Source organism: Bacillus sp. FSL L8-0193, assembly GCF_037976065.1.
Taxonomy (GTDB): Bacteria; Bacillota; Bacilli; order Bacillales; family Bacillaceae; genus Bacillus; species Bacillus paralicheniformis.
Window position 1 is genome coordinate 1,277,320 of the sequence record NZ_CP150261.1, and the last position, 57,267, is coordinate 1,334,586.

At 46.5% G+C, this 57,267-nt stretch carries 58 protein-coding genes, 1 pseudogene, 1 riboswitch and 1 other annotated feature (2 of these 61 cut by a window edge); of the genes and pseudogenes, 43 read left to right on the forward strand and 16 right to left on the reverse strand.

The features are described 5' to 3' along the window. Positions 1-160 carry the end of an IucA/IucC family siderophore biosynthesis protein gene (locus tag MHH76_RS06310; protein WP_025811669.1) on the forward strand. 1,655 nt of this gene lie to the left of the window's left edge, so 160 of the gene's 1,815 nt are visible here — the last part of the coding sequence; its start codon lies off the left edge, out of view; it ends in the stop codon at positions 158-160. Between the two features lie 41 nt (positions 161-201). Here the strand turns inward: MHH76_RS06310 and MHH76_RS06315 are convergent, their stop codons facing one another. Further along, entirely contained in the window at positions 202-642 is a 441-nt protein-coding gene (locus tag MHH76_RS06315; protein WP_020450903.1) for a GNAT family N-acetyltransferase, read from the reverse strand. Positions 643-815: 173 nt separating this feature from the next. Further along, positions 816-1,649, reverse strand: coding sequence for a dehydrogenase/reductase SDR family member 1 (locus MHH76_RS06320; RefSeq protein ID WP_025811665.1), 834 nt, complete (start codon positions 1,647-1,649; stop codon positions 816-818). Positions 1,650-1,761: 112 nt separating this feature from the next. Between MHH76_RS06320 and MHH76_RS06325 the strand changes: the two genes are divergently transcribed. Further along, positions 1,762-2,724, forward strand: coding sequence for a YafY family protein (locus tag MHH76_RS06325; protein ID WP_043054280.1), 963 nt, complete (start codon positions 1,762-1,764; stop codon positions 2,722-2,724). 73 nt (positions 2,725-2,797) lie between these two features. On the opposite strand, the gene metH is transcribed toward MHH76_RS06325, so the two are convergent. The 3 genes from metH to MHH76_RS06340 form a co-directional block, all read right to left on the reverse strand. Then, positions 2,798-6,214 (reverse strand): methionine synthase, encoded by a 3,417-nt coding sequence (gene metH / locus MHH76_RS06330; protein ID WP_043054281.1) that lies wholly within the window; start codon positions 6,212-6,214, stop codon positions 2,798-2,800. Then, positions 6,207-8,036 (reverse strand): bifunctional homocysteine S-methyltransferase/methylenetetrahydrofolate reductase, encoded by a 1,830-nt coding sequence (locus MHH76_RS06335; RefSeq protein ID WP_023856635.1) that lies wholly within the window; start codon positions 8,034-8,036, stop codon positions 6,207-6,209. The genes metH and MHH76_RS06335 overlap by 8 nt, the downstream gene beginning before the upstream one ends. Positions 8,037-8,114: 78 nt before the next feature. Further along, a riboswitch (SAM riboswitch) is annotated at positions 8,115-8,226 on the reverse strand. A 77-nt stretch (positions 8,227-8,303) separates the two neighbouring features. After that, entirely contained in the window at positions 8,304-8,795 is a 492-nt protein-coding gene (locus MHH76_RS06340) for a YajQ family cyclic di-GMP-binding protein (protein ID WP_003180528.1), read from the reverse strand. Positions 8,796-8,955: 160 nt separating this feature from the next. On the opposite strand from MHH76_RS06340, the gene MHH76_RS06345 reads away from it, so the two are divergent. Continuing rightward, positions 8,956-9,804 (forward strand): S1 RNA-binding domain-containing protein, encoded by an 849-nt coding sequence (locus tag MHH76_RS06345; RefSeq protein ID WP_043054282.1) that lies wholly within the window; start codon positions 8,956-8,958, stop codon positions 9,802-9,804. Positions 9,805-9,841: 37 nt separating this feature from the next. Here MHH76_RS06345 and MHH76_RS06350 read toward each other — a convergent pair whose 3' ends face one another. After that, positions 9,842-9,964 carry a DUF3941 domain-containing protein gene (locus MHH76_RS06350; RefSeq protein ID WP_023856637.1) on the reverse strand — a complete coding sequence of 41 codons (123 nt, stop codon included), beginning with the start codon at positions 9,962-9,964 and terminating at the stop codon, positions 9,842-9,844. Between the two features lie 155 nt (positions 9,965-10,119). Between MHH76_RS06350 and MHH76_RS06355 the strand changes: the two genes are divergently transcribed. Next, positions 10,120-10,326 carry a spore germination protein gene (locus tag MHH76_RS06355; protein ID WP_026579910.1) on the forward strand — a complete coding sequence of 69 codons (207 nt, stop codon included), beginning with the start codon at positions 10,120-10,122 and terminating at the stop codon, positions 10,324-10,326. Between the two features lie 243 nt (positions 10,327-10,569). On the opposite strand, the gene MHH76_RS06360 is transcribed toward MHH76_RS06355, so the two are convergent. Further along, positions 10,570-11,430, reverse strand: coding sequence for a DegV family protein (locus MHH76_RS06360; protein WP_039072668.1), 861 nt, complete (start codon positions 11,428-11,430; stop codon positions 10,570-10,572). 163 nt (positions 11,431-11,593) lie between these two features. Here MHH76_RS06360 and MHH76_RS06365 point away from each other — a divergent pair, with 163 nt between their 5' ends. Further along, positions 11,594-12,436 (forward strand): YitT family protein, encoded by an 843-nt coding sequence (locus tag MHH76_RS06365; RefSeq protein WP_020450912.1) that lies wholly within the window; start codon positions 11,594-11,596, stop codon positions 12,434-12,436. A 15-nt stretch (positions 12,437-12,451) separates the two neighbouring features. Beyond that, a complete protein-coding gene (locus MHH76_RS06370) occupies positions 12,452-12,904 on the forward strand; it encodes a BsuPI-related putative proteinase inhibitor (protein ID WP_020450913.1) in 453 nt (150 codons plus the stop codon). A gap of 87 nt (positions 12,905-12,991) precedes the next feature. Here the strand turns inward: MHH76_RS06370 and guaC are convergent, their stop codons facing one another. The 4 genes from guaC to MHH76_RS06390 all read right to left on the reverse strand — a co-directional run bounded on the left by guaC (position 12,992) and on the right by MHH76_RS06390 (position 15,390). Then, complete coding sequence (guaC, locus tag MHH76_RS06375) at positions 12,992-13,972, reverse strand: GMP reductase (protein WP_043054283.1); 981 nt, start codon at positions 13,970-13,972, stop codon at positions 12,992-12,994. A 176-nt stretch (positions 13,973-14,148) separates the two neighbouring features. Then, complete coding sequence (locus MHH76_RS06380) at positions 14,149-14,337, reverse strand: DUF3813 domain-containing protein (protein ID WP_020450915.1); 189 nt, start codon at positions 14,335-14,337, stop codon at positions 14,149-14,151. Position 14,338: 1 nt separating this feature from the next. Continuing rightward, the gene (locus tag MHH76_RS06385) at positions 14,339-14,479 is read right to left on the reverse strand and encodes a hypothetical protein (RefSeq protein ID WP_003180548.1); all 141 of its coding nucleotides are present in this window, start codon (positions 14,477-14,479) and stop codon (positions 14,339-14,341) included. Between the two features lie 98 nt (positions 14,480-14,577). Further along, positions 14,578-15,390: a Cof-type HAD-IIB family hydrolase gene (locus MHH76_RS06390; protein ID WP_020450916.1), complete on the reverse strand. Its 813-nt coding sequence runs from the start codon at positions 15,388-15,390 to the stop codon at positions 14,578-14,580. 121 nt (positions 15,391-15,511) lie between these two features. Between MHH76_RS06390 and MHH76_RS06395 the strand changes: the two genes are divergently transcribed. The 9 genes from MHH76_RS06395 to argF all read left to right on the forward strand — a co-directional run bounded on the left by MHH76_RS06395 (position 15,512) and on the right by argF (position 26,381). Next, complete coding sequence (locus MHH76_RS06395; RefSeq protein WP_003180551.1) at positions 15,512-16,279, forward strand: prolyl oligopeptidase family serine peptidase; 768 nt, start codon at positions 15,512-15,514, stop codon at positions 16,277-16,279. 62 nt (positions 16,280-16,341) lie between these two features. After that, the gene (locus MHH76_RS06400) at positions 16,342-16,650 is read left to right on the forward strand and encodes a metal-sulfur cluster assembly factor (RefSeq protein ID WP_003180552.1); all 309 of its coding nucleotides are present in this window, start codon (positions 16,342-16,344) and stop codon (positions 16,648-16,650) included. Positions 16,651-17,006: 356 nt separating this feature from the next. After that, the gene (argC, locus tag MHH76_RS06405; RefSeq protein ID WP_023856640.1) at positions 17,007-18,044 is read left to right on the forward strand and encodes an N-acetyl-gamma-glutamyl-phosphate reductase; all 1,038 of its coding nucleotides are present in this window, start codon (positions 17,007-17,009) and stop codon (positions 18,042-18,044) included. Positions 18,045-18,063: 19 nt separating this feature from the next. Further along, positions 18,064-19,284, forward strand: a complete 1,221-nt coding sequence (gene argJ, locus MHH76_RS06410; protein ID WP_043054284.1) for a bifunctional ornithine acetyltransferase/N-acetylglutamate synthase — start codon at positions 18,064-18,066, stop codon at positions 19,282-19,284. A gap of 13 nt (positions 19,285-19,297) precedes the next feature. Then, on the forward strand, positions 19,298-20,074 hold the full coding sequence (gene argB / locus MHH76_RS06415) for an acetylglutamate kinase (protein WP_020450920.1): 777 nt from the start codon (positions 19,298-19,300) through the stop codon (positions 20,072-20,074). Beyond that, positions 20,071-21,228, forward strand: coding sequence for an acetylornithine transaminase (locus tag MHH76_RS06420; protein ID WP_020450921.1), 1,158 nt, complete (start codon positions 20,071-20,073; stop codon positions 21,226-21,228). The genes argB and MHH76_RS06420 overlap by 4 nt, the downstream gene beginning before the upstream one ends. 68 nt (positions 21,229-21,296) lie before the next feature. After that, the gene (locus tag MHH76_RS06425) at positions 21,297-22,361 is read left to right on the forward strand and encodes a carbamoyl phosphate synthase small subunit (RefSeq protein ID WP_043054285.1); all 1,065 of its coding nucleotides are present in this window, start codon (positions 21,297-21,299) and stop codon (positions 22,359-22,361) included. Continuing rightward, entirely contained in the window at positions 22,354-25,443 is a 3,090-nt protein-coding gene (locus tag MHH76_RS06430) for a carbamoyl phosphate synthase large subunit (protein ID WP_043054286.1), read from the forward strand. The genes MHH76_RS06425 and MHH76_RS06430 overlap by 8 nt, the downstream gene beginning before the upstream one ends. Beyond that, positions 25,431-26,381, forward strand: coding sequence for an ornithine carbamoyltransferase (argF, locus tag MHH76_RS06435; RefSeq protein WP_020450924.1), 951 nt, complete (start codon positions 25,431-25,433; stop codon positions 26,379-26,381). Before MHH76_RS06430 ends, argF begins: the two co-directional genes overlap by 13 nt. 37 nt (positions 26,382-26,418) lie before the next feature. Here the strand turns inward: argF and MHH76_RS06440 are convergent, their stop codons facing one another. After that, positions 26,419-27,231 carry an undecaprenyl-diphosphate phosphatase gene (locus MHH76_RS06440; protein WP_043054287.1) on the reverse strand — a complete coding sequence of 271 codons (813 nt, stop codon included), beginning with the start codon at positions 27,229-27,231 and terminating at the stop codon, positions 26,419-26,421. A gap of 181 nt (positions 27,232-27,412) precedes the next feature. Between MHH76_RS06440 and MHH76_RS06445 the strand changes: the two genes are divergently transcribed. Further along, positions 27,413-27,592 (forward strand): YjzC family protein, encoded by a 180-nt coding sequence (locus MHH76_RS06445; protein WP_003180573.1) that lies wholly within the window; start codon positions 27,413-27,415, stop codon positions 27,590-27,592. A gap of 63 nt (positions 27,593-27,655) precedes the next feature. Here the strand turns inward: MHH76_RS06445 and MHH76_RS06450 are convergent, their stop codons facing one another. Continuing rightward, the gene (locus MHH76_RS06450; protein WP_009328851.1) at positions 27,656-27,850 is read right to left on the reverse strand and encodes a YjzD family protein; all 195 of its coding nucleotides are present in this window, start codon (positions 27,848-27,850) and stop codon (positions 27,656-27,658) included. A gap of 231 nt (positions 27,851-28,081) precedes the next feature. On the opposite strand from MHH76_RS06450, the gene MHH76_RS06455 reads away from it, so the two are divergent. The 4 genes from MHH76_RS06455 to MHH76_RS06470 all read left to right on the forward strand — a co-directional run bounded on the left by MHH76_RS06455 (position 28,082) and on the right by MHH76_RS06470 (position 30,711). Next, positions 28,082-28,816: a hypothetical protein gene (locus MHH76_RS06455; protein ID WP_025811652.1), complete on the forward strand. Its 735-nt coding sequence runs from the start codon at positions 28,082-28,084 to the stop codon at positions 28,814-28,816. Between the two features lie 85 nt (positions 28,817-28,901). Further along, the gene (locus MHH76_RS06460; protein ID WP_003180580.1) at positions 28,902-29,477 is read left to right on the forward strand and encodes a hypothetical protein; all 576 of its coding nucleotides are present in this window, start codon (positions 28,902-28,904) and stop codon (positions 29,475-29,477) included. Positions 29,478-29,561: 84 nt separating this feature from the next. After that, positions 29,562-30,515, forward strand: a complete 954-nt coding sequence (locus tag MHH76_RS06465) for a BMP family ABC transporter substrate-binding protein (RefSeq protein ID WP_020450927.1) — start codon at positions 29,562-29,564, stop codon at positions 30,513-30,515. 10 nt (positions 30,516-30,525) lie between these two features. Continuing rightward, on the forward strand, positions 30,526-30,711 hold the full coding sequence (locus tag MHH76_RS06470; protein ID WP_011197761.1) for a ComZ family protein: 186 nt from the start codon (positions 30,526-30,528) through the stop codon (positions 30,709-30,711). A gap of 52 nt (positions 30,712-30,763) precedes the next feature. On the opposite strand, the gene MHH76_RS06475 is transcribed toward MHH76_RS06470, so the two are convergent. Beyond that, a complete protein-coding gene (locus tag MHH76_RS06475; RefSeq protein WP_020450928.1) occupies positions 30,764-31,006 on the reverse strand; it encodes a hypothetical protein in 243 nt (80 codons plus the stop codon). A gap of 168 nt (positions 31,007-31,174) precedes the next feature. On the opposite strand from MHH76_RS06475, the gene MHH76_RS06480 reads away from it, so the two are divergent. The 11 genes from MHH76_RS06480 (at position 31,175) to MHH76_RS06530 (ending at position 43,675) form a co-directional block, all read left to right on the forward strand. Further along, positions 31,175-32,113, forward strand: coding sequence for a beta-ketoacyl-ACP synthase III (locus tag MHH76_RS06480; protein ID WP_003180588.1), 939 nt, complete (start codon positions 31,175-31,177; stop codon positions 32,111-32,113). 21 nt (positions 32,114-32,134) lie between these two features. Next, on the forward strand, positions 32,135-33,373 hold the full coding sequence (gene fabF, locus MHH76_RS06485; protein ID WP_003180590.1) for a beta-ketoacyl-ACP synthase II: 1,239 nt from the start codon (positions 32,135-32,137) through the stop codon (positions 33,371-33,373). Between the two features lie 274 nt (positions 33,374-33,647). Then, a complete protein-coding gene (locus MHH76_RS06490) occupies positions 33,648-34,241 on the forward strand; it encodes a hypothetical protein (RefSeq protein WP_229118231.1) in 594 nt (197 codons plus the stop codon). Positions 34,242-34,449: 208 nt separating this feature from the next. After that, positions 34,450-35,238: a DUF2268 domain-containing protein gene (locus MHH76_RS06495; RefSeq protein WP_025811649.1), complete on the forward strand. Its 789-nt coding sequence runs from the start codon at positions 34,450-34,452 to the stop codon at positions 35,236-35,238. Between the two features lie 191 nt (positions 35,239-35,429). Continuing rightward, positions 35,430-36,404: an ABC transporter ATP-binding protein gene (locus tag MHH76_RS06500; protein ID WP_003180594.1), complete on the forward strand. Its 975-nt coding sequence runs from the start codon at positions 35,430-35,432 to the stop codon at positions 36,402-36,404. 42 nt (positions 36,405-36,446) lie between these two features. Beyond that, entirely contained in the window at positions 36,447-37,430 is a 984-nt protein-coding gene (locus MHH76_RS06505) for a dipeptide ABC transporter ATP-binding protein (protein ID WP_033155159.1), read from the forward strand. 112 nt (positions 37,431-37,542) lie between these two features. Then, positions 37,543-39,186 (forward strand): peptide-binding protein, encoded by a 1,644-nt coding sequence (locus tag MHH76_RS06510; RefSeq protein ID WP_025811646.1) that lies wholly within the window; start codon positions 37,543-37,545, stop codon positions 39,184-39,186. Between the two features lie 77 nt (positions 39,187-39,263). Continuing rightward, positions 39,264-40,214 carry an ABC transporter permease gene (locus MHH76_RS06515; protein WP_011197765.1) on the forward strand — a complete coding sequence of 317 codons (951 nt, stop codon included), beginning with the start codon at positions 39,264-39,266 and terminating at the stop codon, positions 40,212-40,214. A gap of 19 nt (positions 40,215-40,233) precedes the next feature. Next, positions 40,234-41,148: an oligopeptide ABC transporter permease gene (opp4C, locus tag MHH76_RS06520; protein WP_043054288.1), complete on the forward strand. Its 915-nt coding sequence runs from the start codon at positions 40,234-40,236 to the stop codon at positions 41,146-41,148. Between the two features lie 294 nt (positions 41,149-41,442). Next, entirely contained in the window at positions 41,443-42,708 is a 1,266-nt protein-coding gene (locus MHH76_RS06525; protein ID WP_025811642.1) for an MFS transporter, read from the forward strand. Between the two features lie 214 nt (positions 42,709-42,922). Next, positions 42,923-43,675: a YjbA family protein gene (locus MHH76_RS06530; protein ID WP_003180605.1), complete on the forward strand. Its 753-nt coding sequence runs from the start codon at positions 42,923-42,925 to the stop codon at positions 43,673-43,675. A gap of 244 nt (positions 43,676-43,919) precedes the next feature. Here the strand turns inward: MHH76_RS06530 and trpS are convergent, their stop codons facing one another. Next, positions 43,920-44,912, reverse strand: coding sequence for a tryptophan--tRNA ligase (gene trpS / locus MHH76_RS06535; RefSeq protein WP_011197767.1), 993 nt, complete (start codon positions 44,910-44,912; stop codon positions 43,920-43,922). A gap of 52 nt (positions 44,913-44,964) precedes the next feature. Then, positions 44,965-45,186 (reverse strand) — a binding site (T-box leader). A 461-nt stretch (positions 45,187-45,647) separates the two neighbouring features. Between trpS and MHH76_RS06540 the strand changes: the two genes are divergently transcribed. The 7 genes from MHH76_RS06540 (at position 45,648) to spxA (ending at position 52,613) form a co-directional block, all read left to right on the forward strand. After that, positions 45,648-47,273 (forward strand): peptide ABC transporter substrate-binding protein, encoded by a 1,626-nt coding sequence (locus MHH76_RS06540; RefSeq protein WP_020450931.1) that lies wholly within the window; start codon positions 45,648-45,650, stop codon positions 47,271-47,273. A gap of 95 nt (positions 47,274-47,368) precedes the next feature. Continuing rightward, complete coding sequence (locus tag MHH76_RS06545; RefSeq protein WP_020450932.1) at positions 47,369-48,304, forward strand: ABC transporter permease; 936 nt, start codon at positions 47,369-47,371, stop codon at positions 48,302-48,304. 4 nt (positions 48,305-48,308) lie between these two features. Then, complete coding sequence (locus MHH76_RS06550) at positions 48,309-49,226, forward strand: ABC transporter permease (RefSeq protein WP_023856653.1); 918 nt, start codon at positions 48,309-48,311, stop codon at positions 49,224-49,226. Between the two features lie 4 nt (positions 49,227-49,230). Continuing rightward, positions 49,231-50,307 carry an ABC transporter ATP-binding protein gene (locus tag MHH76_RS06555; protein WP_152342713.1) on the forward strand — a complete coding sequence of 359 codons (1,077 nt, stop codon included), beginning with the start codon at positions 49,231-49,233 and terminating at the stop codon, positions 50,305-50,307. Position 50,308: 1 nt separating this feature from the next. Then, on the forward strand, positions 50,309-51,232 hold the full coding sequence (locus tag MHH76_RS06560; protein ID WP_025808307.1) for an ATP-binding cassette domain-containing protein: 924 nt from the start codon (positions 50,309-50,311) through the stop codon (positions 51,230-51,232). A 229-nt stretch (positions 51,233-51,461) separates the two neighbouring features. After that, positions 51,462-52,040 (forward strand): GNAT family N-acetyltransferase, encoded by a 579-nt coding sequence (locus tag MHH76_RS06565; protein WP_003180619.1) that lies wholly within the window; start codon positions 51,462-51,464, stop codon positions 52,038-52,040. Positions 52,041-52,217: 177 nt separating this feature from the next. After that, positions 52,218-52,613, forward strand: a complete 396-nt coding sequence (gene spxA, locus MHH76_RS06570; protein ID WP_003180621.1) for a transcriptional regulator SpxA — start codon at positions 52,218-52,220, stop codon at positions 52,611-52,613. A gap of 30 nt (positions 52,614-52,643) precedes the next feature. On the opposite strand, the gene MHH76_RS06575 is transcribed toward spxA, so the two are convergent. Continuing rightward, on the reverse strand, positions 52,644-53,306 hold the full coding sequence (locus MHH76_RS06575) for a TerC family protein (protein ID WP_020450936.1): 663 nt from the start codon (positions 53,304-53,306) through the stop codon (positions 52,644-52,646). A 178-nt stretch (positions 53,307-53,484) separates the two neighbouring features. Here MHH76_RS06575 and MHH76_RS06580 point away from each other — a divergent pair. From MHH76_RS06580 to MHH76_RS06600, 5 genes and pseudogenes are all read left to right on the forward strand, one after another. Beyond that, positions 53,485-53,610, forward strand: a pseudogene (locus tag MHH76_RS06580) (hypothetical protein). Beyond that, positions 53,592-54,230 carry an adaptor protein MecA gene (gene mecA, locus MHH76_RS06585; RefSeq protein WP_003180627.1) on the forward strand — a complete coding sequence of 213 codons (639 nt, stop codon included), beginning with the start codon at positions 53,592-53,594 and terminating at the stop codon, positions 54,228-54,230. Before MHH76_RS06580 ends, mecA begins: the two are co-directional and overlap by 19 nt. Positions 54,231-54,466: 236 nt before the next feature. Continuing rightward, positions 54,467-55,771 carry a glycosyl hydrolase family 8 gene (locus MHH76_RS06590; protein ID WP_025811640.1) on the forward strand — a complete coding sequence of 435 codons (1,305 nt, stop codon included), beginning with the start codon at positions 54,467-54,469 and terminating at the stop codon, positions 55,769-55,771. Positions 55,772-55,992: 221 nt separating this feature from the next. Then, positions 55,993-57,009, forward strand: a complete 1,017-nt coding sequence (locus tag MHH76_RS06595; RefSeq protein WP_033155158.1) for a tripartite tricarboxylate transporter substrate binding protein — start codon at positions 55,993-55,995, stop codon at positions 57,007-57,009. Between the two features lie 102 nt (positions 57,010-57,111). Further along, positions 57,112-57,267 carry the 5' portion of a tripartite tricarboxylate transporter TctB family protein gene (locus tag MHH76_RS06600; RefSeq protein ID WP_025811638.1) on the forward strand. Its footprint extends 300 nt past the window's final position, so 156 of the gene's 456 nt are visible here — the first part of the coding sequence; it begins with the start codon at positions 57,112-57,114; the stop codon falls past the right edge of the window.

A 57,267-nucleotide genomic window follows, 5' to 3' on the forward strand; every position in this document is an offset into this window, starting at 1 on the left:
GTTCGACTTATTCAAGCCGGAATTGACGAAGCTCTGCCTCAACAGAAACCGGATGGTCGACTACGGCTATAAGGACGGAGATGACCGCCCGCATGCCTCCGAATTCGGAAAAGTGACAAACGCGCTTGCGCAATTTAAAAAAGAGGCCGCAAAGCTTTAATGCTCATGCGGCAGAGAATGCCCCGCTTCCGGCGGGGTTTTTTATGTCAATTTCTTATACATCAAAATATGAGGTCCGATCGGCGGTATATCGTAGACCCCGCCTTGTTCGCTGAAGCCGAGCTTTTTATAGTACCCGCTCACAGATGTCCTGGCGTTGCACCATAAAAGGTCTGCGCCTTTTTTCCGAAGAAGCTCTTCGGCATGGCGGATAAGCGTACTGCCCGCTTTTTGCTCGCGGTACCCTTCAAGTGTCGCCATCCCTCTCAGCTGATACTGTTTTTGGCCTTCAAGCTCTGAATGTTCGGCTTGATGAAAGGAGGCGATGCTGATCAGCCTGTCCCGATAATATCCGCCGAGGTGAAACGTGCCCCCGAGCAAATCGGTTTCATACTTGCATGCTTCCAGCGGCTGATTCGGCCGGAGAATGCGGTGCCTGATCTCATACGTATCTTCCGCGTTTATAGGTTTGACTTCAATCATATGATTCCTCCTTCAGTTGCAGTTCAGATTGGGCGAACGAAATTCCGCGTGCTGTTGAAACCATGACTGTCATTCCATTATATAACGTTGGCGGAAACGATCAAAGCAGGATAAACACCTTCACCTGATCTGCCTTTAAAGAATCATTTCCCCCGAGAGGCGATCCCTAATCCCTATATCGTAAATGGCGGAATATACCGTCCGTCCACATCTGTAAACTGATATTCTTTGGCTAAATCACCAACTCTTAACGCACGTCCGCTTTTCTCCATCACATCCGGATCTTTGGCCAATGCTGTGATTCCGCGTCCGACATAATAAGGCGTTTCGGTTTTCCTTAAATCTTCTGACTCCTGCCAATCCGCCTCATCTGATTCATGGTACTTCAGCACAAGTTCGGTTCTCATAAATCCCGGCGAAACGGCAAGAACGGCAATGTTGTCCCGTTTTAATTCCAATGAAAGACCGTACGCCATCCGGACGATGGCGTTCTTGGCCAAATCGTAATAAAACTGTCCGGTGTATTTGTTCTCATCCCAAAAGGTCGTATGAATGATAAGAGCTTGTTTATTTTCGCGAAGGAGCGGCACGGCGAAGTGGTTCGTCGCCAGCTGGGCGCGCACCCCTGCGGTGAACATCGTATCCCAATTTTTTAATGACAATTCCCAAAAAGGCTTTGCCTCGACACCCAGATCGTGCGCACCCCATACATTGTTGATCAAGATATCCAGTTTTCCTTGTTCTTCGCGAATTTTAGCGATGACAGCCTCTGTTTCTGAATCGTTCGTATGATCACATCTTACAGCAATACCCTTTCCGCCGGAAGCTTCAATTTGTGACACGGTGTCATCAATTGTACCGGGCCATTGATTCGTGGAAGCCCCCCTGATGCTGCGGCCTGTCATATACACGGTTGCACCGGCTTTTCCAAGTTCGACAGCGATGGCGCGGCCGGCGCCTCTGCTTCCGCCTGTTACGAGAGCGATTTTTCCTTTCAGCGGTTTCATTCATCCCATTCCTTTCATTATAAAAGATATGCTCATTATAAAAGCTGAATCTTGACAACCATTGTCATATTTTATTAAATAAGTTCATCCATTGATAAAAAAAGGTGGTCATATGAGAGGAGATCGACTGATATCTATTCTTTTAATGCTTCAGGCGCAGGGACAAATGACGGCGAAAGAATTAGCGGAAAGGCTGGAAGTCTCGGAGCGGACGATTTACAGAGATATGGAAGCGTTAAGCGGAGCTGGAATTCCCGTTGTGGCCGAGCGCGGGATTAACGGAGGCTGGTCATTGCTTGATGATTACCAAACCACTTTAACCGGTTTAAAAGAATCTGAAATACGCGCATTATTTGTCCCGCTTTCTGAACAATTGCTGGACGACCTCGGTTTAACCCGCATATCCGAAGAAGCACGAAATAAACTGATAGCCTCGCTGCCTTCTGTACATCGTCAAAACGCAAAAGACGTATGGAACCGAATATATATTGATACCCGTGCATGGCGCCATAAGAAAGAAAAAGCAGCATCCTTTGAAGTGCTGAAAGATGCCATATGGAAAGATCAAAAATTAAAAATCGTTTATCAGCGGGCAGATGGACAAACAGCTGATCGAATCGTAGCACCGCTTGGACTGGTAGCTAAAGGGTCAAACTGGTATCTGATTGCATCTAAAGAAAATGGGGAGATTCGAAATTACAGGGCTTCACGGATTCATTCTGCCACTCCTGTCCGCGAAACATTTGAAAGGCCCGAAAACTTTGATATTGCTCACGTATGGCAGTCTTCAACAAAGGAATTTATCGAAAGGCTGCCGACGTATGAAGTGCGGGTGAAGGCGGCGCAGGACATCTTGCCGAGGCTGTCGTTTACCAATTATTTTGTGCGGATCATCGAAACAAATGAGGTCGATCAGGAGGGGTGGATACCCGTTACATTATCTTTTGATACGGAAGAAGAAGCGAAAAGGTATATACTCGGGTTCGCAGAGCACATAAGGATTATTGAACCTAAAGAACTGCACGGGAAGATACTCAACATGGCTGAATCCATTGTTGCTCATTATAAATCCTGAAGTATTCGCGGCATATGTTACGAACATACAAAATGAACCCTGCAGGCCGCAAACGGCAAGCAGGGTCTTCGGGTTAATGAACATTGAAATATCTGGCTTCCGGATGGGAGACAACGATCGCTGATACGGAAGCTTCGGGTTCCATCATAAAGCCGTCTGTTAAATGAACGCCGATTCCTTCGGGCTGGATGAGTCTGAAGAGTTTTTCCTGATCTTCGAGATTCGGACAGGCCGGATATCCGAAGGAGTAGCGCTGTCCCTGGTATTTCGCCTGAAAACGCTGTTCCATCGTGAAGTCTGGTGCATCAGGGAAGCCCCAGCGGTCGCGGATAACTTGGTGCGTCCGTTCGGCGAGTCCTTCGGCCAGCTCAAGAGCAAGCGCTTGTACCGCATGACTTTTCAAGTAGTCGCCTTCCTCCTTAAAGCGGTTGGCGGCTGCTCTTACATGTCTGCCCGCTGTCACGGCAAAGAACGAGACATAATCAAGCTCTCCTTTCGGTCGGACATAATCGGAAATACAGCGGTACGGAAGCTTTTCCTGCCTAGGAAAAACAAACGTTTCAAGGATGCTGTCTTTGTTCCCGGGGTCTAAAATATGGAGCGAATCCCCGTCGCTGTACGCGGGGAAAAATTGATAGACGACCGCGGGGTCGAACCAGCCGTGCTCTTTCCCGTCTCTCAGCAACTCGTCAATCAGCTCTTTCAGCTCCAGTGCTTTCGGATGCAGTTCAGCCAGGAGTTTTTTGACTTTTCCTTTCAAGCCGAGGTGATGGCCGAGCAGCATTTGTTCATTGACATACGGCACGATATAGGAAAGGTCGATGTTTTTCAAATAGTGCCGCTTCAAGTCTTCCGGCTGAAAGACCGGCGCCTGCGGAATGTGCGCCCGTTTTTCAAGCATTTCAATCACGGCTTTCGTCTGCTTTTTTTCCGCGACGGCGGCGGGTGCAGCGGCTTCTTTTTTCTCGAGAAACTGCGACGGGTCCGTCCGCAGCTGATTGGCGAGCGATAAGCCGTCCATGGCGTCCTTCGCGTATAAAACCGGCCCTTTATATTCAGGCGAAATTTTCATGTTTGTGAACTTTCTTGAAAGAGCGGCTCCGCCGACCATAATCGGGATGGAAATATCCGCTTTGTCGAGGTCCTGCGCTGTAACGACCATTTGCTGCGCCGATTTGACGAGCAGGCCGGACAGACCGATGATATCGGGATTCTCTTTACGGACCGCTTCAATTAATTCCTGCGGTGTCACTTTAATCCCAAGATCGACAACCTTGTAGCCGTTGTTGCTTAAAATAATGTCGACTAAGTTTTTGCCGATATCATGGACATCGCCTTTAACGGTTGCCAAAACGATCTTTCCTTTGCCGCTGTCGTCTTTCTTTTCCATATACTGTTCGAGAAAGGAAACGGCAGCTTTCATGACTTCTGCCGACTGCAGCACTTCAGCGACAATCAGCTCATTGTTGTTAAACAGCCGTCCGACCTCCGCCATGCCATCCATAAGCGGACCGTTGATCACGTCGAGCGGGGCGGCAAATTTTTTCAACGCTTGTTCGAGATCGGGAATCAAGCCTTCTTTTGTACCCTCGATGACGTACTCAGCCAAGCGCTCTTCCAGGGAAAGAGATGTTTTCGGCTGTTTGTCCGTTTTTTTCTTTCCGCGGTAGAAGTCAGTGAAGGATGCGAGCGTTTTGTCATCAGTGTGAAACAGAAGTTTTTCAGCCATTTCGACTTCTTCTTTAGGAATGGAAGCGAACCGCTCAAGCTTTTCCGTATTGACGATCGCGTAATCAAGCCCGGCCTGTGTTGCGTGGTACAAGAATACAGCATTTAAGATTTCCCGGCCGACGGGCGGAAGACCGAATGAGACGTTGCTGACGCCGAGAATCGTTAAACATTCAGGGAGCCGCTCTTTGATGAGGCGGATGCCTTCGATCGTTTCTTTAGCTGAGCCGATGTATTGTTCATCACCTGTTCCGACAGGGAAGACGAGCGGATCGAAGATGATATCGCTGGCCGGTATTCCGTACTTTTCGGTGAGCAGCTGATGCGACCTGACGGCGACGGCCAGCTTCTTTTCCGCGGTGACCGCCATTCCCTCTTCATCGATCGTGCCGACGACGAGTGCCCCTCCGAACTGTTTGACGAGCGGGAGGATGTCAGCGAACCGTTCTTCGCCGTCTTCAAGGTTGATCGAATTGATGATCGCTTTTCCCTGTGAGTATTTCAGCGCCTTTTCAATCACCGTTTTGTCCGTCGAGTCGATGACAAACGGGGCTTTTACTTTTTTAATCGCTTCTGTTAAGAAGCCTTCCATATCTTCCGCTTCATCGCGGTCCGGGTCTGCAAGGCAGATGTCGATGACATGGGCGCCGTTTTTCACTTGGGCTCTCGCGATTTCGGATGCTTCCTCAAATTTCTGTTCAGCGATCAGCCGCTTGAATTTTCTCGATCCGATGACATTTGTCCGCTCCCCGACAAAAAGGGGACGCATCGTTTCTTCATAAATTAGTCCGTCGATCCCTGAGACGGTGTGCGGCTTTTTTTCCGAAGGGACCGTCCGCGGCGGCAGCGAGGCTACTTCATCGGCCAGCGCTTCAATATGGGCGGGCGTCGTTCCGCAGCAGCCGCCGACAATGTTCAGCCAGCCTTCTTCTGCAAACGCCTTGATTTTTTTCGCGAGCGATTGCGGTGATTCATGGTATTGTCCCTCCTCATCGGGGAGGCCGGCATTCGGATAGCAGCTGACGGCCGTCCTCGCAAGGGAAGAAAGAGTTCTGATGTGATCTGTCATAAATTCCGGGCCCGTCGCGCAATTTAAACCGACGCTGACCGGCTTCATATGCTCGAGTGAGATATAGAACGATTCGATATCCTGGCCGGCCAGTGTCGTGCCCATCGGTTCGATCGTGCCTGATACCATGAGGGGAAGGGTTTTGCCGGTTTTTTCGAAGGCTTGCCTGATGCCGATAAAGCCCGCTTTAACGTTCAGCATATCCTGGCTCGTTTCGAGCAGCAAGAGGTCGGCTCCCCCTGTGATCAGCGCTCTTGCCTGTTCCTCGTAATTATCGATCAGCTCGTCAAAGGTCGTGCCGCCGGTGACGGAAAGGGTTTTTGTCGTCGGACCCATCGCGCCGGCGACAAACCTTGGCCATTCAGGTGTGGAAAACTTTTCGGCAGCCGCTTTGGCGAGTTTGACTGAAGCGAGGTTGACTTCATAGGCGCGCTGCCCGAGGTCGTACTCGTCCAGAACGAGCCGTGTGGCTCCGAATGTATTGGTTTCGATGATATCGGCTTTAGCGGCCAGATAGGCTTCGTGGATGCCCTGAATGATATGAGGTGCCGTGATGCTTAGAAATTCATTGCACCCTTCATAGGCCTCGCCGCCGAAGTCAGCGGCGGACAAACCGGCATTCTGGATCATCGTTCCCATCGCACCGTCAAGGACGAGGATTTTTTTCTTCAGCTGGTCATTGATGTTAGACATTTGTTTTCTCCTTTTCTTTCTGGTGGATATATGCCGTCAGTTCGGCGGTTAAATCAGACCGCAAAAACGGTGTGATCAGATAAATGCCGTTGAACAGGTCGCACGCCGCATCAAGCAGGGAGCGGGCGATCGCGAGCCCTTCCTCGGCCTGTTTTTGTTTGTCATTTCCCGCCAGCGCCATCTTTTCGCGGATTGAATCGGACAGTTTGATGCCGGGGATTTCGTTGTGGATGAATTCCGCGTTGCGGCTGCTGGTCAGCGGCATGACGCCGATATAGATCGGTGTTTCAAGATGCTTTATTTCTTCGTGGATTTTGATGAGCTGCTCCTCTGAATAGACAGGCTGGGAAATGAAATAGTCTGCGCCGCAGGCGATTTTTTTCTCAAGCCGTTTCACCGCTTTGTCAATGTGTCTGACATTCGGATTGAAGGCGGCCGCCACTGAGAAATTTGTTTTCTTGCCGAGCGGTTTACCTGAATATGACAAGCCTTCGTTAAACTGTTTGATCAGGCTGATCAAATCGAACGATGTCAGATCATAGACGGAAGTCGCTCCCGGAAAGTCGCCGATTTTCGACGGATCGCCGGTAATCGCCAGCACGTCTGACAGCCCCAGTGTATCGAGCCCCATTAGATGGGACTGCAGGCCGATCAGGTTGCGGTCTCTGCATGTAATATGGATCAGCGACCTCATATCGAGGCGCTGTTTTAAGAGCGCGCCGCAGGCGACATTGCTGATCCTCGGTGTGGCAAGCGAGTTGTCCGCCAATGTCAGTGCATCGATTCCGGCTGATTGAAGCTCTTTAGCGGCGTGCAAAAATTTCTCAAAGTTTAATTGTTTTGGAGGATCGAGTTCGACGATAATGGACCGTTTTTGCTTGGCCAGATCGTCGAGAACGGGCTCTGTCCTTTCGTTTTGAACAGCAAGCGCCGCTTTCTTTCTGATTTTCACGTGTTTTTCGGTGACTGGAGGAAGCCCTTTGACCGCCTCAGCCATCGCCCTGATGTGGTTCGGCGTGGTTCCGCAGCAGCCGCCGATGATCCGTGCGCCTTGATTGCGGAATTCCTCCGCGCTTTCCCTGAAATATTCATCATCTGTCTCATAAACAAGCCTGCCTTCGACAAGGGACGGGAGGCTGCTGTTCGGATAGACGGAAAGATAGGCGTCTTCTAAAAGCGGGACTTCTTCAAGCGCTCTGATCATATGATAAGGGCCGAGGCGGCAGTTGATACCAACGACGTCTGCGCCGAGGGATGCCAGCTGCTTCAGGCCGTCCGCAAGCGGGGTTCCGTCCTGAAGAACGCCCTCTTCGTGCATTGAGACATTCAAAATGATCGGCAGCTCTGTTTCCTTTCTGGCAATCTTTAAAACTTCGCGCGCTTCTTCTAAATCATAATAGGTTTCGAGCAGAAGTCCGTCCGGCTGCTCATTTAACAGAAGATAGAGCTGTTCGCGGAAGCTTCTTTTAATGTCCTCGAGAGAATACGAGTTTTTGTTGAACGTCCGGATTCCGCCGAGCGTACCGAGAACATAAGCAGAACCGGCGGCGGAGCGGGCGAGACGGACCGCTTTTTCGTTGATTTGTTTTGTTTCGTCTTCGAGCCCGTATCTGGACAGCTTGATGAAGTTTGCGCCGTACGTGTTCGTTTGAATGATATCGGCGCCGGCCTGTACATACGCTTCGTGGACGCGTCTCACTTCTTCGGGCTTGGAGATGTTCAGTTCCTCAAAACACCTGTCGATCCCGTAGGAATACAGAAGTGTGCCCATTGCGCCGTCCGCGATTAACGTTTTGCTTTTTATATCCTCCAAAAAACCCATCGTTTTCCCCCTTAAGCATTTTTGATAAACAAAAAAGTCTTCTGTGAAGCAGAAGACTTTTCATCGACATTGTCCGTCTTCTTATCTTCCAAGCAGACTGCTTGCTGGATTTAGCACCTTGGTCATGAATATTCATTCACCGGTTGCTGAGGCTTCATCGGGCCAGTCCCTCTGCCTCTCTTGATAAGAACAGCTATTTAGTTTCTATTGATTACTTTTACTCAATTTACCGAAAATCGGGAGAATAATCAACAGTAAATTAAGAATTTATCGAAAATTTATAAATTGGACATCAATCGGCAGGTCGGCTTCCCTCACCATCGCGATGATTTGCTGAAGGTCGTCTTTATTTTTTCCGGTTACGCGGACTTGATCATCCTGCACTTGCGATTTAACTTTCAGACCCGATTTTTTTATCAGGTTATTGATTTTTTTCGCGTTTTCTTTGTCGATGCCCTGAACTAGTTTTCCGCGCTGTCTGACCGTGCCGCCTGAAGCGTTCTCAAGCTTTGAGTATTCGATGTTTTTCGTCGGGACGTTCCGCTTGATCAGTTTGCCGACAAGCACGTCTTTCAGCTGGTTCATTTTAAATTCGTCGTCCGATACGAGAACGAGCTCGTCTCCTTCGAGTGTGATGCTGCTTTTTGACCCTTTGAAATCATAGCGTGTGCCGATTTCTTTGAGAGCGGTCTGAATTGCGTTTTGAACTTCAGGCAGTTCAACCTTTGAGACGATATCAAATGAGCTTTCTTTCGCCATGTGAAAACCTCCATCCATTTTACTTATGAGTCAATTATAGTAGAATAAGGTGAAACTTCCAATATCGAGCGGTTTGCCTGGCCGCGATCCGGCAATAATTTTAACATTGGAGGAATAATAAGAAAAAGAAAAACAGGCGGATAAGAAAGGAAGAAACAGTATGAAACCAGGACAGCAGCTAACATTGAAAATAGATCATAAAGCCGATTACGGTTACTTTTTGACGGACGGCGAAACGGCGGTCCTTCTGCATCAGAGCGAGATCACGGAGGATATTGAAGACAGAGAAGAGGTCGAAGTCTTTTTATATGTCGATCATGAAGATCGCTTGGCGGCTACGATGAGAAAGCCGATGATCAGCGCTGAACAGTACGGCTGGGTGGAAGTCGTTGATGCCGTCAGCGGCATGGGGGTTTTCGTCGATGTCGGGCTCTCGAAGGACGCCCTCGTTGCGACAGAGCATCTCCCGCCGTATGAATCAGTATGGCCGCAAAAAGGGGACAGGCTGTACTGTATGCTGAAAATCACGGGGCACGGAAGGATGTTTGCCAAACCGGCGCCGGAGGATAAGATCAGCGAGCTGTTTAGTGAAGCTTCACCCGGTCTGATGAATAAAGAGCTCACCGGAACGATCTACCGCTTGATCGCATCAGGCTCTTTTATGATTTCCGAAACCGGCATCAGAGGCTTTATCCATTCTTCTGAGCGAAAGGAAGAGCCGAGGCTTGGGGAAAAGCTGACCGCAAGGGTGATCAAAGTAAAAGAAGACGGTTCTGTTAATCTGTCGCTTCTGCCAAGAAAGCAGGATGCCTTGTCGGTTGATGCAGAACAAATTTTGACTTATATGAGAACGAGAAACGGCGCGATGCCGTTCTGGGATAAAAGTGACCCTGAGGATATCAAAGAGCGCTTCAACATGAGCAAAGCAGCATTTAAAAGGGCGCTCGGCCATCTGATGAAACAGGATAAAATCTATCAGGAAGAGGGCTGGACATACGAGAAAAAATAAATATGAGGCGGCGTCCGATGAGGACGCCGCCGGTTTTTTACAAGTGATCAGGCTTCTTTGATTCCTGGTGTTTACCGGCTTGTCTGTTCTTTTCAGCGAGCCGGTTTTTCTGCTGGTTGACGGCGTTGTTGTCAACTGGCTTTTTATCATCATCTTTCATGAGGAAGCACCTCCTGTCAAAATGTCGCTTTTAGCTTGCACACTGCCGGCGAAACTATGTACTCTCCCAACCGCGATGTTTTTTGCCGGGAAGTTTATGCCTCCTTGTACCGCCAGCATACACATATCATAAGACCCAAAAAAAGGAGACTTGGTATGAAACATTGCTGCTCAGTTTACATTCAAAGTGTTTCGGCAGGAGGAGTCGTCAATTTTGGCGGTGCGTTCAAAATTTGTCCGATCACAATGGAAAAAGTGGTCGAGGGGTCTGGAGGTCCTGATGTCGCGACAGCGGCTGCCGGTTTTCTTGATGGAGCGCTTACACCGGTCGCCGCTGAAGGAACAGTCACCGAAGACAGCTGACGAAGAAGGCCTGCTTTTATCAAGCAGGCCTCAGCGTGTCGACAAACCCTCGCATTCGTTGTCAGGCCTGCGCGTCGGTGCTCACGAATTGCAACATTCGCTCCGCTCCGATGCTCGGCCTTCCTAAACTGCAAGGGTTTTCAATCACGCTGATAGGATGACAAAATCCCAAAACTAAGAGCCGTTTTGGGATTTTGTCAACAATCTAAGGCCTGCTTTTATCAAGCAGGCCTCTGTTTTACCTTATCTTTTGTCTTTCCCCGGAAAAAAGACCGCCAATGTTCCGGGGCCGGAATGGGCGCCGACCGCTGAACCGACCATGTTGACGACGATTTCCCCAGGCTGAAATTCGGCTTCGATCATCCGTTTGACCTCTTCGGCCGTCTCTTCGTCATCTCCGTGGCTGATGCCGACCGTCTGTCCGCTCAAATCGACGCTTCTTTCTTTCATCAATTCGATCATCCGTTTGAGCAGCTTTTTTTTGCCCCGGATTTTTTCCAAGGGGACAAGCTTGCCGTCTTCAACATGCAGGAGCGGTTTAATATTCAGCAAACCGCCGACAAAAGCCGATGCTTTGCTGATTCTTCCGCCTCTTGCCAAATAAGTCAGGTCATCTACGGTAAAAATATGTTCAAGATGTTCGCAAAAGTCCTTTACAGACGATTCAATTTCTTGTATTGTATTGCCGTTAGTTGCGAGTTTAAGGGCGTGCTTAACCGCGAGCCCATAGCCTAATGAAGCGCATTTTGAGTCGATGATCCGCAGATCGAAATCAGGGAACTCTTCCTTGACTTCGTTTGCTGCCATCACAGCCGTCTGGTATGTTCCGGAAAGCTCTGAAGAAAAGGCGATATAGAGAGCGGGTTTGTTTTCGCCGGCCAGCTCGCTGAATGCATTCTTGAACCGCATCATGGACGGCTGGGACGTTTTCGGCGCTTTGCCTTCGCGCATCGCTTCATAAACGTCCAGAGGCTGAATCGTCAGAAGGTCATCGTACTCTTTTTCATCAAGCAGCACCTTTAACGGAATAAATGAGATGTGATGTTCATCATAAAAAGATTTCGGCAAATCTGCCGCACTGTCTGCTAAAAGGTGAACGTTCATTTGAACCCCTTCTTTCTAAAAAATGGTGGAAAAGGACGCCAAACTGTCCTTCGGTATATTTCGTTTTTTAGGTCAACTATATCATATATTTTTACATTGACGTTTTCAAAATATTGTTTTAAGGGTAAACCAAATATATACGAAAGTAGCGGAGGAACTAAATATGGTCATAGCTGAAGCAAAAAAATTGTTCATTGTCATCATCGGCGCCTTGTTAAATGCCATCGGATTGAATCTGTTTCTGATTCCCGCCGATGTTTACGCCAGCGGCTTTACGGGGGTGGCGCAGCTTTTATCGAGTGCGCTTGACCAGTACAGCCCGATTTACTTTTCAACGGGGACGCTATTGTTTATTTTAAACATTCCCGTCGGGATTCTGGGCTGGCTGAAGGTCGGGCGCTCATTTACGGTTTACAGCATTTTGAGCGTAGCCTTGACGACGGTCTTTTTAGGAATGCTCCCTGAGGCGAGCCTGTCAAACGATATTTTGCTGAACGCCGTGTTCGGCGGGGTGATCGCCGCGGTCGGAATCGGCCTGACCCTTAAATACGGGGCTTCAACGGGCGGTTTGGATATTATCGCGATGATCCTGGCGAAGTGGAAAGACAAACCGGTCGGCACCTATTTCTTTATTTTAAACGGTGCGATCATTTTAACAGCAGGATTATTGAACGGGTGGGAGAAAGCATTATATACGCTCGTTACACTATATGTGACAACCAGGGTGATCGATGCCATCCACACCCGTCACGCCAAGCTCACCGTTATGATTGTCACAAAGAAAGCGGAGGAGATCAAAGAAGCGATTTACGGGAAGATGGTCCGCGGCATTACAACCGTTCCGGCGAAAGGCGCCTTTACGAATGAACAGAAAGAAATGATGATCATTGTGATTACAAGATACGAATTATACGACTTGGAAAAAATCATTAATGAAGTGGATCCAAATGCTTTCACAAACGTCGTGCAGACAACGCAGGTTTTAGGGTTTTTCCGCAAAGATTAATGAAAGGGTGAATGAATGCGGCTGATTTCCATGATTGTAATGTTGCTGTTTGTCGGTGGATGCGGGCAAAACGGGGATCAAGTCCCCGATAAGGAGGTATCAGGGGAAGTGAATAACGGGAGTGTAACATTAACGGTTGAACCCGTTCAGAAGCAGGGAGAAATCGAATTTCGGATGTCGGTTGTCAACCATACGGATGATGTGGCAGAGTTTGAATTCAGCAGCGGACAGAAATTTGAACTGATCGTCAGCGACAAAGAAGGGAATGAAAGGTACCGCTATTCGAAAGGAAAAATGTTTACGCAGGCGTTCCAGACGATGACGCTCAAACCGAAAGAGTCTTACGATTTTACTGATGTATGGAAAGAGGTGCCTGAACCCGGCACATATGAAGTAAACGTGACATTTTTGGGAAGATCGGAACAGTTTGCAACTTTGAGGGCCGGCAAATCGTTTGAAGTGAAATAGCCGTCAAAAAAGGCATCCCGGGAAGGATGCCTTTTTGTATGCTGTCAGGCAGAAGGGAAGGCGGCTGCCTGAACACGCCTGTGACCGTTAATATTGATCCCCATTGAAAATAGAATTTTTAACGATAACGTAGTCTACGTTGCGGATCGCATCGAGCTTGTTTCCTCCCGCGTAAGAAATGGATGACTGCAGATCCTGTTCCATTTCTGTCAGCGTATCCATGATCGCGCCTTTATGCTCCACGTACATTTTTTTGCCTTCGACATTTTTCTTTTCACCTTTTTGGTACTCAGAAGCCGAACCGAAATATTCTTTGTAAAGCTTGCCGTCTTTTTCGATCGTTGCCCCCGGCGATTCTTCGTGTCCGGCAAACAGCGAACCGATCATGACCATCGTCGCCCCGAATCTGACCGATTTGGCGATGTCCCCGTGAGTGCGGATGCCGCCGTCTGCAATGATCGGCTTGCTCGCCGCTTTTGCACACCAGCGCAGCGCAGCCAGCTGCCAGCCGCCCGTTCCAAAACCGGTTTTAATTTTTGTAATGCAGACTTTTCCGGGACCGATGCCGACTTTTGTAGCGTCGGCGCCGGCGTTTTCAAGTTCTCTCACAGCTTCGGGCGTTCCGAAATTTCCTGCGATCACGAAGCTGTCCGGAAGATGTTTTTTAATGTGCTGAATCATATTGATGACGGCGTTCGAGTGACCGTGAGCGATATCGATCGTGATGTAATCAGGCGTGAGATTCTCTTTCACCAGCTCTTCGATAAACGCGTATTCGTCATCTTTGACTCCGACGCTGATTGAAGAAAACAAACCGCGCGCCTTCATGTCTTTTACAAAATCGATCCGTGTTTCCGGCTCAAAGCGGTGCATCACATAAAAGTAACCGTTTTCCGCTAATGAAACAGCCAGCTTTTCATCTATAATGGTCTGCATATTGGCGGGCACCACAGGCAGTTTAAATGTTCTTCCGCCGAACTGCACGGACGGATCACATTCAGAGCGGCTCTTGACGATGCACTTTGCAGGAATTAGTTGAATATCCTCGTAATCAAACACGTTTTCCAATATAAAAACCCCCAAAAACGAATATTTATTTGTTTGTTATATAAAATGTTCGCCTTTTATAATGTACTTCCTTTTGCTTCCGATGTCAAATTTTTATGTTTTGAAATTTGAACATAAAAAAGGAGCCGTGCCGATGGCACAGACTCCTCTCCGGCTGTCAAAAAGCCGGCGTGTTGTTATGATCGTTGATCTAGCTGCTCCTGAAGATCGTGAAGCTGGCGCCGTTCGGCATCAGTTGAATTGGCGTATGCCGAGGAAAGGGCGTTTTTGGCTCTTGCAACGGCTTTCGCCTTTTCGCCTGAATCTGTCGAAGCTTCAGCTTCATGAACGGCTGCTTTGGCCATTTGAAACAGTTCGTTTCTCATGTTACAGCCCTCCGCATTCCGTCGGGCCGCTCTTTTGTTCAGCCTCTTCTAATGTGGAGCGGTAAGGGAACCTGGCGGCATGCTGTTTAAGCGAATCCTTGCCTTGCTGAATAAACCGTTTTGATTTGCTGCGTTTACCCATCTTGAAATTCCCCCTTAACACGAGTGACGGTCCGGTGCGGCCGTCTTCTCATAGTATTGCCGTTTTGAAAAGCCGTTTATGAATGGCAAATTATAATATTATAAAGCGAAGTAGTCCTTCAAAAAGACTGCGATTCCGTCTTCTTCGTTTGATTTTGTAACCTTGTTTGCAACGCTTTTTACCCCTTCGATGCCGTTGCCCATCGCCACGCCGCAGCCCGCGAACTCAAGCATTTCAAGGTCGTTGTCTTCATCGCCGAAGGCAATGACCCGCTCAGGCGGTATCCCGTAATAGTCCGTGATTTTCTCTAAGCCGACCGCTTTATTGATGCCGCTTTTAATCAGTTCGATCACATGCCACGGAGCCGCCCATCTTCGATGATCGACCATCTCCGCGTGAACGTCTGACAGGTAGGAGCGGATCGCCGGAACATCCTCTTCTTTTGCGTGGATCAGTACGCTTGTCACATCCTGGCCGAGGTTTGTCCTTAAATCTCCGACCGTAATATTCGGGCTGCCCATCGTAAAGACATCAATCAGTTTTTCGTCATGATAATGAAAATAAACATCATCGACAATTTCAGCAAGGATATTATGTACGTTGTATGTCTCGCTGACTTCAATAATCTGTTTGACCACCTCGAGATCAAGAGATGTATGGAAGCGTCCCCAGCTTTGATCTTTAGGATGATGGACAAACGCCCCGTTGAAATTGACGATCGGCGTATCGAGCTGGAGCTGATCATAATACACGGAGCTTGCTCGGAACGGTCTTCCCGTAGAAATGCACACGTAATGTCCATCTTCCCGCAGCTTGCGGATGACGTCGCTGGAGCTTTCCGAGATGGTCTTGTCGTCTTTTAATAATGTACCGTCTAAGTCCAATGCAATTAAATATGGTTTTGTCTCCATAAATGCTCCTTTGTTGTGAATTTGAAAGTTCTGACTACCTATAGTGTATCTTTTTACCTTCTTTATTGTCTACATGTTAAACTTATGATGATGGACATCCTAAAAGGAGGAAGAAACAGTCGTGATCATAATCGAGAAGCAACATATTTCAAACATTCCTCTTTTGCATATTGTAAAAGAGGAGAAAAAAGAGAAAGCTCTTCCTCTTGTTTTCTTCATACATGGTTTTACAAGCGCAAAAGAGCATAACCTTCACTTCGCATATCTGCTTGCCGAAAAAGGAATGCGCGTGGTCCTGCCTGAGGCTCTTTATCACGGGGAGAGGGAAGAACAGCTCACTCAGGAAGAGCTCGCCCCGAGGTTTTGGGAGATCGTCACGAATGAAATCAAAGAGCTCGAAGTGCTGAAAAACCACTTTGAACAGGAAAACCTGATTGAAAAGGGCCGTATCGGCGCCGCCGGAACTTCGATGGGCGGTATTGTCACGCTCGGCGCTTTGACACAATACGAATGGATTACAACTGCCGTCAGTTTAATGGGCAGTCCCGCCTATGTAGAATTTTTTGATCAACAGCTCGCTTTTATGCGTGAAAAGAAAATTGAACTTCCTTTCACAGAAGGACAAATCGAACAGCAGCGCGATAAACTGAAGCGTTTTGACTTGAGTCTGCAGCCGGACAAATTGAAGATGAGGCCGCTTTTATTTTGGCACGGCAAACAGGATGGCACCGTTCCGTTTGCTTTGGCGCGCCGCTTCTATGAATCGACGATTCCGCTGTATGAAACTCGGCCTGATTTGCTGCATTTTATCGAAGATGAGCGGGCCGGGCATAAAGTATCAAGGGAAGGCCTTTTGAAAACAGTCGAATGGTTTGATGCGCACCTTTAAGTGCTATCGGTTTAGAAAATGAAAGAAGTGCGTTATACTGATGAAAAAAGGAGTGAGGAAGAGTGGATGAAGCATTAAAAGAGAACATCATGGGCGCCCTTGAACAGGTCGTTGACCCTGAACTGGGCGTCGATATCGTCAATCTCGGCCTTGTATATGACGTGGATATGGATGAGAACGGCAAAACTGACGTGACTATGACTTTGACTTCAATGGGCTGTCCACTGGCACCGATCATTGTGGATGAAGTCAAAAAAGCGCTCGCAGATATTCCTGAAGTCAAGGAAGTTGACGTTCATATCGTCTGGAATCCGCCTTGGACACGGGACAAAATGTCGCGATATGCGAAAATCGCACTTGGCATCCAATAACGTTTCCAGAGCCTGCTCAACCGTTGACAGGCTCTTTCTGTTTTGAAAAGGGAGCCGCCGTAATAGATAACGCGGGCGTATCCAGGCAGATCGCTACTCCCGTTATAAAAAGAACGCTTGTACAAGCGTTCTTTTTTTATTGCAAAAACGCCAGCCGGCACATTCTCCGGTTTGAAAAGCGGAGAATCCGGGAAGATGGGAACGGAGCACGACCAAGCCGCTGAAAAAGGACCGCCGGCGGGAGGAAAGAACCAATATGAAAGATGAACAAAAAATATTAAATATACAATTGAATTAATTTTTATTCATGTTATAATGTTAAATAATTTCACAAAGACCAAGAAGGTGAACTTGTTTTGAAAATAGGTATTATAGGTGCTACTGGCTATGGAGGGGCAGAGATTATGAGGATTATGAAGTTGCACCCTTATGCAGATGAATGCATATTGTATTCATCGAGTGATGAGGGAGCCCGCTATGATGCCGCATACCCGCACCTTATGAAACTGACAGATCAACACCTGCAACCGATCGAAGTAAAGAAAATTGCGAACGAAATCGATTTTTTATTTATGGCTGCGCCTCCGGGGGTATCCAGCCGGCTGACGCCACAGTTTGATGCATATGACATACCGATCATTGACCTGTCCGGCGATCTCAGGCTGCAGAACCCGAGCGTCTATGAAAAATGGTATAAAAGGGAAGCCGCGCCTGAACACGTGCTTCAAAAAGCGGTATACGGACTGTCTGAGCTGAATCGGGAAGACATTAAAACGGCGCAGTACATAGCCAATCCAGGTTGTTTCCCGACAGCGGTTCTTCTCGGCTTGGCGCCGCTCGTCAAAAGCGGCAGCATCAACGAATCTTTTGTCATCATCGATGCGAAAACAGGGGTATCGGGAGCAGGCAGAAAGGCGTCGATGGGCACTCACTTTTCAGAGATCAATGACAATTTCAAAATATATAAGGTAAACGAACACCAGCATACGCCTGAAATCGAGCAGATTGTTAAACAATGGGACTCCGCATTTAAACCGATCACATTCAGCACGCATTTAGTTCCGATGACAAGGGGCATTATGGCGACCATCTACACAGAACTGAAAGACAGCATGGATGCCGAACAGCTCCAACTTATTTTTTCGAAATTTTATAAAGATTCATACTTTGTCAGAGTGAGAGAACCCGGTTCGTTCCCTGCAACTAAAGAGGTGTACGGCAGCAATTTTTGCGATATCGGCGTTACCGTTGATGAACGGACGAACAGAGTGACAATTGTGTCAGTGATCGATAACTTGATGAAGGGAGCCGCGGGTCAGGCTGTTCAAAACTTCAACATTATGAACGGCTGGAGCGAAACCGCCGGGCTTGAATTTACGCCAATTTATCCATAAGACGGGAGAGAACAAACATATGATTCAGGTGAGTCAAGACAGCATAAAAAAAACAGACGGAAATGTCGCTTCGCCTAAAGGCTATTTGGCAAAAGGGGTTCACTGCGGCCTCCGCTATTCAAAAAAGGATCTTGGAATTATCATCAGCTCAAGACCGGCGGTGAGCGCCGCCGTTTATACGCAAAGCCACTTTCAGGCTGCGCCGATCAAGGTGACGCAGGAAAGTCTCAAAAAAAGCGCGCATCTGCAAGCCGTCATCGTCAACAGCGCAAATGCCAACGCATGTACGGGAGAGCAGGGCTTAAAAGATGCATATGAGATGCGCCGCCAAAGCGCTGATATGCTTGGGATCGAGCCGGAACTGGTGGCCGTGTCCTCAACCGGCGTCATCGGCGAATACCTCAATATGGAGAGCATTACAAAAGGCATCAGCCTTCTCGCCGAGACTGAGCCTGCCGAAGGCGATTTCGAAGAAGCGATCTTAACGACAGACACGGTGATCAAACAAACGTGCTATGAACTGATGATCGGCGGTCAAAGAGTGACGATTGGCGGAGTAGCCAAAGGGTCGGGGATGATCCACCCGAATATGGCGACGATGCTCGGCTTTGTCACAACAGATGCATGCATCGAAGAAAGCGCGCTGCAAAGGGCATTAAGGGAAATTACGGACGTTTCATTCAACCAGATCACAGTCGACGGCGACACATCGACTAACGATATGGTGCTCGTCATGGCGAACGGATGCGCCGGAAATGAGCGCCTCCATGAAGAACACGAAGATTGGCCGGTTTTCAAAAAAGGCCTGCAGCTTGCCTGCACAGACCTCGCCAAACAAATCGCGAGAGACGGGGAAGGGGCGACAAAGCTGATCGAGGTTGAAGTGAACGGTGCGAAAAGCAATCTTGAAGCGCAAATCATCGCCAAAAAAATCGTCGGCTCAAACCTTGTAAAAACCGCGGTTTACGGAACGGATGCGAACTGGGGCAGAATCATTGTCGCGATCGGAGACAGCATGGCTGCTGTGACACCGGAGAAGGTAGAAATCTACCTGGGCAGCCAATGCCTTTTTAAAAATAACGAACCGCAGCCGTTTTCAGAAGAGCTGGCCAAAACATATTTAGAAAACAGCGAAGTGAAAATCGAGGTTCGCTTGCAGGAAGGTGACGGAAAGGGTACGGCTTGGGGCTGCGATTTAACTTATGAATACGTCAAAATCAATGCGAGCTATCGGACGTAAAAAGGGGATCACAATGGATAAAACAATCGTTTTTAAATGCGGCGGAAGCGTCATCCGCGAACTATCGGACGAATTTTTTCAAAATCTGAAAGAGCTGACCGAAAGCGGCTGGAAAATCGCACTCGTCCACGGGGGCGGGCCTGATATTACAAAGATGCTGAAGAAACTCAATATTCGAAGCGAATTCGTCAACGGACAGCGCAAGACGACAAAAGCGGTTCTTGAAGTCGCTGAAATGGTCTTATCCGGTTCGATCAACAAATTTTTCGTTGCCGAGCTGACAAAGCACGGCCTTCCGGCTGTCGGCGTATCAGGAAAAGACGGGGGACTGCTCCTTGCCGACTATTTAAATGAAAAAGAATACGGTCAGGTCGGGCGCATTAAAAAAGTAAACGGCCGAATGGCCGAAGCGCTCATGGAAAAAGGCTTTATTCCGGTTATCGCCCCCCTCTCGATGACGGATGGCTGTGAGACTTTGAATGTGAACGCCGATTTGGCGGCGTCGGCTGTTGCGGCAGCCTTGCACGCTGACAAATTAATGTTTGTGACAGACGTTAAAGGGATTATGAAAAACGAAGAAATGCTGAAAGAGCTGACGCCGGCAGACATCGAAAGCCTGATTGCTGAAGGCGTGATCTCGGGAGGCATGATACCAAAAGTGCATTCTGCAAAAGAAGCCCTCACAGATGAAGTGGATGAAGTGATGATCGTGAGCGGAAAAGGATCTTTCCTCACGAAAGACGATTTCATCGGCACGAAAATCATTAAACAAAAGGAGGCCGTATCGTGAGTCATTTATTTCAGACGTACAGCCGCTGGAATATCAATATTAAAAAAGCGAAAGGCACGATCGTTCAGGATGAGAAGGGGAACGCTTATCTTGATTTCGTCCAGGGAATCGCGGTCTGCAATCTCGGGCATTGCCCCGATTCAGTGACAGCTGCTGTCAAAAAACAGCTTGATGATGTCTGGCATGTTTCCAATCTGTTTCAAAATGAGCTTCAAGAAAAGGTTGCACAGCTTCTTGCCAAAAACAGTGCAGGCGATCTCGTCTTCTTTTGCAACAGCGGGGCAGAAGCGAATGAAGGGGCGGTGAAGCTCGCACGAAAACATACGCAAAAAACAAAAATCATAACGTTTCAGCAATCGTTCCACGGACGCACGTATGCGGGAATGGCCGCAACCGGACAGGAAAAGATCAAGCTCGGATTCGGACCGATGCTTGAAGGATTCCACTACTTACCTTACAACGAGCCGAAAGCATTTGCCGAATTGCAGGATGAAAAAGATATCGCGGCAGTGATGCTCGAGCCGATTCAAGGCGAAGGCGGCGTCATCCCTGCGAGCAGGGAATTTCTGCAGAGCGTTCAAGATTTTTGCCGCGATAAGCAGGCTCTCCTTATCGTCGACGAAGTTCAAACAGGAATTGGACGCACCGGTAAAGCTTTCGGATATGAATACGAAGGGCTGTCACCTGATATCATCACCGTCGCGAAAGGACTGGGCAGCGGTTTTCCGGTCGGAGCCGTGATCGGGAAAAAAGAGCTTTCAGAAGCGTTCTCTCCGGGTTCCCACGGCTCGACATTCGGAGGGAACATGCTGGCGATGGCTGCGGCAAACGCCACGTTGGAGACCATTTTTGAAAGCAGCTTTCTTGAAGAAGTGAGCGCCAAAGGAGCATTTTTGCATCAACAGCTGAAAGAAAAGCTTCAATTTCCGCTTGTAAAAGATATCCGCGGGAAAGGGCTGATCGCCGGAATCGAGTGCAAGGAACCTGTACAGCCGCTGATCGAAGCGCTTCAAAAGGAAGGTTTGCTCGTTCTTCCCGCGGGTCCGAACGTCATCAGACTTCTGCCGCCATTGACGGTTGCGAAAAGTGAAATCAAAGCGGCCGTGGAAAAACTGAAAGCTGTCATGGCAGATCATTCAGCTGTAAAACAGTAATTTTTTTTCGATATGTAAGTATAAAAATTCATGAATATCATTATTTATTCATCAAAGGTGGGCATAAGATGGAAGGATATTTAGTTCTTGAAGATGGTACATCCTTCAGCGGTGAACTGGACGGTCTTGACGGCTGCACCGGTGAAGTCGTCTTTTTTACGGGCATGACCGGCTATCAGGAGGTTTTGACAGACCCTTCTTATAAAGGCCAGATTATTGTCTTTACGTACCCGCTGATTGGCAACTACGGAATAAACGAAAGCGATGATGAAAGCAAACGGCCTCAGGTGAAAGGGGTTGTCGTCTATGAAGCGTGCGACAGGTTTTCCCATCATCAGGCGACAGAAAGCCTTCGGGAATACTTGGCGAAGTGGGATGTTCCGCTTTTATCGCACGTGGACACAAGAGCGGTTGTTCAGCATATCAGGGCAAAGGGGACGCTGAATGCCAGACTGACGAAACAAAAGGACGGCATTCCGGCTCCGCGCCAGCTGGAAAACTATGCGGCACAGGTTGCCGGACAAAACGAAAACGGCGCCTTTAGGGAAGGCAATACGCATATTGCGGTGATCGATTTCGGCTATAAAAAGTCGATCGCTTCATCGCTTGCAAACCGGGGCTGCAAAGTAACGGTCGTTCCCTATCAAGAGATGGACGGCATTTCAAAGCTGAATCCGGACGGGATCGTCCTTTCAAACGGGCCGGGCGATCCGAAAGCGATCCTTCCATATATGGATGCACTCCGGGATATCATCTCTTCCTATCCGACTCTCGGCATCTGTCTCGGGCACCAGCTGATCGCGCTCGCATTCGGAAGCGACACGTATAAGCTTCCGTTCGGCCACAGGGGAGCCAATCATCCGGTCATGGACAAAGAGACCGGACGCGTGTTCATGACAAGCCAAAACCACAGCTATGTCGTCGATCGGGACACCATCAGCGAAAATGAATTTTCCGTCAGATTTTATCATGTCAACGACGGTTCAGTAGAAGGGCTGATGCATAAAACACTGCCTGTCATATCCGTTCAGTTTCATCCGGAAGCCCATCCGGGACCGGCTGAAAGCGAGTGGATATTCGGCGAATATTTGAAGAAATTGAACGAAGCAAGGAGAGAGATCGCCCATGCCTAAAGATCAAACCATCAAAAGCATTCTCGTTATCGGGTCGGGGCCGATTATCATCGGGCAGGCCGCTGAATTCGACTACTCCGGAACCCAGGGCTGCATGGCGCTGAAAAGCGAAGGCTACCGGGTGATTCTTGTCAACAGCAACCCGGCGACCATCATGACCGATGAATCTTTTGCAGATGAAATCTATTTTGAGCCCTTGACAGTGGAAAGCCTCACACAAATCATCAAGCGTGAAAAACCGGACGGACTGCTCGCCAATCTGGGCGGACAGACAGCGCTGAATTTGGCTGTCGAGCTCGAAAAGGCCGGCATTCTTAAAACATACGGGGTAAAGCTGCTTGGAACATCTGTTGATACGATCGAAAAGGGCGAAGACAGGGAAAAGTTCCGCGCCTTGATGAAGGAGCTGAACGAACCTGTGCCGGATTCAGAAATTGTTGACAATCATGATGATGCGCTTCGTTTTGCGCTCTCAATCGGTTTTCCGATTATCGTGCGGCCGGCCTATACATTGGGCGGAAAAGGAGGCGGCATCGCGGCGACGAAAGAGGAGTTCCTGCCTTTAATCGAAAGCGCCCTCCTCGCAAGCCCGATTCACCAATGTCTTGTCGAAAAAAGCATTGCCGGTTTTAAAGAAATCGAATACGAAGTCATGCGTGACAGAAACAATACATGCATTACCGTCTGCAATATGGAAAACATCGATCCGGTCGGCGTCCATACGGGGGATTCGATCGTTGTCGCCCCGTCGCAGACATTAACGGATGCGGATTATCAAATGCTTCGTTCTGCCAGCTTAAAGATCATTTCCGCGCTCGATGTCGTCGGCGGCTGCAACATTCAATTCGCCCTGGACCCGGAAAGCAAAAATTATTATGTCATCGAGGTGAATCCGAGAGTAAGCCGTTCATCGGCGCTCGCCTCAAAAGCGACCGGCTATCCGATCGCAAAAATGGCGGCTAAACTGGCTGTCGGCTACACGCTTGCCGAGCTGAAAAATCCCCTCACAGATTCGACATACGCCAGCTTCGAGCCAGCGCTTGACTATGTCGTCGTCAAATTTCCGCGCTGGCCGTTCGACAAATTCAAACAAGCCGACCGTAAGCTCGGCACGAAAATGAAAGCGACGGGAGAAGTCATGGCGATTGACCGCAATCTTGAAGCGGCCCTGCAAAAAGCGGTCGCATCCCTTGAGCTGAAAACGTCAGGAACCCATTTGCCCGAACTTGGCGGCGCATCTTCAGAAGTGTTGTGGAAGCTGCTTGAGACTCCTGATGACCGCCGTTTCTTTGCGGTCATGGAGCTGCTGAGCAGGGGGGCTTCCATCAGCGAGATACACGAGAAAACGAAAATCGATAACTATTTCCTTCATGTGTTTTCTAATATCATTCAACTGGAAAACAAGTTGATGGAACAGGGAGATGCGCTGTCCGTCAGCCTTTTGAAAAAGGTAAAAGAAAAGGGATTTACCGACTTTACGATCGCTTCCCTCACCGGAAAGACGGAAGAAGAAGTGCGCGCGTTCCGCAAGAAAATGGGCATTGCCGCATCCTTTAAAATCGTCGATACATGCGCAGCTGAATTTGATGCGAAGACAAACTATTTTTACTCGACGTATTTTGGGAAAAGCGACGGAGACATCTCTCAAAAAACGAAAAAGCGCGCCCTGATCATCGGTTCCGGCCCGATACGGATCGGCCAGGGAGTCGAGTTTGACTACAGCGCCGTGCACGGCGTCATGACGCTGAAAAACCTCGGGTTTGAAACGATCATGCTGAACAACAACCCGGAAACCGTCAGCACGGATTATGAAATGGCAGACCGCCTGTACTTTGAACCGATTACACCCGAGCATATTCTCAATGTCGCTGAAGCGGAAGATATCGATTTTGCGATTGTTCAATTCGGCGGCCAATCCGCCATCAATGTGGCTGAAGCGATTGAAAAAGCGGGCATCACCCTGCTTGGGACATCATCGGAAACCCTTGACATACTTGAAGACCGTGATCAATTTTATCAGCTTCTTGACGAGCTCGGCATTTCTCATGCTAAAGGAGAAACGGCTTCATCAAAAGCGGAAGCGGTGCAGAAAGCAAACGAAATCGGCTATCCTGTGCTGATCAGGCCGTCATATGTGATCGGCGGCATGGGCATGATGATCGTTCACTCCGAAGCAGAGCTCAGAGAGCTGCTGGGCGGAGCGTCGCAAATGCCTTACCCGATTCTGATCGATCAATACGTATCGGGAAAAGAGTTTGAAATCGACCTTGTCAGCGATGGCGACGATCTCTACATCCCGACTTATATCGAGCATATTGAAAAAGCGGGCGTGCATTCAGGTGACAGCTACGCGATTTTGCCGGGGCCTTCGGTCACTCCGGAGATGAAAAGCGCCGCGCGGGATGCTGCCGCAAAAATCGTCCGCAAGCTCGGATTTAAAGGTATTATGAACATTCAATTTATAGCGGACGCGGATGAACTGCTCATCCTTGAAGTCAATCCGAGGGCGAGCCGGACGGTTCCGGTTGTCAGCAAGGTGATGGGGGTTCCGATGATCCCGCTTGCGGCGCAGCTGTTGGCCGGTTCGTCACTCAAAGAGTTGAAGCCCGCCGCCAAAAACTCACGCGGCGTTGCCGTGAAGTTTCCGGTCTTTTCATCGCACGCTATTCAGGATGTCGATTTGAAGCTTGGACCGGAAATGAAATCGACCGGAGAAGGCATGTATGTCGGCTTCAATCCGGAAAGCGCCCTGAAGAAAATCTTTGCGGGAATCTGGCAAACGAAAGGCTGCATTTACATGGAAGGGGCCGGCGAGCTTCGTTCTCTCGCAGAACAGGTGGGTTTCACCGTACAGTCGGACGATTTTCCAGGCTGGATCAAACGGAAAGACAAAGCGCTGCACATCCATTTAGCCGAATCAAAAGAGGCGAGCAAGCAGCGAATGGAAGCCGTCACCCACGGTGTGGCGGTGATGACAGAGGAAGAGACGGTGCGGGCATTTTTGACGAGCGGGCATGGAACGACTAAAGCCGTGTCGCTTAAAGATTTATATAAAAAGGAAGTGGAGACATGTCTACTGTAAACATCGGGGCGACCCGGGAAATCAATCTGACGGGTAAGGATTTTTTAAGCCTGAAAGACTTTTCAAAAGAAGAGATCGTTTATTTGCTGAAAGAGGCAGCAGCGATGAAGCAAAATAAAATTCAAGACATCTTTAAAGGAAAAACATTGGCGATGATCTTTGAAAAGTCGTCGACGAGAACGCGCGTATCGTTTGAAGCCGGAATGGCGCAGCTCGGTGGAAACGCCCTGTTTTTAAGCAGTAAAGACATGCAGCTGGGCAGAGGGGAAACGATCGCAGATACCGCGAAAGTGCTTTCGGGTTATGTCGACGCGATTATGATCCGCACATTCGAACACGAAAAAGTCGAAGAGCTTGCCAAGCACGCCGAGATTCCCGTGATCAACGGATTGACCGATCTTTTCCATCCGTGTCAGGCGCTTAGTGACCTCTTGACGATTCAAGAGACGAAAGGAACATTAAAAGGGCTGAAAGCCGTTTATGTTGGAGACGGAAACAATGTCGCGCATTCGCTGTTAATCGGCTGTGCGAAAGTGGGATGCGACATTACGGTCGCTTCGCCTGAAGGGTATGAGCCGAATCAGGAAGTGGTAAGACTGGCCGAGGGATTCGCCGAAGAGTCCGGAGCGGCCGTCACAATCACAAATGACCCCGTGTCAGCCGTTCAACAAGCGGATGTCATCTATTCTGATGTGTTTACAAGCATGGGCCAAGAGAAAGAAGCCGAAGAACGGATGAATATCTTTGCTCCTTACCAGGTCAACAGAGCGCTTGTCTCCCATGCCAAACCGGATTACGTCTTTCTGCACTGCCTTCCTGCCCACAGGGAAGAAGAGGTCACCGCAGAGATCATCGACGGCCCGAATTCAGCGGTATTCCAGCAGGCTGAAAACCGCCTGCACGTCCAAAAAGCTTTATTAAAAGCATTGTTATCTTAAATAAAAAACAGCTGATCACAATTGATCAGCTGTTTTTTTAGGCGAATATCAAAACGGCGATGCCGATGACAAAGCAGTAAATCGAGAAATAAACCAAGTTTCCTTTCGCCATAATATTCATGAACCAGCGCAATGAAAAGTATGTAGCGATAATCGATGCAATGAACGCAAACAAATAAGGAAGGAAAAGCTCCCCTAAACGCGGATCATGAAAAATATCGGTAATGCTTAAAATGGTCCCGCCAAGACTGACCGGTATGTACAGTAAAAATGAAAACCTGAGCGCGGTTTCAGATTTGAGGCCGAGCGCCATCGCAGGGACGATCGTCGCTCCCGAACGGCTGATGCCGGGAACAAGTGCAACCATTTGCGACAAGCCGATGATCACGGCGTCTCTCAGTCTGATTTCGCCGTCGTTTTTGCGGCCGCGCAAATTGCGAATGAGAAACAATGCCAGACCCGTGATCAGCAAAGTAACCGCGGTGATCCGGACGCCGTCTTTAAAGAAAGCCGAAATCTCATCATCAAATAAAACACCGATGACACCGGCAGGAATCGTGGCGATGATCAGATAGATGATAAACCTGAAGTCCGCTTTTCCTTTTTCATTTTTTGATGTGACATAAGACAGTCCGTTTACCGTCAGCCTGAAAATATCGTTTTTATAGACGAGCAATACGGCAATTAAAGAACCGGCATTCATCAAAAGCTCAAAACTGAAGCCTTCAATGTTCAAGCCTAAAAAGTGCTGTGCCAGCACCAAGTGGCCGCTTGAAGAAACAGGAATCGGCTCTGTGAATCCCTGAAGCAACCCTAAAAGGATATACTTGATCAACATTAAAAAATCCATGATACTCCTCCGTTTCCCACAAGTTGTGACGCCCTTTTAAAAGACGGAATGAACGGGCGATTCGTTTTAATTTTCGGAACACTTTTCTCATTAAACTATACAAAGCAAACAGATGTAAAGATAAAATCGACATGTTTTTTGGGAGAGTGGGGCAATCTAATAATAAAAGGGAGTGAAGCAAATGGGACAGCAGCGTCAATTCCGGCCGGGCCAAAAAGCGCCCAATAATGGAGTGTATGTGGAGATCGGCGAAACGGGAAGCATGGTTCAGAACCCTCAACAAATCAAATTGAGCGCCGGCGAGTTCTTCCCTGAAACCTCCAACCATAACCGGCTCTGGACATATAAAAGAAAGCCTTAAAAAAACAGCCGTCGGACGGCTGTCTGTCTAAAGCAAAAAACCCCGCTTTCAAAAGCCGGGGTTTTAATGTTGACTTGCATCCTGTTTAACAGGCATAATTTCTCCAAGAACAATAACGGCTGCGGTGATGATAAAGCCCATAATGACACTGGTTTGAAGGTCATACCCAGCACCGTTCATGGCGCCGACAATATAGCAGGCCATCTGCGTCAAAAGAAATGTCCAGAAAAAAGCGACCACAAATCGCACGTTTCCCACCTCGTCCTTCTCATTCAATTCTAAAACTTATCATACCATATACATAGCCAGCTGGAAAAGACATTTTAGTGAACAAGACAGGGCTTTCAACTCTGTTTTCAGAAATATCAGAAAGGGTATTTCATTAAAGTTTACTTTTCATCATGAAGACTGGGACTTTTCCTTATTCGTTTGCTGCACGTACGACATAAAATAATGAGCAGATTACGGCAGGAAGGAGGCAGGCAAGTGATGAAAATAACCGAACGTTTTTTTCAAATGGATTCAGAATGGAACGTGGTTCATCTTCCGTACAAGCCGAACGGTTTTCTGGTGTTCATTTTCGGCGACCGGAACCATTTTGTCGGGGAAGATTCGAGCTTCTGGCTTCAGCATTACGGAAGAAATCAGCTTCTAACGAGCCTGAGAAACAAAGGCTATACCCTGGTAAACAGCAATTTGTTCGGCAGGCACTGGGGCTCCGAAAAAGCGGTTGCATACGCCAAACAGCTGATTCATTACGTGTTCAAACAAGAGATTTTAAATGAAAAAATTCATCTATTGGCGGAAGGCACAGGGGCCCTCATTGCAGATGAGCTCCTTCGCTCGATCTCGAACCAAATACGTTCTGCAGCGATGGTTAATCCTTGCCTCGATCTTCAGGCTCATCATAAACGAGAAAAAGAAAACAAGTTTTTCTACAAACAGTTTATTAAAGAAATTGCCGAAAGCTACGGAATTACGGAGCGGGAGGCAGCCGATTATCCGTTCAAAAGCATATCCCCTTATCACAATCTCGTACCCGTTCATATTTGGCAAAGACTGAACGGCTCACCGTATCCGTATATGATCCATGCCAAAACGTTTGAGGAGCGCCAGCTTAAAGGCCGTCACAGCGTAGGGCTTACCCTGCACCTGACCGAACATCCTCAGCGCATTCATTCAGCAATCGCGAACTTTTTCAAAACGCATGAAAAAGTCTTATAGAGAATAGAATAATAGCAGCCCGAAAATGATGAAAGGGCTGTTTTTTGCTTGGTTAAAAAAGCTGAAACGAAAGGTGGTCCATCGAATGAAGCCGGCACTTGTATATGGAGCAGATGAGTTCTTCGGCCTTTCATTTTGTGAACATCTACTTGAAGAGGGTGTTGACATAGATGTAAAGCTGGAACAGACAAGCGACGAAAAAAAGCTGATGTATCTCGAAGAGCGGCTGATGTGGCTGGGAAGAAACGAGCATTTCCGTCTCATCGAAAAAGAGCTTGAAGCCCCGTACGAACAAGTCTTCATCCAATACACAGGCTCAGTGCCGGAAGAAGCGCTGGCTGCAGGCGTTGAAAACAAGCCTGTTATTCTGTTTGTCTACCAGGAACAATTCGAAGAGGATTTACGCGCCGGCATGGAGGAAAAGGGTGTTGAACTGATCGTGCTTCCGGATCTGTTCGGTCCGTGGGACGTCAGGGCAGAGGATAAACAAAACAGGGACGGAGCGCTTTTTGTGAACGACGCGGCAGCACAAGCCGCTGCCTGTGCTGTTGAAAAAGATTTTTCAGATTTGCAGTTTGTACAGAAGACGCCATACGATAAAGCCGATGAGATCATTGAAGAATGGATCAGACAAATGTCTACATTTTTCGACAAAAAATAAGAAAGATCTTCCTAATTTACACTTGAAAGGATACAATAAAGATAGATTTGAATTGCTGTTTTTCGAAAGGGAGTTGAACATGGCATGGTGTACAGGCTTGTCGCGATTTTTTTCATTCTCCTGGCGCTAAGCGGCTGCGGACAATCGCCGCTGAAAGGGAAAATTGAAAAAGTCGGTTTGCTTGTCCCTGATACGATAAATGACCAAGTATGGGGAACCAAAGGATATAAAGGATTATTAAGAATACAATCCGTCTACAATGTCGACGTCTATTATAAAGAGGGAATCGATAATGACGCTGCCATTAAAATGGCTGTAGAAGATTTTCACAAAAAAGGCGTCAACCTCATCTACGGGCACGGAAGCGAATATGAAAAAGCCTTTAATGAGATATGCAAAGATTATCCTGATATTCATTTTGTTTTAATGAACTCGAAAGCCGATCACCCAAATGTGACAAGCATATCGCTTGAAGGAGAAGCGATGGGGTTCTTCGGCGGAATGACGGCGGCCCATCAGTCAAAAACAAAGAAAATCGGCGTGCTCGCAACGTATAAATGGCAGCCTGAAGTAGAAGGATTTTCCGAAGGGGCTAAATACCTCGATCCGGACATTGAGGTGATGACAGAATATGTCGGCCAGTGGGACGACAGCGAAAATGCCGTCAAACTGTATGAAAAAATGAAGAAGGCAGGCGCGGATGTTGTGTATCCGGCCGGAGACGGGTATAATGTCCCTGTCATTGAACAAATCAAAAAGGACGGGCTGTACGCTATCGGCTATGTAAGCGACCAGTCGGAATTGGGTGAGAATGTCGTTTTGACAAGCACCATACAGCATGTAGACGACGCTTATGAACTCACCGCCGACGAGTTTAATAAAGGAACGCTTAAAGGCGGCAAGCGCTCATTTGACATTCAAGACGGCGTCATCGAAATGGGAGAATTCAGCCCTGTTGTCGATCAGTCATTTCAAGAAAAGATGAATCGGCTGATTGACGAATACAAAAAAACAAACAAACTGCCAAACGAACATTGAGGTGATCAAGATGCACGAAAAATCAATGGAATTTTTGCAAATTGCCATGAAATACGTTCCGGAAGCGAAAGCAGAGATGGAAAAAGCGGGAATCGAACTTTCCCCGGAAATGCTTGAGCCATTCATGAACTTGTTTACGAAAGTGATGGCCGAGGCTTACGAGCTCGGTAAAGCGGAAGCTGGTTCAGACGCCTGACTTAAACGCCCGCAAACGCTTAAAAAGCCACTTTTCAGAAGAAGTGGCTTTTTTATATGGAAATCTTATTTTTCAAAGCGCTGACCATTGAGCCGATTTCTTTAAACACAGGCTTCAGCTCATCGAGCGAATCCATAATTTCTCCAACCTGATTCAACACGTGCATATAATCGGCTTCCTGGGATACTTCAGCGTCTTCGACGGTTTCCGCTTCCGCATCCGTCTCCGTCTCTTCATGCCTGCCGGGTGCGTTTGCGCCAAACATCATTTTTGTGAAAAAATCGTCGTTCGCCACTCTTCATCCCTCCTTTTTCATATATATCACTACTATATGAATGTTTTGATCTGCTAGATTAGACGAATATATTGCCAACTAAAAAAAAATAGGGTAGGATTAGTACCAGATACTAATAATAACTCATAACATTAGTTGGAAAAAATCATGAATAAAGGAGTCTTTCCTATGAAAGCTGGAATTATTGGAATCGGCCGGTACATCCCTGAAAAGGTGCTGACCAATTTCGACTTGGAAAAAATGGTTGAAACTTCTGACGAGTGGATTCGTACAAGAACAGGCATAGAAGAAAGAAGAATCGCAGCTGAAGATGAGAAAACATCCGACATGGCTGTGGCCGCCGCTAGAAGAGCGATGGAAGACGCAAACATCGAGGCGGAAGATCTTGATATGATTCTCGTCGCCACCGTTACTCCTGACCAGGCATTCCCGACAGTGTCCTGCATGATTCAAGAAAAGCTCGGTGCATTCAATGCCTGTGCAATGGATATCAGCGCAGCGTGCGCCGGTTTTATGTACGGTTTAGTCACTGGAAAACAGTTTATCGAAGCCGGGACGTATAAGCATGTGCTTGTCATCGGAGTTGAAAAGCTTTCAGGCATTACGGACTGGGATGACCGCAATACCGCTGTTCTGTTCGGAGACGGAGCGGGCGCCGCAGTTGTCGGGCCTGTCAGCGACGATAAAGGGATTTTGTCTTTTGAGCTCGGTGCAGACGGCAGAGGCGGAAAGCACTTGTACTTGGATGAAAAAGATCATACAATCATGAATGGCAGAGAAGTGTTCAAGTTTGCTGTCCGCCAAATGGGCGAATCCAGTGTGAATGTCATTGAAAAAGCCGGATTATCCAAAGAGGATGTCGACTTTTTGGTGCCGCATCAAGCCAACATCCGGATCATGGAAGCGGCGCGCGAACGTTTGGAGCTGCCAGTCGAAAAAATGTCTAAAACGGTTCATAAATACGGAAACACATCAGCTGCTTCTATTCCGATTTCTCTTGTGGAAGAGCTTGAAGCTGGTAAAATAAAAGACGGTGACGTCATTGTGATGGTCGGCTTCGGCGGTGGTTTGACATGGGGAGCCATCGCCATGCGCTGGGGCCGATAAAAGAAAGGTGAGGTGCAACTTATGAATAGTAAAAGAGTAGTCATTACCGGATTAGGAGCTTTATCACCTCTTGGTAATGACGTCAAAACGAGCTGGAACAACGCGGTTAACGGGGTTTCCGGAATCGGCCCGATTACAAGGGTGAACGCGGACGAGTATCCAGCTAAAGTAGCTGCGGAACTGAAAGATTTTAAGATAGAAGATTACATGGATAAAAAAGACGCAAGAAAAATGGACCGCTTCACACAATATGCCGTTGTGTCGGCGAAAATGGCCGTGGAAGACGCGGGGCTCGACATTAATGAAAGCAACGCAGACCGGGTCGGCGTCTGGGTCGGTTCTGGGATCGGCGGCCTTGAAACGCTTGAACAGCAGTTCGAAACATTTTTAACAAAAGGACCGCGGCGCGTCAGCCCGTTCTTTGTACCGATGATGATTCCTGACATGGCGACCGGCCAGATTTCGATTTCTCTCGGTGCAAAAGGGGTCAACTCTTGTACGGTGACGGCTTGCGCGACGGGTACGAACTCAATCGGCGACGCCTTTAAAGTCATTCAGCGCGGCGATGCAGATGTCATGATCTCCGGCGGAACGGAAGCCCCGCTTACAAGAATGTCGTTTGCCGGCTTTTCCGCCAATAAAGCGCTCTCCACTAATCCGGATCCGAAAACGGCAAGCCGCCCGTTTGACAAAAACCGCGACGGCTTCGTCATGGGAGAAGGAGCGGGAATCGTCGTTCTTGAGGAGCTTGAGCACGCGTTAAACCGCGGAGCGACAATCTACGCGGAAGTGGTCGGCTACGGATCAACGGGAGACGCCTATCATATCACGGCTCCTGCGCCAAATGGGGAAGGCGGCGTCAGAGCCATGAAAGAAGCGATCAAAGATGCGGGTCTGTCTCCTGATAGCATTGATTATATCAATGCGCACGGAACAAGCACGCCGTACAATGATAAATTTGAAACGATCGCCATTAAAGAAGTGTTCGGAGAGCATGCCTACAAGCTTGCCGTCAGCTCGACAAAATCGATGACAGGGCACTTGCTCGGGGCTGCCGGAGGCATCGAAGCGATTTTCTCCGTCCTTGCCATTAAGGAAGGCATCATTCCTCCGACAATCAATATCGAAACGCCTGATGAAGATTGCGATCTGGACTATGTACCGGATCAAGCCCGCCGCCAGGACGTAAATGTTGTGCTCAGCAACTCGCTCGGTTTCGGCGGACACAACGCAACGCTGATTTTCAAAAAATATGAATAACCGCAATAAAAACGGCTGCCATTTTAGATGGTGGCCGTTTTTATTTTGTCATCCTCTTTCCGCAGACTTAAAAGTATTTGCAGTCTAAAAAGACTAAGATGTTTATAGTTTTTCATAATTTGAAAATATGGGCGTTCAGATAGGAACCAGGGGGCGATTTTTAACCAAGGTATCTTCAGTAAAAAATTTTAATTTACAGATATTGAGTTGAAAAAAACGACCATTTTATGTAATATATTTAATGTAAGTAAAAAAATAACATAGGAGTGATTTTATGGGAGTTGTTGCAAATAATTGCAGGACTTCAAAAGTTCCTGCAATGAAATCAAAGGCTGAGGCATTGGCAGTTAGGGCGCAAGAATCTCTGGTAGAAGTTTATCTGGGGGCAATTGAGTTTGATAGAGCAGGTGAATATTATTTTGCAGGTGACAAAGTGAAGGCCATTGCTGCAATTAAAGAAGGTTTTAAAAAATTAAAACACGCAAGATACCTTCTAGTTGATGTTCAACACAGAGAACTTGAAATGCATCCTCACAATACTAAAAAATTTGAAACAAAATATGAAGAGATCATGTATGATGAGAAAGAAATGAAGGAAATCTTTAGAATAAGAGTTCGTGGAATTCAAAATGTCATACAATGCATCGATCATTTAACATATGTTAACGCAGAAGAAAAGGCTGTAGAAGCATTAGAAAACAATGATTTCAATTCACTGTATAATTCGGTTTCTAATTCGGCAAGAGAGTTAATTACAGCTGCTTTGCAACATAATATGAATGTCATTCAACAGTCTAAATATACACACGAGACGTCAGATGTCATTAAAACGCTTTTCCCCGAAGAAGCAAAATCAATAGCCAATTAAATTTACTTAAGAGTAACATCTTGTGGCCCAAGTCGGAAAACCTGTTTCAACGACAAGCTTTTTTTGGGTCTAACTTTTAGTGACTTTATCACCCTGTTCAAACAATCCTGAAATCACCATAAGTCATTATTTAAACGGCGGCTATCATTTTAGATGGTAGCCGCTTTTTGGTGTTTGCATAAAATACGTTTGAAAAGGAGTGATTATGGTGAGTATCGAAAAAACAAATGAATGGATGAAGAAGGCTTCATCAATGAAAGAGTTAGCCGAGCGCCTCCTGCACTATTTCAAAGGATCTTCCAAATCAGCAAGTAGATCATTGATCGAACACCTTCAAGCACATGGAATGTTTCGCTTTTGGCCGGATGCTCTGCAGACCATGGCGTCACTTGAAAAAAACGATATATTTCAAGCGGTAGAGCAGGAAGAAAGGATTTTGCAAATGAGATGGAATGGGCCGGATGTTCCGATTTTCATCCTGCCGGTCGATGAAAGAAACCGCAAAATCCGCGTCGAATTCGGCTCGAAATCAGGCCTTGCGTTCAGCGACAAATTATTTTTGTTTTTATCGGCCGATCTTCCCCGGTCATCGATTTCTGCGATCATGACGCACGAATATAATCACGTTTGCCGGTTAGAAAATATGCCGAAAGAAGAAAAAAAGATGACGCTGCTTGATACAATCATTCTCGAAGGCATCGCAGAATATGCCGTTTTCGAACGGTTGGGGGAAGCCGAAACAGCTGCATGGACGTCATATTACTCCGAAAAACAGCTACGACATTTCCAGGACCGGTTCGTAAAGCCTCATTTCGAGCTGCGCCGACATGATAACCGACTATTCTCCAATATTTTATTTGGAAAAGGTCCTTACCCCGACATGGTCGGATATGCTGTCGGTTACAGTATTGTAAAAAAATATTTATCGGCTCGAAATTTGAAGGTTGCCGACATTTTATCCTTCCCGTCGGAAGACTTTATAAAGCTATCGCTTTAAAATACTAAAATTATGGGATTAAATTAATATTATTACAAAAAATAAAAAAACTCCTTGCTTTTGTAATGATTATGTAATAATATACAACTATAAAATTTTAAGATAATTCAGTCATATTAAGAAAATTCTAAAAAAGTAATATATTAGTTTTTCGTAATATTTAACTTCTGGTCTATGGAAGGGGAATCTGGATGAGCGCATTGCTGGAAGTCAATGACTTAAAAACTTATTTTTTCAGAAAAAAACAGCCGATACCCGCAGTGGACGGCGTCGATTTTTCAATCAAAAAAGGAGAAACCGTGGCGCTGGTCGGTGAATCGGGATCCGGTAAAAGCATCACGTCTCTGTCTATCATGGGACTCGTCGAGGGCTCGGGCGGAAAGATCATGAACGGTTCCATCAAGCTCGAAGGACGGGATCTCGTTACATACAAAGAACAAGATTTATGCAAGATCCGCGGAAATGAAATCTCGATGATTTTTCAGGAGCCGATGACCTCGCTCAATCCGGTTTTGACGATCGGCGAACAAATCACAGAGGTGCTGATCTATCACAAAAAGCTATCGAAAAAAGAAGCCGCCAAAAAAGCGGTAGAATTATTAAAGCTTGTCGGATTTTCGAGGGCAGGCGAGCTGATGAAAGAATATCCGCACCGCCTGTCGGGCGGCATGAGGCAGAGGGTGATGATCGCCATTGCCTTAAGCTGCAATCCGAAGCTGCTCATCGCGGATGAACCGACTACAGCGCTTGACGTCACTATTCAAGCGCAAGTGCTGGAACTGATGAAAGACCTATGCGACAAATTCGATACCTCCATCCTTCTCATTACCCACGATCTCGGCGTTGTGTCCGAAATTGCGGACCGCGTGATCGTCATGTATTGCGGACAAGTTGTTGAAAATGCCACAGTAGACGAACTATTCGATGAACCCCTGCATCCCTACACAAAAGGACTGTTAAACTCCATCCCTGTTATTGAAGGCTCCATTGAAAAATTAACAGCCATTAAAGGAAATGTGCCGACGCCTGACAACCTTCCGGCCGGCTGCCGGTTTGCTCCGAGGTGTCCGAGTGCGGGCGACAAATGCTGGGGCGCGCAGCCGGACTTGAAGACGCGTCCGGACGGCCGGTCTGTCAGATGTTTTTTATATGAGGAGGGAGAATAAGGGATGACTTCATCAGCTGAACGATTACAGCCCGGACAGGAAATGAACCCGCAAGAATCCCTTCTGGAGCTGAAAGATGTCAAAAAGTACTTTCCGATCCGCTCAGGGATATTTCAGAAAAAAATCGGCGACGTCAAAGCGGTGGATGGCATCAGCTTTTCGCTTAAACGCGGCGAAACGCTCGGCATTGTCGGTGAATCGGGCTGCGGAAAGTCGACCGCCGGACGGACGATGATCCGCCTTTATAAACCGACGGCAGGACAGATCTTTTACAAAGGCCGCGACATTTCAAGTTTGTCGGAAGAAGCGTTGAGAAAGAGCGTCCGCAAAAACATCCAGATGGTTTTCCAAGATCCGTTTGCCTCACTGAACCCGAGAAAAACGCTGCGTTCCATCATCAAAGAACCCTTCAACACGCATCATATGTACAATTTCAAAGAACGTAACGAAAAAGCCGAAGAGCTTTTGGCAAAGGTCGGGTTGCACCCGTCGTTTGCGAACCGCTATCCCCACGAATTTTCCGGAGGGCAGCGCCAGCGGATCGGAATCGCGCGGGCGCTGGCTTTAAATCCGGAGCTTATTATCGCCGATGAACCGGTATCCGCATTGGACGTGTCAATCCAGGCTCAAGTGATCAACCTGATGGAAGAGCTTCAGGAAGAATTCAATCTGACATATTTGTTCATTTCCCATGATTTGAGCGTCGTCCGCCACATCAGCGACAGGGTCGGCGTCATGTATCTCGGCAAAATGATGGAGCTGACAGACAAGCATGAGCTGTACGACAACCCGCTTCATCCATACACGCAGGCGCTTCTGTCCGCCGTTCCCGTCACTAGGAAGAAAGGCGGGACAAAGCGGGAGCGAATCGTTTTAAAAGGCGAGCTGCCGAGCCCCGCCAACCCCCCGAAAGGCTGTGTCTTTCATACGAGGTGTCCGGCTGCAAAAGCGATTTGCGCGGAAGCCGAACCCGCTTTCAAGGAAGTGAAAACAAACCATTTCGCGGCGTGCCACCTTTACGAATAAAGGGGGAGGCCGTCACATATTAAATCCTTGAGAGGGGGAATGTCTTCTTTAAAAAACGGGGGTCAATCGGGTGGAAAGAAGGACAACAGTTTAATAAGGGGGAATTCATAAAATGAATAAACGCAAAACAGGATTTTCAATTTTAAGCTTGCTGCTGATCTTATCGATTTTTCTAACGGCCTGCAACAGCGGCGAAGTCGGAGGGGACGAAAAGGAAGGCAAATCTGACGGGAAGCCGCAGCAGGGCGGGGATCTGATTGCTGGATCCACAGGTGAACCGACGCTGTTTAATTCACTGTATTCAACTGATACAGCAAGTTCAGATATTGAAAGACTGATCTACAACACTTTGTTAGACGTTAATGAGAAACTTGAAGTGGAGAACCAGCTTGCTGAGGAAGTAAAAGAATCGGAAGATGGTTTAACATTTGATGTTAAGCTCAAGGAAGGCGTCAAGTTTCATGACGGTGAAGAAATGACAGCTGATGATGTTGTATTTACTTACAGCATTCCGATGAGTGATGACTACGTCGGAGAACGCGGCTCGAACTTTAAAATGATAGAGTCTGTCACGAAAAAAGGTAAATATGAAGTACAGTTTAAATTAAAGAAGCCTGATCCGTATTTTTACAATGTTACACTTGCCAGTTACGGTATTCTGCCTAAGCACATTTTAAAAGATGTCCCAATCAGCAAACTCGGTGAACACGAATTCAATCGAAAGAATCCGATTGGAACAGGACCGTTTAAATTTAAAGAATGGAAAGAAGGACAATATGTAAAGGTTGAGGCTTTTGATGATTATTATGCCGGGCGTCCTCATTTAGATTCGATCACGTATAAAATTATTCCGGATTCAAATGCAGCGCTGTCACAGCTGCAAGCTGGAGATGTCGATTACTTGGTCGTTACACCAGGACCAGACTATAAAACGGCCGAGAAATTTAACAATGTGAAGATGGAAACCGATTTAGGTTTGAATTATACGTATATCGGCTGGAACGAAAGAAATGAGCTGTTTAAGGATAAAAAGGTTCGCCAAGCGCTGACACATGCGCTTGACCGCCAGGCGCTCGTTGACCAAGTTCTAGATGGAGATGGGGAAATCGCGAACATCCCGGAAAGCCCGCTTTCATGGAACTATCCGGATAACAAAGATAAGTTTAAAACGTTTGAATACGATCCAGAGAAAGCAAAAAAACTGCTCAAAGAAGCTGGATGGACAGACTCAGATGGTGATGGGATTTTAGATAAGGACGGCAAAAAGTTTTCTTTCGTTATTAAAACGAACCAAGGAAACAAAACACGTGAAGACCTCGCGGTTGTTGTTCAGCAACAATTAAAAGAAATTGGTATTCAAGCAAAACCGCAGATTGTTGAATGGAGTGCTTTAATTGAACAAATGAATCCGCCGAATTGGGATTTTGATGCGATGATCATGGGCTGGAGCCTTGCTACGTTCCCTGATCAGAGCAACATTTTCCATTCGAAAGAAGCTGAAAAAGGACTAAACTATGTTTGGTATCAAAATAAAAAGCTTGATAAATTGCTGGATGAAGCTAAAACGTTGAAGGATCGTGAAGAATATAAAAAGGCGTATGAAGATATTTACGAAATTCTGGCGGAAGATCAGCCATATACATTCTTGTATTATACGAACTACCATAGAGCGATGCCAAAAAATATGAAAGGTTACGTCTTCCATCCGAAAGAAGATTTCTATAAAGCCGAAGACTGGTGGCTGGATCAAAAATAACAGAATCCCTTGAGGGAAGTGTAGCTTGCAGCTTCCTTCCCTTCATTCTTAATGACTTTTAAAAAAGGGGATAAAAAATGATTACATATATCATTCGAAGGACGCTCATGTCGATTCCAATATTATTTGGCATTACGATTTTGTCATTTGCGATTATGAAAGCAGCGCCGGGAGATCCAATGGCATTGATGATGGATCCGACCATCAGCGCGGGAGACCGCGAAAAATTCATTGAAAAATACGGGTTGGATGAACCTGAACACGTTCAATATTTAAAGTGGCTCGGAAATATGGTTCAAGGCGACTTCGGTACTTCAATCGTTAGAAAAGGAACGCCAGTGACCGATTTGATTATGGCGAGACTGCCGAATACGTTATTGTTAATGCTCGTTTCAACCATTTTGGCTCTCCTCATATCGATCCCGCTTGGAGTGCTTTCAGCTAGGCGGCCATATTCTAAATTGGATTATGGCATCACATTCACATCATTTATCGGTCTTGCCGTCCCAAATTTTTGGCTTGGACTGATTCTAATCATGTTTCTTGCTGTCAATTTAGGATGGTTTCCAACCGGGGGCGTCATGACTCTGAATGCTGATTTTAGTTTATGGGATCGCATTCATCATTTAATTTTGCCTGCATTCGTCCTGGCGACCGCAGATATGGCGGGACTCACCCGCTACACGAGATCGAGCATGCTTGATGTGCTCAGGCAAGACTACATGCGGACGGCGAGGGCAAAGGGTTTTAAAGAAAATCGCGTCGTGTACAAGCACGGGCTTCGAAATGGTTTGCTTCCGGTTATTACGATCTTTGGTTTGATGATTCCTTCTTTCATCGGCGGAGCTGTCGTTACTGAACAGATTTTCAGTTGGCCAGGACTTGGAAAGCTGTTTGTCGACTCTGCTTTCCAGAGGGACTATCCTGTCATTATGGCAATGACAGTTATTTCAGCCACACTTGTTGTCATTGGGAATTTAGTTGCGGATATTCTTTATGCAATGGTCGATCCGCGGATTGAGTATTAATGAAGGAGGGAATTGATTCATGACACAGCCAAATCCATCGACACCTTCGCCGGAGATCACATTGCAGGAAAATGTCGCCCCAAAGCCCGAGACAATGACAAAAATCTTTTTTGAAAAGTTTTATAAAAACAAGCTGGCGGTAATTGGAGGAGTTTTATTATTTATTATTATCCTATCAGCGATTTTTGCTCCGGTGATCGCTCCATACCCGCCAGAACAGCAAAACCTTCTGAATAAGCTAAAACCGCCAAGTGGTGAACATCTAATGGGAACAGACAAGTTTGGCCGAGATATTTTCAGCCGTTTACTTTATGGGGCTCGGGTTTCTTTACTTGTAGGCTTTGCCTCTGTACTTGGATCGATTACGATAGGTACGGTGGTCGGCGCAATCGCCGGCTACTTTGGCGGAATAATCGACGCTATTATGATGAGGCTGGTGGATATTGTGTTATCCATACCCGACATCTTTCTGTTAATCACGCTGGTCACCATCTTCCAGCCGGGCATAGATAAACTGATTTTAATATTCGCCTTAACGAGATGGACGACGACGGCGCGCCTCGTCCGGAGCGAGTTTTTGTCCTTGAGGTCGAGGGAGTTCGTCTTGGCGGCGAAAACGATCGGCACAAGAAATTACAAAATTATTTTTTCTCACATCCTTCCGAATGCGATGGGGCCGATTATCGTTGCCGCGACGCTTTCCGTCGGTACCGTAATCCTTGCGGAATCGGCATTAAGCTATCTTGGATTCGGGGTTCAGCCGCCGATGGCAAGCTGGGGCAATATGCTTCAGGATGCACAGAACTTTACGATCATGATCCAGGCGTGGTGGTATCCGCTGTTCCCGGGCCTGATGATCCTGTTCACTGTGCTGTGCTTTAACTTCTTAGGCGACGGACTCCGCGATGCGCTTGATCCGAAGAATATTAAATGATCTGTGCAGCGTATTTTAGGGGCAATATATTAACAAAATGGAAGGTTCATAAATTTAGCTTTCAATGAATCTATGTGGTGGACATTGAACGAATGTTTCCTGTTAGTCGATAAAGAACACTTTCATAAATGAGGTACCAAAGGTAATCATCATTCGTAAATCTTTGGTATCTCACTTTGTTCAAACAGAAGCAGGTCTTCCAACTCCTGAAGATCTTTTGGAACTGTTAAATGAAGAAATGGGAGCCGTAGCAAAAAAATAAATCGCTTTGTTAAATGAATAGAGGTTTTAACGATGTTAAGCGTATTGAAAAATAAAAACTTTTTATTCTTGATATTAGGGCGTTTGGTAACCAATATTGGGGACAGTATGTATACAGTTGCGGCAATGTGGCTTGTGTTTGATTTATCAAAAAGTACATTTTATTCCGGATTAGCTGGTTTTTTGACGATGTTCCCAACTGTTTTGCAATTTTTAACAGGTCCGATTGTTGATAAAGTCAGATTAAATAAAGTTTTGGTTTGGAGTCAACTCATCCAAGCTATTTTGGTGTTGATTATTCCGCTTTTTTATTTCATTGGATATTTGAACATTTGGATCATCATGATGATTATGCCTCTTATCGTATTCATTGAGCAATTTACTTATCCTGCACAATCTGCCGCACTGCCTAAAATAATCAAAAGTCAAGATCTGGTTAAAGCAAACTCACTTATGTCATTTTCATATCAGGGTACAGATATTATATTTACTGGTATTGCAGGTATTGTGATTGCTTCGGCAGGAGCTATAAGCATATACTTAGTTGACTCTTTCACTTTTTTGTTAGCGGCGCTGTTTTTTAAGTGCGTAAAATTAGAACAAAAAAATGAGGAAGAACATAAGCCCCGATTCCACTTCAAAAAAGTCATACACAATTATACAACGGATATAAAAGAGGGATTTACACTCATTCGTCATTCCCTCATTCCAAAAATCCTCTTGGGCTCGATGATTTCCAACTTCATGCTTAGTGCGACGATTGTGATTTTGCCAAGCTTCTCTTCGATTAGAGGAGGAGAAGAATACTATGGATATTATTTGGCTTCCATGTCATGCGGTTTACTGTTAGGTTCAATATTAGCAACAGTGTTTGGTCGATTCGCGATAGGATCACTTACGATATACGGATTTTTCATTTCAGGGGTTTTATGGAGTATTTCGGCGATCGCCACCTCTTCATACATATCGATTATTTTATTTGGTTTGTCTCAAATATCCATCGGCGTGACAAACGTCATTTTCATGTCCATTTTGCAAAGCGTACTGCCGGAAGAGTTTATAGGGAGAGTTTTTTCTTTTATCGCAAGTTTGACAAGCATAGCAGCTCCTTTTGGATCTTTGCTGGGAGGGTTTACCGCGTCATTGATCGGCAGCGATAAGGTTTTCTTTATAGGAGGAATTGCAATGCTGTTTGTATCTGTTTATTGGGTGTTTCAGTCTTCTTTAAGATCAATTCCTTCATCAGAAAAAATAAACGCTAAAGAATACAGCTTTTTTACAAACGTGTTGAATAAATAATGTGTGAATTGCTTCATTCAGTCATCATGATTTTGCCCATTGTCTGGACTCCGCGATACGCTTGATCCGAAGAATATGAAATAAAAAGCTGAGGGATTGCCGCCCTTGGCTTTTTTTTAACGGCGATTGCCATAATCTCATCCGCTTGGAATAAATTCCTGCCCCCTTGCCTATACTGTGGACAACAGTTTTTATTAAAAGTGAGGGGTTAGAAATGTTGTTTCTTCATGATGTGTGGGTGAATTGGTTTGAGGGAGAAGAAAATGGCTACAACGTCTGCCACTTTCATGAATGGCGGAAGGAAGACAGTGTTGAATTGCTTGACCAGGTGCCTTTGTTAAGGGTGTCGTCCGTTTTGTTTCACTACATAGAAAATGATTTGTCAGAGCTTCCTGCCGAATTATTGAACGAGGTTCATCAAAAAGCGTATATTCGTAAAAATCATGAGCGGACACAGCTTGATCATTGTTTCGTCGTAACGGACGGCATTGGTATTCTCGCGGTCGATACGGCCGGTTACACAATACCGGTAAGAAAAAGCCGCCTCATTCCGAGACAGGAGCAGCTCGTTTATGAAATGGTGAAGGACGTTGAAGCGGAAACTTACGAGTTTGCACCAGAGAAGCTGCAATCTTCCAAAGAATACCACATTTTATCTTTATCACCGGAGCATGTCAGAGGATTAACGAGAAAAGAACGCCAGCTCAAACAGCTGCTGTTCATGGCGCTCGATCAGCTCAAAGGGCTCCAAAATCGGGCCGAGATCGCTTATTGGTACACCGAATGGAATCCGTATATGTATGAACAGATCAAGCGCATGACATTTGAAGAAATCTGGGACATGCTTTTCAATGAGACGATCGACGGATGGTCAGACAAACACAGGGACTTTTGTGAAAATTTGATTAAAGGACAGCCGTTTTTTGAAAAGCTTTGGGAAATTGAGAATGAGTCTAAAGTCAACTAAATTAAGAATCAAGACTGCCGGAAGTACGGCGGTCTTTTTATTTGTAAAAGCGAAAATTCTATATTGAAAAATAAAAAATATGAGCTGTCTTTCTGACAAAGCGGTCAATGAAGGACTGGAGACATGTGTTTTGAATCATTTATTATAGAAATATCGTGATCCGGAGGCAAGTGAATGCGGAGCTGCGGCTGTTCTCTATGAAAAACACCTTCCGATTATCGTACAATCGGAAGGTGTTTTTGGATCAGCGTCTTTTTCGGCCGAGTCCCATCGCGTTTTCCATTTTTTTTAGCATCTTGTTTGCTGTTTGATTTGCGCGTTCGGCGCCTTCGTCCAAAATCCGGTCCAGCTCTTCAGATTCGATCAATTCGTGGTAACGGTCTTGAATCGGTTTCAGCGCGCCGATGACGACTTCGGCAAGGTCTGATTTAAATTCGCCGTAGCCTTTGCCTTCGTATTTTGCTTCAAGCTCTTCGATTGAGGCTTGTCCGAGAATCGAATAGATCGTCAGAAGGTTGGATACACCGGGTTTGTTTTCTTTATCATATTTGACGATTCCGTCGGAATCCGTGACAGCGCTTTTGATTTTTTTCTCAAGCTGTTTTGGTTCGTCGAGCAGGGTGATGAACGCTTTTTGGTTCGGATCTGATTTGCTCATCTTTTTGAGCGGGTCGGCAAGTGACATAATGCGGGCGCCGACCTTCGGTATTTTAACCTCCGGAACCGTAAAAATGTCATTATATTTCTTATTGAAACGCTCCGCCAAGTTCCGGGTTAATTCAAGATGCTGCTTCTGATCTTCTCCGACAGGGACGACGTCTGTTCCATAAAGCAGAATGTCCGCAGCCATTAATGGAGGATATGTCAAAAGCCCGGAGACGACAGCTTCTTTTCCGGCTGATTTATCTTTGTACTGCGTCATGCGCTCAAGCTCGCCGATGTAGGCGACACACTGGAGCATCCATCCCGCCTGGGCGTGTGCAGGCACTTCCGATTGGATAAACAGCGTCGCTTTTTTCGGATCGAGGCCGATCGCCAAATACAGCGCGGCAAGGTTCCGGATGTTCTTTCTCAGCGCGAGCCGGTCCTGTGGGACTGTGATCGCGTGCTGATCGACGATGCAGAAGTAACAGTTGTAGTCATCCTGCAAGTCGACAAACTGCTTCATCGCTCCGATATAGTTGCCGAGGGTGACAGAGCCGCTCGGCTGGATACCGGAAAAAATCGTTTTTTTCATGTGAATCCCTCTTTCCATTTCAAAATAAAAAGGCCCATTCTTCCCTTAAAAGAAAAGGGACGAATGAACCGTGGTGCCACCCTGATTATTTCATTATGCTCAAAATGAAATCGCTCTAGACGTTTGTAACGGAGTCTTCTCCGGCTGAGCCTACTTATCCGTGTTCGGTCAGCTGCTCCGAAGCCCATTCCACATTCGCCATTATCCGCTCCCAGCACCGCGGACTCTCTTTAAATGGGAAGAAATGTGTACTCTTCTTCTTCATCGCATGTTATTCATAATTTTATTATATATAAATTTTAAATGAAAGTCGACAGCCTTGGGGAAAAGAAAACGAATACCGGGCTGAATAAAGTTGGCGCGGCGGCATCTGGTTCGATATAAAGAATGGTTAATGTTATACGTGTAAAACGTTTTAACCTGTAAAACATAAACTTTCCTTTTAATGTGGTTACGCTTTAAAACAGAGAAGTGTATTTGTACATTTGGCAGAAAACCTGACAATCATAAATAGTTTGAATAAAAAAATAATTGAAAATTAATATTGCAATAAATTATTCTATTAATTATAATGAATTTGTTCACCTCGGTGTTACAGGTTTCTTACATAACAAATATTCAGAAAAGACGAAACAGAGGAAAAAGTATGGCAAGTGGGCCTATTACTTTTTTATGATAAATCTGAATGTTCAGGAGTAAGGAACTAAAAAAACAAGAAATTGGGGGGGTTTCTCTTTGAAGAAGCGTTTGTCATTTATCAGTTTAATGCTCATTTTCACACTCGTCCTCAGCGCCTGCGGCTTCGGCTCAAGCTCCGGTGACGGCGGTAAAAAAGACAGCAAAGGGAAAGACACATTAAATGTCAACATTAAAACAGAACCGTTTTCACTACATCCGGGACTCGCAAACGATTCGGTGTCTGCAAACGTGCTTCGTCAGACTTTTGAAGGATTGACGACAATCGGTAAAGATGGAAAGCCGGTTGAAGCGGCAGCCGAAAAAATCGAAGTCAGCGACGACCAAAAAACATACACATTCACGCTCCGCGACGCGAAATGGTCAAATGGAGATCCTGTAACAGCAGAGGATTTTGAATACGCATGGAAATGGGCGCTCGACCCTAAAAACGAATCGCAATATGCGTATCAGCTTTACTACTTAAAAGGCGGAGAAGCAGCGAACACCGGCAAAGGGAAAATTGAAGATGTCGGCGTTAAAGCTGTTAATGATAAGACTTTAAAAGTCGAGCTTGAAAAACCGACACCGTATTTTACTGAACTGACAGCATTCTACACATATATGCCAGTCAATAAAAAGGTAGCAGAGAAGAATGCGAAATGGTACACAAACGCAGATGAGAACTACGTATCTAACGGACCTTTCAAAATGGCGAAATGGAAGCACAGCGGAAACATCGTACTGGAGAAAAACGACCAGTACTGGGATAAAGACGCTGTTAAGCTGAAGAAAATCAATATGGCGATGGTCAACGATCCGAACACTGGTCTGAACATGTACAAAAAAGGCGAGCTAGACTTTGTAGGACAGCCGCTTGACCAGATTTCAACGGATGCGATTCCAAGCCTGAAAAAAGAAGGCCTGAACATTGATCCGTTCGCATCGGTTTACCTGTACAAATTCAACACTGAAGCGGCTCCGCTGAACAATGTCAACATCCGTAAGGCGCTGACATACGCGATCAACCGCGAAGCGATCGTCAAAAACATCACGCAAGCGGAACAGCTGCCTGCGATGGGATTAGTGCCGCCGGCAGTCCACGGCTTTGAGTCAAATAAAGGCTATTTCAAAGACCATGATGTTGATAAGGCGAAAGAATACTTGGAAAAAGGTTTGAAAGAGCTCGGTTTGAAAAAAGCGTCAGACCTTCCGAAAATCACGCTTTCCTTCAACACGGATGAAGCACACCAAAAAATCGCTCAAGCCGTTCAGGAAATGTGGAACAAGGAACTGGGCTTAGATGTCGAATTAGGCAATGAAGAATGGAACGTATACATCGATAAGCTCCATGCAGGAAACTATCAAATCGGCCGTTTAGGCTGGACCGCCGACTTTAACGACGGAATGAACTTCCTTGAAACATACCGCGACAAAGAAGGCGGAAACAATGATACGAACTGGGAAAACGCAAAGTATAAAGAGCTGCTGAATAAAGCATCGAGAGAAACTGATTCAGCGAAACGCATCGAGCTGATGAAAGAAGCAGAAAGCATCATCATGGATGAGCTGCCGGTTGCACCGATCTACTTCTACACAATGCCGTATCTTCATGATGAAAGCTTAAAAGACTTTGTTCTAACTGGTACTGGTGAGATCTATTTCAAAACCGCGCATTTTGAATAAAATTGCATGAAAGTATATGGGGCTTAGACTTTCCCCCCATATACTTTTATTTATGAAAAGAAGTTAATAGACTGAATATTCGGAGGTGTGTAAAATTGATTAAATTTTTAGGCCGTCGTCTTGTTTATATGTTAATTTCTCTCTGGGTTATCGTCACAGCTACCTTCTTCCTGATGAGAGCGATACCGGGCGGACCCTTTTCAGGCGAGAGGAAACTTCCCCCTGCAATTGAAGCCAGTCTCAATTCCTACTATGGTTTAGACCAGCCTCTTTTTAAACAATATCTCGATTATTTAGTTTCGGTAGCAAAGTGGGATTTCGGGCCGTCATTTAAATATAAGGGACAAACTGTGAACGACTTGATCAGCTCAGGTTTTCCGATTTCTTTTACACTTGGATTGGAAGCGATTTGCCTTGCGCTCGCTTTCGGCGTATTGTTCGGCGTGATCGCCGCGCTGAAGCGAAACAAGTGGCAGGACTACACAGCGATGATCATTGCGGTTGTCGGGATCTCTGTTCCGAACTTCATCATGGCTGCACTTCTTCAATACGTGCTGGCAATGAAGCTTGGCATGTTCCCTGTCGCACAATGGGAGTCATGGGGACATACTGTGCTTCCTGCCATCGCAGTCGCCTCGATGCCGATGGCGTTTATCGCCCGTTTGACGCGTTCGAGCATGCTTGAAGTGCTGAGCAGCGACTATATCCGCACGGCACGTGCAAAAGGTTTGAGCACACCGGCCGTTACGTTTAAGCATGCGATACGAAATGCCATCATGCCGGTTGTTACATATATGGGGCCAATGGCGGCGTCCATTTTGACAGGAACGTTTGTCGTCGAAAAAGTATTCGGTATACCGGGACTCGGCATGCACTTTGTCACCAGCATTACGAACCGAGACTACACGGTGATCATGGGTGTTACCGTCTTCTTCGGGGCAATCTTGCTGCTTTGCGTCTTGATTGTCGATCTTTTATACGGCTTAATTGATCCGCGCATTAAACTGTTTGGCGCTAAGAAAGGGGAGTAATAGGATGCAGCAAATACCAAAAGACATGTTTGAACCTGCAGCTGTTGACCATAGCGAAGCCGAAAAGATCTCAAAGAAAAACCTTTCATTTTGGACAGACGTATTCTTGAGATTTAAAGAAAACAAGCTGGCGCTGTTTGGACTGGTGGTTCTGATCCTGATCGCTCTGATGGCTATCTTCGCGCCGGTATTCTCAAGCTTTCAATATGAAGAAACGGATTTAACGAATGCGAACCAGCCGCCGAGCGGCGAGCACTGGTTTGGAACAGATGACCTTGGAAGGGACGTATTCGTCCGTACATGGGTCGGCGCACGCATCTCGCTGACAATCGGACTGGCTGCCGCGCTGATCGACGTTTTGATCGGTGTGATATGGGGTGCGATATCAGGCATCAGAGGCGGACGTACTGACGAAATTATGATGAGAATTGCAGATGTTTTATGGGCGATTCCTTCCTTATTAATGACGATCCTGCTGCTCGTAGTGATGGGAAAAGGCTTGGTCACGATGATCGTCGCGATGGTTATTACGGGATGGATCAACATGGCGAGAATCGTCCGTGGACAAGTACTCCAGCTCAAAAATCAGGAGTTTGTGCTCGCCTCAAGAACTTTGGGAGCGAAAAACTCGCGCATCATCAGAAAGCACTTGCTGCCCAACATCATGAGCCCGATCTTGGTCACCATGACATTAACCGTGCCTACGGCTATTTTCTATGAAGCGTTTTTAAGCTACCTCGGCCTCGGGGTTCCGCAGCCGCTTGCAAGCTGGGGAACGATGGCTACAGACGGTGTGCAGGGATTGGAATATTACCCATGGCGCCTGTTCTTCCCGGCTACTTTTATCTGTCTGACCATGTTTGCATTCAACGTTATCGGCGACGGACTGCGCGACGCTTTAGATCCGAAGCTGCGTAAATAAAGGAGTGAGAAAGATGAAACACTTACTTGAAGTGAAAGATTTAGCCATTTCTTTTAAAACATACGCCGGAGAAGTACAGGCGATCCGCGGCGTCAACTTTCATGTTGACAAAGGAGAGACGCTTGCGATCGTCGGAGAATCCGGATCAGGTAAAAGCGTCACTTCGCAGGCGATTATGAAACTGATTCCGATGCCGCCGGGCTATTTTAAAAACGGACAAATTTTATTTGACGGACAAGATCTGGTTCCGAAAACGGAAAAACAAATGCAGTCAATCAGGGGAAAAGAGATCGGCATGATCTTTCAGGATCCGATGACTTCTTTGAACCCGACGATGAAAGTCGGCCGTCAAATCACAGAAGTGCTGTTTAAGCATGAAAAGATCTCAAAAGAAGAGGCCAATAAGCGGGCGGTAGAGCTTCTCAGCCTGGTCGGAATTCCGATGCCTGAACGCCGCGTCAACCAGTATCCGCACGAATTCAGCGGCGGGATGCGGCAGCGCGTCGTCATCGCGATGGCGCTTGCAGCCAATCCAAAGCTTTTAATCGCGGACGAACCGACGACAGCTCTTGATGTGACGATTCAGGCGCAGATTTTAGAGCTGATGAAAGAATTGCAGAAAAAGATCGAGACATCCATCATTTTTATTACGCACGATCTCGGCGTTGTCGCGAATGTCGCAGACAGAGTCGCCGTCATGTACGCGGGACAAATTGTGGAGATCGGTACGGTCGACGAGATTTTCTACAACCCGAAGCATCCGTATACATGGGGGCTGTTGGCATCAATGCCGAGCCTTGACAACGACGGTGATGAAGAATTAATGGCGATACCGGGGTCTCCGCCTGATTTGACCAATCCGCCGAAGGGCGATGCTTTTGCATTAAGAAGCCCTTACGCAATGAAAATCGATTTTGAACAAGAACCGCCGATGTTTAAAATATCTGATACACACTATGTGAAGTCATGGCTTTTGCACCCGGACGCTCCAAAAGTCGAGCCGCCGGCGGCTGTCAAAAGCAAGATGAAGGAGTTTAGAAATCAGTATGAAAAACCGGTTGAAGTGAAAGAAGGTGAATGATGTGGCAGAAAAACTGCTCGAAATCAAGAATTTAAAACAGCACTTTTCAACGCCGAAAGGGATTGTGAAAGCTGTTGACGGAATCTCTTTTGACATTTACAAAGGAGAAACGCTCGGTCTTGTCGGTGAATCCGGCTGCGGAAAGTCGACGACCGGCCGTTCGATCATTCGTTTGTATCAAGCGACTTCCGGAGAAGTCTTGTTTAAGGGAAAGAATGTCCACGACAAAAAGTCTGCCAAGGACCTTCTCGAATTCAACCGGAAGATGCAGATGATTTTTCAGGACCCGTATGCTTCCTTGAACCCGCGGATGACGGTTGCCGACATCATCGCAGAAGGAATTGACATCCACGGTTTGGCCAAAACGAAAAAAGAGCGGCTTGAGCGCGTTCATGAACTCCTCAAACTCGTCGGCTTAAATAAAGAGCACGCGAACCGCTATCCGCACGAATTCTCCGGCGGACAGCGCCAGCGGATCGGAATCGCAAGGGCGCTTGCGGTCGAGCCGGAATTCATCATTGCCGATGAACCGATCTCCGCTCTGGACGTGTCCATTCAGGCGCAAGTCGTCAATTTAATGAAGGATTTGCAAAAGGAAAGAGGGCTTACATACCTTTTCATCGCTCACGATCTGTCGATGGTCAAATATATCAGCGACAGGATCGGCGTCATGTATTTTGGGAAGCTTGTTGAATTGGCGCCGGCAGATGAACTGTATGAAAATCCGCTTCATCCGTATACACAATCATTGCTTTCCGCCATTCCGCTCCCTGATCCGGATTATGAGCGTACGCGCGTGCGGAAGACGTATGATCCAAGCGTCCACCAGCTGAAAGGCGACGAACAGATGGAGCTTCGCGAAGTAAAGCCCGGCCATTTCGTCATGTGTACAGAGGAAGAATTTAAAGCCTATCAAACCAAATAAACGAAGCAGGAAGACAGCCGTCACAAGGCTGTCTTTTTTTTATGCCGAACAACCGCCGGCAATTTTTTGAGAAAAAATTTGAAACCTTCGCGGGAGACAACCGTCTTAGTATATGTAGGTAACATGCTCAGCTTCACTGAAGCTCCTTTCTAAAAAGATTTTGTTTAAACTAAAAAGAAAGCGGGTATATCTAAAGTGTGAAATTAGAACATCCATAAGGAGCAAATCAATGAACTGGTATGAGAAGCTTAGCGAGTATTTCCCAATTGAAGAAATGAAATCAAAAGAGCACATGGAAGCATTGTTAAAGGAACAAAACGATATTTACCATAAAGAAGAAGGCCGTCATCATGTGTTGATGTACGCCGAATTCGACTCTTTTATTTTCATCGACTATTTATTCGTTTCTAAAGACGCGCGAGGACAGGGACTTGGTTCCAAGCTGATTGAGAAGCTGAAAAAGAAAAACAAACCGATCCTCCTCGAAGTCGAGCCCGTGGATGAAGATGATGCCGATACGGCGAAACGTCTTAAATTTTATCAAAAGGAAAACTTTAAACACGCTGAGTCGATTGGTTACCGTCGCCGGTCACTCGCAACCGGCAAAGTGAACAAAATGGAGATTTTGTATTGGTCTCCAAAATCAAACACAGAGAAAGAAGTGTTTGACGCGATGAAAGAAACGTACGAAAAAATCCATACATACAAAGATGAGAAGTGGTATGGAGAATCTTATGAAGATGTGGATGACGTCCTTACGATTGTTGACGATCATAAACAAAAGAACATTTTCGATGAATTGAGCTAAATGAGAATAACAGATGGCATAAAAAAGCAAAAGTCGCTGGATTGTCAAAAAATTTCTGTTACAGACTGTTCACACTTACTTTTTTATAGTATAATACTCAATAAAGATTACTTTTTTAGATTTATTTCAATTTAAGAATACGCTAATTTCATTCTACTTTTTAAGGAGTGAAGCAATATGGTTACATTATATACATCCCCAAGCTGCACGTCTTGCAGAAAGGCGCGCGCATGGTTAGAAGAACATGATATTCCGTATACGGAAAGAAATATTTTTTCAGAGCCTTTATCAATTGATGAAATAAAAGAGATTTTACGAATGACGGAGGACGGAACAGACGAAATTATTTCAACCCGTTCCAAAGTGTTCCAAAAATTGAACGTCAACCTTGAAACAATGCCGCTTCAAGAGCTGTACCAGCTCATCAATGAACATCCGGGCCTTTTGCGCCGTCCGATCATCATTGACGAAAAGCGCCTGCAGGTTGGATACAACGAAGACGAAATCCGCCGCTTCCTGCCGCGCAAAGTGCGCACATTCCAGCTTCGTGAAGCGCAGCGTCTCGCAAACTAAAAGAAGGCTGAATTTTTCAGCCTTCTTTTTTTAATGCTTTTCACTCGTCTGTTCATAATAAATACTGGCTAGAATCACAAAAATCACCGTCAGGACGGGCAGCAGCATTTCGAGGGTGCTGTGTTGCGCCATAAAGGAAGACAACTCCTGCTCCCTGACGATCATTTCGCCGCCGGTATAAGCGAGCAGTCCGCTTCCCGCGTATATGAAGAGCGGAAACTTTGCAAGGGCCGCTTGAATCAGCCTGCTGCCCCAAATGATGACCGGGACGGAGACCATCAAGCCGACAACGACTAGCATCAGGCGTCCGTGCGAAGCTCCAGCGACCGCAATCACATTATCGAGCGACATGAACAAATCGGCAATCACGATGATACGGATCGCCTTAAATAAAGATGTCCCGCCTTTGACATGCTGGGCATCTTTTTTCTCAATCAAAAGCTGATATCCTAAGTACAACAGGAAGATTCCTCCGATAAATTGCAGATAAGGAACCGCGAGCAGGTACACTGCTGCCATTGTTAGCGCGATTCTCATCATGATGGCGATCAATGTGCCGATGATGATCGCTTTTTGTCTTTGCCGTGGAGGCAAATGACGGCTTGCCATTGCAATCACAACAGCGTTGTCGCCGCCAAGTATGAGATCGATTCCGATGATCACAAGGAACGACATCAGTACATCGTGTTCCATCAACTGGCACCTCGCTTTGCCTTTGCATCGGGACTTGCCTAAAAAGCACCCGCATCTACAGCTGCTGCTTGTACAACTAATATATGAAGCAGGCCGGAAAATATGTTAGCTTGGCTTTGGAGGCGTTTTTATTTCTTTTCCGCCTTTTTTATCATAAAATAGAAAATAAAGATTGATTATGGATAAGGTTAAGAAGTGGACGTAATGGGTAAAGTGTAGTAAAGTACAATTAATTGGGAGCTTAGTTATCCCTTCAACATCTTACAAAGAAGGGAAGGTTGGCAAATGGAAATCGAAAGAATAAACGAACATACGGTTAAGTTTTATATTTCCTACGGTGATATCGAAGACCGCGGGTTTGACAGAGAAGAAATTTGGTACAATCGAGAACGCAGTGAAGAGCTTTTTTGGGAAATGATGGACGAAGTGCACGAAGAAGAAGAGTTTGCCGTTGAAGGCCCCCTTTGGATTCAAGTGCAGGCCCTTGATAAGGGATTGGAAATCATTGTGACAAGAGCTCAGCTGTCCAAAGACGGACAAAAGCTGGAACTGCCGATTCCTGAAGATAAAAAACAGCATGTAGCAGAAGAAAGCCTTGATGCTTTGCTTGACGACTTTCAAAAAGAAGAGCAGGCAGAAGAGCAGAAACTGCAGTTTGTTTTAAAGTTTGACGATTTTGAGGATTTAATCTCACTGTCAAAAATGTCTATCAGCGGCTGCCAAACGACATTGTACTCTCACGAGAACCGCTATTATTTATTCGTGGATTTCAGTGAACTGCCTGATGAAGAGGTGGAAAACCAGCTGAGCATTCTGCTGGAGTATGCCTCAGAATCAAAGACGACGATTCATATGCTGAAAGAGTATGGAACACTGATTGCAGCGGATCATGCTCTTCATACAATAAAAAAGCACTTCGCATAAAAAAGCCGGTTTCTTTTGAAGCCGGCTTTAACTTTCGGAACAAATATAACAAAGAGCTTCAATTCTCCACAACTTCCCTCCTCCCGTTCTACATCTTTCAAACGGCTCACCACTTTCAAAAGAAAACGATCATTTCGGACCAAACCAAATAGGGTCAATCTGATCTATACACTTCCAGTTTCATTGATTAAGATGGATTGGTGTTATGACAAATTTTGAAAGGTGAGATTGATTTGATGCGAAAAAGTTTAAAATGGATCATGGCTGTCTTTATTGGTTTAACATGTTTTTGTGCCGCTTATTCTCAAACAGCCATGGCAGCCGTACATTCCAAGACTCCGGATATTCTCGGAACAACGGGTAAAAACAATTTGAATCAGGCCTATAAAAAATACTTTGATACAAAAGGCGATGGTAAAGGCGGATCGCTGTTTCATTATATGAAGGACGGTTCAGCTTACATCGCTTCGACGACGGACGATAACCTGGGAAATGGCTACTACAGCGTCAAAACAGAGGGTATGAGTTACGGGATGATGATTACGCTGCAAATGAATGATGAGTATAAGTTCCAAAAGCTGTGGGATTTCGTCCGTAAATATATGCGCCATTCCGACAGAAGCGACAGTTTGTACGGCTACCATAGCTGGCATATGAAAACGAACGGCTCAGACGTGCAAACCATTGATCAGAATGTTGCATCTGACGGCGAGGTCTGGTTTGCGGCAGCGCTCATGATGGCATCTGGCCGCTGGGGAGATAAAAAATACCCGTACGATTACAAAGAGCGGGCTCAAGACATGCTTGACGCTTTGGCCGGTGATGGAGAATACGCCAACACAGGTAAGGAATCGCGAGTGTTTATTAAAAACAGCAAGGATCAGCGCTATGCGATGGTTCGATTCGGCCCTTATGTCAATTGGACGGACCCATCCTACCACGTTCCTGCTTTTTTCGAGTTGTTCGCTAAAAGCGCCAGAAGCAGCCAGCAGTATTTTTGGAAAGATGCAGCAAACAAATCTCGAACATACTTGTCAGAAACAACGTTTAAAAGCGTGTTAAATAACGGATCAACCGTCACCAATGCGGCCACAGGGCTGTTTCCCGATGAAGCCGGCTTTGACGGCGTAAGCGATGCGGCTCATTCCTCAACGGAAACAGACCGAAATTTCAGCTATGATGCTTGGCGGACGGTGTCTCATATCGCTATGGATCATACACTTTGGTCCTCGGCAGATAACGCATATCGCGCCAGCGAGCAAAAAGCGGTTAACAAGTTCTTGACGTTTATGAAACGGGAAAACTACGGGAGAACGGCCCATGAATATACGCTGAATGGGACGGCCGTCAAAAAAGGAAGCCCGGTTGGCCTGATCGCCGCCAATGCGGGCGGCGCGACTGCAGCAAGCGATGCATCATTAAGGACGGGATTTGCCAATGCGTTTAACAGCACATATATTCCAGAAGATTATTACGGATCATGTCTTTACATGCTGAACAGCCTTGTGGCAAACGGCAAATTTACGATGTACCTTCCTTAAAAAATGTAATATCAAATTGAAAGACTGACCCTTCTCTGCGGAGAGGGGTTTTTAATTGGTCAGAAGTTGATCCCATAATTATCCTTTAACAAAAATTACATCTCTATTTGAGGAAGATTTTTGTGAACTTTATGAACAAAAAGAATATTATGCAGTTAAACTGTGCACGAAAAGTCGAGGAAGCTATAATGAAAGCGATTACAATGAAGGGGGAGCACAACATGACAAAGAGGGGTAGATGTTACGGCTTTACAATTTTGCTTGTGTTTGCGCTGATTTTGGGAGGATGCGGCGGAAACACGGCTTCAAATAAAGCCACGAACGAAAAAGATTTTAAACCTTCGAAAGCAATTGAGGTCGTTGCGCCTGCCGGAGCCGGCGGGGGATGGGATACAACGGCCAGAACGATCTCGAAAATTTTAGGTGAAGAAAAATTGATTGAAAAGATGGCTGTCGTCAATAAACCGGGCGGCGGGGGAGCGTCGGGATGGTCGTATGTCCACCGCAAAAAAGGTGATAACCATACGTTGTTTGTTACATCTCCGCCGATTTTGTTCGTGCCTTTAAACGGACAATCCCAGTACGGTCACAATGATTTTACGCCGATCGCAAGCGTGATTGCCGACTACGGAGCGTTTGTCGTTCATAAAGATTCGCCTTATCAGTCGATGACAGATCTTGTGGATGCGCTGAAAAAAGATCCGAAAAAAGCCTCTATTGTAGGGACGTCTTCTCCGGGAAGCATGGACCACATGCAATTTGTCAGCGCTGTTCAAAAGGCTGGCGTTGATGCGAAAGAGCTGAAATACATTACGGCGCAAGACGGCGCCGGGATGAGCATGCTGCTCGGTAAAAAAGCCGACGTCTACTCGACGGGTGTCGGTGAAGCGGCCGAACAGGCGCGCGCCGGAAAAGTCAGAGTGCTGGCCATCACCGCTCCCGAACGCATGAAAGGAGATACGGTCAAAGATTTTCCGACCTTAAAAGAGCAGGGAATCGATGATGAATTTACGGTCTGGAGAGGATTTATGGGACCTCCGGGAATGAGCGAGTCCGCCGTAAAATATTATGAAGAAAAAATCAAAGAGATGATGGAAAAAGACAGCTGGAAATCGATTCGGGACAGCTATGGATGGACGGATAAGTTTATGGGCCATCAAGAATTCAAAGACTATCTTGACGCTCAATATAAAGAAATGGAAGCGCTCCTTGATGATATCGGATTAGGTGGCAAATAAAATGGTCTCCGCGCGGTTGCCGGTATGGGAAAGCGACTTAAAAGCTTTGCCCGGCACAGCCGGCGACCGGCAAGCTGAAATCGAGAAAGGCTGGTGTAAACCATGAGAATCACAAACCGGGCCGTTTCTGTCATCATTTTGGCTGTGGCAGCCATTTACCTGGCGTTCAGCTTTAATTTAGACAGCTATCCGTACGCGGTGATCGATGCGGACGTGCTGCCGAAAAGTTTAGGCATATTGCTTCTCATTTTGGGTGTA

What these genes read in the sequence shown, in the direction of transcription:
- MHH76_RS06595 (WP_033155158.1), top strand. Translation starts at nt 55,993, where the DNA reads ATGACAAAGAGGGGTAGATGTTACGGCTTTACAATTTTGCTTGTGTTT.
- MHH76_RS06360 (WP_039072668.1), bottom strand. Translation starts at nt 11,430, where the DNA reads ATGAACGTTCACCTTTTAGCAGACAGTGCGGCAGATTTGCCGAAATCT.
- spxA (WP_003180621.1), top strand. Translation starts at nt 52,218, where the DNA reads ATGGTTACATTATATACATCCCCAAGCTGCACGTCTTGCAGAAAGGCG.
- argJ (WP_043054284.1), top strand. Translation starts at nt 18,064, where the DNA reads ATGATTCAGGTGAGTCAAGACAGCATAAAAAAAACAGACGGAAATGTC.
- argF (WP_020450924.1), top strand. Translation starts at nt 25,431, where the DNA reads ATGTCTACTGTAAACATCGGGGCGACCCGGGAAATCAATCTGACGGGT.
- MHH76_RS06525 (WP_025811642.1), top strand. Translation starts at nt 41,443, where the DNA reads ATGTTAAGCGTATTGAAAAATAAAAACTTTTTATTCTTGATATTAGGG.
- MHH76_RS06440 (WP_043054287.1), bottom strand. Translation starts at nt 27,231, where the DNA reads ATGGATTTTTTAATGTTGATCAAGTATATCCTTTTAGGGTTGCTTCAG.
- MHH76_RS06505 (WP_033155159.1), top strand. Translation starts at nt 36,447, where the DNA reads ATGAACCCGCAAGAATCCCTTCTGGAGCTGAAAGATGTCAAAAAGTAC.
- mecA (WP_003180627.1), top strand. Translation starts at nt 53,592, where the DNA reads ATGGAAATCGAAAGAATAAACGAACATACGGTTAAGTTTTATATTTCC.
- MHH76_RS06500 (WP_003180594.1), top strand. Translation starts at nt 35,430, where the DNA reads ATGAGCGCATTGCTGGAAGTCAATGACTTAAAAACTTATTTTTTCAGA.
- MHH76_RS06490 (WP_229118231.1), top strand. Translation starts at nt 33,648, where the DNA reads ATGGGAGTTGTTGCAAATAATTGCAGGACTTCAAAAGTTCCTGCAATG.
- MHH76_RS06445 (WP_003180573.1), top strand. Translation starts at nt 27,413, where the DNA reads ATGGGACAGCAGCGTCAATTCCGGCCGGGCCAAAAAGCGCCCAATAAT.
- MHH76_RS06515 (WP_011197765.1), top strand. Translation starts at nt 39,264, where the DNA reads ATGATTACATATATCATTCGAAGGACGCTCATGTCGATTCCAATATTA.
- MHH76_RS06460 (WP_003180580.1), top strand. Translation starts at nt 28,902, where the DNA reads ATGAAGCCGGCACTTGTATATGGAGCAGATGAGTTCTTCGGCCTTTCA.
- MHH76_RS06390 (WP_020450916.1), bottom strand. Translation starts at nt 15,390, where the DNA reads ATGGAGACAAAACCATATTTAATTGCATTGGACTTAGACGGTACATTA.
- MHH76_RS06350 (WP_023856637.1), bottom strand. Translation starts at nt 9,964, where the DNA reads ATGAAAGATGATGATAAAAAGCCAGTTGACAACAACGCCGTCAACCAG.
- MHH76_RS06530 (WP_003180605.1), top strand. Translation starts at nt 42,923, where the DNA reads ATGTTGTTTCTTCATGATGTGTGGGTGAATTGGTTTGAGGGAGAAGAA.
- MHH76_RS06590 (WP_025811640.1), top strand. Translation starts at nt 54,467, where the DNA reads ATGCGAAAAAGTTTAAAATGGATCATGGCTGTCTTTATTGGTTTAACA.
- MHH76_RS06385 (WP_003180548.1), bottom strand. Translation starts at nt 14,479, where the DNA reads ATGGGTAAACGCAGCAAATCAAAACGGTTTATTCAGCAAGGCAAGGAT.
- MHH76_RS06565 (WP_003180619.1), top strand. Translation starts at nt 51,462, where the DNA reads ATGAACTGGTATGAGAAGCTTAGCGAGTATTTCCCAATTGAAGAAATG.
- MHH76_RS06465 (WP_020450927.1), top strand. Translation starts at nt 29,562, where the DNA reads ATGGTGTACAGGCTTGTCGCGATTTTTTTCATTCTCCTGGCGCTAAGC.
- MHH76_RS06320 (WP_025811665.1), bottom strand. Translation starts at nt 1,649, where the DNA reads ATGAAACCGCTGAAAGGAAAAATCGCTCTCGTAACAGGCGGAAGCAGA.
- MHH76_RS06365 (WP_020450912.1), top strand. Translation starts at nt 11,594, where the DNA reads ATGGTCATAGCTGAAGCAAAAAAATTGTTCATTGTCATCATCGGCGCC.
- fabF (WP_003180590.1), top strand. Translation starts at nt 32,135, where the DNA reads ATGAATAGTAAAAGAGTAGTCATTACCGGATTAGGAGCTTTATCACCT.
- MHH76_RS06315 (WP_020450903.1), bottom strand. Translation starts at nt 642, where the DNA reads ATGATTGAAGTCAAACCTATAAACGCGGAAGATACGTATGAGATCAGG.
- MHH76_RS06345 (WP_043054282.1), top strand. Translation starts at nt 8,956, where the DNA reads ATGAAACCAGGACAGCAGCTAACATTGAAAATAGATCATAAAGCCGAT.
- MHH76_RS06550 (WP_023856653.1), top strand. Translation starts at nt 48,309, where the DNA reads ATGCAGCAAATACCAAAAGACATGTTTGAACCTGCAGCTGTTGACCAT.
- MHH76_RS06430 (WP_043054286.1), top strand. Translation starts at nt 22,354, where the DNA reads ATGCCTAAAGATCAAACCATCAAAAGCATTCTCGTTATCGGGTCGGGG.
- MHH76_RS06335 (WP_023856635.1), bottom strand. Translation starts at nt 8,036, where the DNA reads ATGGGTTTTTTGGAGGATATAAAAAGCAAAACGTTAATCGCGGACGGC.
- MHH76_RS06370 (WP_020450913.1), top strand. Translation starts at nt 12,452, where the DNA reads ATGCGGCTGATTTCCATGATTGTAATGTTGCTGTTTGTCGGTGGATGC.
- MHH76_RS06325 (WP_043054280.1), top strand. Translation starts at nt 1,762, where the DNA reads ATGAGAGGAGATCGACTGATATCTATTCTTTTAATGCTTCAGGCGCAG.
- MHH76_RS06380 (WP_020450915.1), bottom strand. Translation starts at nt 14,337, where the DNA reads ATGAGAAACGAACTGTTTCAAATGGCCAAAGCAGCCGTTCATGAAGCT.
- MHH76_RS06575 (WP_020450936.1), bottom strand. Translation starts at nt 53,306, where the DNA reads ATGGAACACGATGTACTGATGTCGTTCCTTGTGATCATCGGAATCGAT.
- MHH76_RS06425 (WP_043054285.1), top strand. Translation starts at nt 21,297, where the DNA reads ATGGAAGGATATTTAGTTCTTGAAGATGGTACATCCTTCAGCGGTGAA.
- trpS (WP_011197767.1), bottom strand. Translation starts at nt 44,912, where the DNA reads ATGAAAAAAACGATTTTTTCCGGTATCCAGCCGAGCGGCTCTGTCACC.
- MHH76_RS06340 (WP_003180528.1), bottom strand. Translation starts at nt 8,795, where the DNA reads ATGGCGAAAGAAAGCTCATTTGATATCGTCTCAAAGGTTGAACTGCCT.
- MHH76_RS06470 (WP_011197761.1), top strand. Translation starts at nt 30,526, where the DNA reads ATGCACGAAAAATCAATGGAATTTTTGCAAATTGCCATGAAATACGTT.
- metH (WP_043054281.1), bottom strand. Translation starts at nt 6,214, where the DNA reads ATGTCTAACATCAATGACCAGCTGAAGAAAAAAATCCTCGTCCTTGAC.
- MHH76_RS06455 (WP_025811652.1), top strand. Translation starts at nt 28,082, where the DNA reads ATGAAAATAACCGAACGTTTTTTTCAAATGGATTCAGAATGGAACGTG.
- argB (WP_020450920.1), top strand. Translation starts at nt 19,298, where the DNA reads ATGGATAAAACAATCGTTTTTAAATGCGGCGGAAGCGTCATCCGCGAA.
- MHH76_RS06510 (WP_025811646.1), top strand. Translation starts at nt 37,543, where the DNA reads ATGAATAAACGCAAAACAGGATTTTCAATTTTAAGCTTGCTGCTGATC.
- MHH76_RS06355 (WP_026579910.1), top strand. Translation starts at nt 10,120, where the DNA reads ATGAAACATTGCTGCTCAGTTTACATTCAAAGTGTTTCGGCAGGAGGA.
- MHH76_RS06480 (WP_003180588.1), top strand. Translation starts at nt 31,175, where the DNA reads ATGAAAGCTGGAATTATTGGAATCGGCCGGTACATCCCTGAAAAGGTG.
- opp4C (WP_043054288.1), top strand. Translation starts at nt 40,234, where the DNA reads ATGACACAGCCAAATCCATCGACACCTTCGCCGGAGATCACATTGCAG.